The organism is Streptomyces sp. NPDC021212 (assembly GCF_044332925.1).
In the GTDB taxonomy this organism is placed as follows: Bacteria; Actinomycetota; Actinomycetes; order Streptomycetales; family Streptomycetaceae; genus Streptomyces.
Genome location: NZ_JBIRPZ010000020.1, coordinates 92,104 through 147,286, shown reverse-complemented (window position 1 = coordinate 147,286; position 55,183 = coordinate 92,104). Strand labels below are relative to the sequence as shown.

General features: G+C 70.9%; 55 protein-coding genes, 2 tRNA genes and 3 pseudogenes (2 of these 60 running past the window's edge). 36 read left to right on the top strand and 24 right to left on the bottom strand.

The features are described 5' to 3' along the window. The 5 genes from ACH4SI_RS38055 to xerC form a co-directional block, all read left to right on the top strand. Positions 1-405 carry the end of a cell division protein FtsK gene (locus tag ACH4SI_RS38055; RefSeq protein ID WP_398304147.1) on the top strand. Its footprint begins 975 nt before the window's first position, so only the last 405 of its 1,380 coding nucleotides appear in the window; the start codon falls outside the window, past its left edge; it ends in the stop codon at positions 403-405. A 43-nt stretch (positions 406-448) separates the two neighbouring features. Further along, positions 449-1,132: a DUF2637 domain-containing protein gene (locus ACH4SI_RS38050; protein WP_398304145.1), complete on the top strand. Its 684-nt coding sequence runs from the start codon at positions 449-451 to the stop codon at positions 1,130-1,132. Between the two features lie 133 nt (positions 1,133-1,265). Further along, the gene (locus tag ACH4SI_RS38045; RefSeq protein ID WP_398304143.1) at positions 1,266-2,735 is read left to right on the top strand and encodes a replication initiator; all 1,470 of its coding nucleotides are present in this window, start codon (positions 1,266-1,268) and stop codon (positions 2,733-2,735) included. A gap of 59 nt (positions 2,736-2,794) precedes the next feature. Then, positions 2,795-3,004: an excisionase family DNA-binding protein gene (locus ACH4SI_RS38040; RefSeq protein WP_398304141.1), complete on the top strand. Its 210-nt coding sequence runs from the start codon at positions 2,795-2,797 to the stop codon at positions 3,002-3,004. Further along, positions 3,001-4,233 carry a tyrosine recombinase XerC gene (gene xerC / locus ACH4SI_RS38035; RefSeq protein WP_398304139.1) on the top strand — a complete coding sequence of 411 codons (1,233 nt, stop codon included), beginning with the start codon at positions 3,001-3,003 and terminating at the stop codon, positions 4,231-4,233. Before ACH4SI_RS38040 ends, xerC begins: the two co-directional genes overlap by 4 nt. Before the next feature lie 73 nt (positions 4,234-4,306). On the opposite strand, the gene ACH4SI_RS38030 is transcribed toward xerC, so the two are convergent. The 7 genes from ACH4SI_RS38030 to galU form a co-directional block, all read right to left on the bottom strand. Next, positions 4,307-4,380: transfer RNA gene (locus tag ACH4SI_RS38030), tRNA-Ala, on the bottom strand. Between the two features lie 75 nt (positions 4,381-4,455). Next, positions 4,456-5,613: a gephyrin-like molybdotransferase receptor GlpR gene (gene glpR, locus ACH4SI_RS38025; RefSeq protein ID WP_398304137.1), complete on the bottom strand. Its 1,158-nt coding sequence runs from the start codon at positions 5,611-5,613 to the stop codon at positions 4,456-4,458. 142 nt (positions 5,614-5,755) lie between these two features. Continuing rightward, positions 5,756-6,379, bottom strand: a complete 624-nt coding sequence (locus ACH4SI_RS38020) for a GNAT family N-acetyltransferase (protein ID WP_398304173.1) — start codon at positions 6,377-6,379, stop codon at positions 5,756-5,758. Continuing rightward, positions 6,376-6,954 (bottom strand): molybdenum cofactor biosynthesis protein B, encoded by a 579-nt coding sequence (locus tag ACH4SI_RS38015; protein ID WP_398304135.1) that lies wholly within the window; start codon positions 6,952-6,954, stop codon positions 6,376-6,378. The genes ACH4SI_RS38020 and ACH4SI_RS38015 overlap by 4 nt, the downstream gene beginning before the upstream one ends. Further along, on the bottom strand, positions 6,951-7,433 hold the full coding sequence (moaC, locus tag ACH4SI_RS38010) for a cyclic pyranopterin monophosphate synthase MoaC (protein WP_063735369.1): 483 nt from the start codon (positions 7,431-7,433) through the stop codon (positions 6,951-6,953). Before moaC ends, ACH4SI_RS38015 begins: the two co-directional genes overlap by 4 nt. A 62-nt stretch (positions 7,434-7,495) precedes the next feature. Continuing rightward, positions 7,496-8,830, bottom strand: coding sequence for a gephyrin-like molybdotransferase Glp (gene glp, locus ACH4SI_RS38005; RefSeq protein WP_398304132.1), 1,335 nt, complete (start codon positions 8,828-8,830; stop codon positions 7,496-7,498). A gap of 4 nt (positions 8,831-8,834) precedes the next feature. After that, positions 8,835-9,737 (bottom strand): UTP--glucose-1-phosphate uridylyltransferase GalU, encoded by a 903-nt coding sequence (galU, locus tag ACH4SI_RS38000; RefSeq protein ID WP_398304130.1) that lies wholly within the window; start codon positions 9,735-9,737, stop codon positions 8,835-8,837. 82 nt (positions 9,738-9,819) lie between these two features. Here galU and ACH4SI_RS37995 point away from each other — a divergent pair, with 82 nt between their 5' ends. After that, on the top strand, positions 9,820-10,410 hold the full coding sequence (locus ACH4SI_RS37995; protein WP_398304128.1) for a 5-formyltetrahydrofolate cyclo-ligase: 591 nt from the start codon (positions 9,820-9,822) through the stop codon (positions 10,408-10,410). A gap of 148 nt (positions 10,411-10,558) precedes the next feature. On the opposite strand, the gene ACH4SI_RS37990 is transcribed toward ACH4SI_RS37995, so the two are convergent. Further along, on the bottom strand, positions 10,559-13,324 hold the full coding sequence (locus ACH4SI_RS37990; protein WP_398304126.1) for a penicillin acylase family protein: 2,766 nt from the start codon (positions 13,322-13,324) through the stop codon (positions 10,559-10,561). Between the two features lie 256 nt (positions 13,325-13,580). On the opposite strand from ACH4SI_RS37990, the gene ACH4SI_RS37985 reads away from it, so the two are divergent. The 5 genes from ACH4SI_RS37985 to mscL all read left to right on the top strand — a co-directional run bounded on the left by ACH4SI_RS37985 (position 13,581) and on the right by mscL (position 18,036). Beyond that, positions 13,581-15,089, top strand: coding sequence for a potassium/proton antiporter (locus tag ACH4SI_RS37985; protein WP_398304124.1), 1,509 nt, complete (start codon positions 13,581-13,583; stop codon positions 15,087-15,089). A 122-nt stretch (positions 15,090-15,211) separates the two neighbouring features. After that, a complete protein-coding gene (locus ACH4SI_RS37980) occupies positions 15,212-15,595 on the top strand; it encodes an FmdB family zinc ribbon protein (RefSeq protein ID WP_398304122.1) in 384 nt (127 codons plus the stop codon). A 98-nt stretch (positions 15,596-15,693) separates the two neighbouring features. Then, positions 15,694-16,542, top strand: coding sequence for an S-methyl-5'-thioadenosine phosphorylase (locus ACH4SI_RS37975; RefSeq protein WP_398304120.1), 849 nt, complete (start codon positions 15,694-15,696; stop codon positions 16,540-16,542). Positions 16,543-16,773: 231 nt separating this feature from the next. Next, positions 16,774-17,445: an RcpC/CpaB family pilus assembly protein gene (locus tag ACH4SI_RS37970; protein ID WP_398304118.1), complete on the top strand. Its 672-nt coding sequence runs from the start codon at positions 16,774-16,776 to the stop codon at positions 17,443-17,445. 120 nt (positions 17,446-17,565) lie between these two features. Beyond that, positions 17,566-18,036 carry a large conductance mechanosensitive channel protein MscL gene (gene mscL, locus ACH4SI_RS37965; RefSeq protein ID WP_398304116.1) on the top strand — a complete coding sequence of 157 codons (471 nt, stop codon included), beginning with the start codon at positions 17,566-17,568 and terminating at the stop codon, positions 18,034-18,036. 58 nt (positions 18,037-18,094) lie between these two features. Here the strand turns inward: mscL and ACH4SI_RS37960 are convergent, their stop codons facing one another. After that, positions 18,095-18,283 carry a hypothetical protein gene (locus ACH4SI_RS37960; protein WP_398304114.1) on the bottom strand — a complete coding sequence of 63 codons (189 nt, stop codon included), beginning with the start codon at positions 18,281-18,283 and terminating at the stop codon, positions 18,095-18,097. Positions 18,284-18,286: 3 nt separating this feature from the next. Next, on the bottom strand, positions 18,287-18,829 hold the full coding sequence (locus ACH4SI_RS37955) for an AMP-binding protein (RefSeq protein ID WP_398304112.1): 543 nt from the start codon (positions 18,827-18,829) through the stop codon (positions 18,287-18,289). Positions 18,830-19,031: 202 nt separating this feature from the next. Between ACH4SI_RS37955 and ACH4SI_RS37950 the strand changes: the two genes are divergently transcribed. Beyond that, positions 19,032-20,198 carry a P1 family peptidase gene (locus ACH4SI_RS37950; protein WP_398304110.1) on the top strand — a complete coding sequence of 389 codons (1,167 nt, stop codon included), beginning with the start codon at positions 19,032-19,034 and terminating at the stop codon, positions 20,196-20,198. Between the two features lie 59 nt (positions 20,199-20,257). Then, entirely contained in the window at positions 20,258-21,172 is a 915-nt protein-coding gene (locus ACH4SI_RS37945) for an FAD-dependent oxidoreductase (protein WP_398304108.1), read from the top strand. Positions 21,173-21,179: 7 nt separating this feature from the next. Here the strand turns inward: ACH4SI_RS37945 and ACH4SI_RS37940 are convergent, their stop codons facing one another. The 3 genes from ACH4SI_RS37940 to ACH4SI_RS37930 all read right to left on the bottom strand — a co-directional run bounded on the left by ACH4SI_RS37940 (position 21,180) and on the right by ACH4SI_RS37930 (position 25,058). After that, on the bottom strand, positions 21,180-23,270 hold the full coding sequence (locus tag ACH4SI_RS37940; RefSeq protein WP_398304106.1) for a fructose-specific PTS transporter subunit EIIC: 2,091 nt from the start codon (positions 23,268-23,270) through the stop codon (positions 21,180-21,182). A gap of 85 nt (positions 23,271-23,355) precedes the next feature. Continuing rightward, positions 23,356-24,300, bottom strand: coding sequence for a 1-phosphofructokinase (gene pfkB / locus ACH4SI_RS37935; protein ID WP_398304104.1), 945 nt, complete (start codon positions 24,298-24,300; stop codon positions 23,356-23,358). After that, positions 24,297-25,058 carry a DeoR/GlpR family DNA-binding transcription regulator gene (locus ACH4SI_RS37930; protein ID WP_398304102.1) on the bottom strand — a complete coding sequence of 254 codons (762 nt, stop codon included), beginning with the start codon at positions 25,056-25,058 and terminating at the stop codon, positions 24,297-24,299. The genes pfkB and ACH4SI_RS37930 overlap by 4 nt, the downstream gene beginning before the upstream one ends. 268 nt (positions 25,059-25,326) lie before the next feature. Here ACH4SI_RS37930 and ACH4SI_RS37925 point away from each other — a divergent pair, with 268 nt between their 5' ends. Next, entirely contained in the window at positions 25,327-26,064 is a 738-nt protein-coding gene (locus tag ACH4SI_RS37925; protein ID WP_398304100.1) for a 3-oxoacyl-ACP reductase family protein, read from the top strand. 108 nt (positions 26,065-26,172) lie between these two features. On the opposite strand, the gene ACH4SI_RS37920 is transcribed toward ACH4SI_RS37925, so the two are convergent. Further along, the gene (locus tag ACH4SI_RS37920; protein ID WP_385444372.1) at positions 26,173-27,174 is read right to left on the bottom strand and encodes an RNA polymerase sigma factor RpoD/SigA; all 1,002 of its coding nucleotides are present in this window, start codon (positions 27,172-27,174) and stop codon (positions 26,173-26,175) included. 351 nt (positions 27,175-27,525) lie between these two features. Between ACH4SI_RS37920 and ACH4SI_RS37915 the strand changes: the two genes are divergently transcribed. Further along, positions 27,526-27,936 carry a hypothetical protein gene (locus ACH4SI_RS37915; RefSeq protein WP_398304097.1) on the top strand — a complete coding sequence of 137 codons (411 nt, stop codon included), beginning with the start codon at positions 27,526-27,528 and terminating at the stop codon, positions 27,934-27,936. A gap of 72 nt (positions 27,937-28,008) precedes the next feature. Here ACH4SI_RS37915 and ACH4SI_RS37910 read toward each other — a convergent pair whose 3' ends face one another. Beyond that, positions 28,009-28,770: a dioxygenase gene (locus tag ACH4SI_RS37910; RefSeq protein WP_398304171.1), complete on the bottom strand. Its 762-nt coding sequence runs from the start codon at positions 28,768-28,770 to the stop codon at positions 28,009-28,011. A 133-nt stretch (positions 28,771-28,903) separates the two neighbouring features. On the opposite strand from ACH4SI_RS37910, the gene ACH4SI_RS37905 reads away from it, so the two are divergent. After that, positions 28,904-29,434 (top strand): MarR family winged helix-turn-helix transcriptional regulator, encoded by a 531-nt coding sequence (locus ACH4SI_RS37905; RefSeq protein ID WP_398304169.1) that lies wholly within the window; start codon positions 28,904-28,906, stop codon positions 29,432-29,434. 75 nt (positions 29,435-29,509) lie between these two features. On the opposite strand, the gene ACH4SI_RS37900 is transcribed toward ACH4SI_RS37905, so the two are convergent. Beyond that, positions 29,510-31,030, bottom strand: coding sequence for an MFS transporter (locus ACH4SI_RS37900; RefSeq protein ID WP_398304095.1), 1,521 nt, complete (start codon positions 31,028-31,030; stop codon positions 29,510-29,512). 192 nt (positions 31,031-31,222) lie between these two features. Then, positions 31,223-31,888, bottom strand: coding sequence for a TetR/AcrR family transcriptional regulator (locus ACH4SI_RS37895; RefSeq protein WP_398304093.1), 666 nt, complete (start codon positions 31,886-31,888; stop codon positions 31,223-31,225). A 249-nt stretch (positions 31,889-32,137) separates the two neighbouring features. Here ACH4SI_RS37895 and ACH4SI_RS37890 point away from each other — a divergent pair, with 249 nt between their 5' ends. Next, on the top strand, positions 32,138-33,463 hold the full coding sequence (locus ACH4SI_RS37890) for a M6 family metalloprotease domain-containing protein (protein ID WP_398304091.1): 1,326 nt from the start codon (positions 32,138-32,140) through the stop codon (positions 33,461-33,463). On the opposite strand, the gene ACH4SI_RS37885 is transcribed toward ACH4SI_RS37890, so the two are convergent. After that, complete coding sequence (locus ACH4SI_RS37885) at positions 33,429-34,055, bottom strand: TetR family transcriptional regulator (protein WP_398304089.1); 627 nt, start codon at positions 34,053-34,055, stop codon at positions 33,429-33,431. The two genes, ACH4SI_RS37890 and ACH4SI_RS37885, sit on opposite strands and share 35 nt — an antisense overlap. 171 nt (positions 34,056-34,226) lie before the next feature. Here ACH4SI_RS37885 and ACH4SI_RS37880 point away from each other — a divergent pair, with 171 nt between their 5' ends. The 11 genes from ACH4SI_RS37880 to ACH4SI_RS37830 all read left to right on the top strand — a co-directional run bounded on the left by ACH4SI_RS37880 (position 34,227) and on the right by ACH4SI_RS37830 (position 44,759). Beyond that, on the top strand, positions 34,227-34,382 hold the full coding sequence (locus ACH4SI_RS37880) for a hypothetical protein (protein ID WP_039937939.1): 156 nt from the start codon (positions 34,227-34,229) through the stop codon (positions 34,380-34,382). 3 nt (positions 34,383-34,385) lie between these two features. Then, positions 34,386-34,664: a DUF4190 domain-containing protein gene (locus ACH4SI_RS37875; protein ID WP_398304086.1), complete on the top strand. Its 279-nt coding sequence runs from the start codon at positions 34,386-34,388 to the stop codon at positions 34,662-34,664. An 84-nt stretch (positions 34,665-34,748) separates the two neighbouring features. Beyond that, positions 34,749-35,858, top strand: coding sequence for a Rieske 2Fe-2S domain-containing protein (locus ACH4SI_RS37870; RefSeq protein ID WP_398304084.1), 1,110 nt, complete (start codon positions 34,749-34,751; stop codon positions 35,856-35,858). Continuing rightward, positions 35,855-36,061 carry a hypothetical protein gene (locus tag ACH4SI_RS37865; RefSeq protein WP_398304082.1) on the top strand — a complete coding sequence of 69 codons (207 nt, stop codon included), beginning with the start codon at positions 35,855-35,857 and terminating at the stop codon, positions 36,059-36,061. Before ACH4SI_RS37870 ends, ACH4SI_RS37865 begins: the two co-directional genes overlap by 4 nt. Then, positions 36,058-37,038, top strand: coding sequence for a PDR/VanB family oxidoreductase (locus tag ACH4SI_RS37860; protein ID WP_398304080.1), 981 nt, complete (start codon positions 36,058-36,060; stop codon positions 37,036-37,038). The genes ACH4SI_RS37865 and ACH4SI_RS37860 overlap by 4 nt, the downstream gene beginning before the upstream one ends. 186 nt (positions 37,039-37,224) lie before the next feature. Then, positions 37,225-38,250, top strand: a complete 1,026-nt coding sequence (locus ACH4SI_RS37855) for an ABC transporter substrate-binding protein (RefSeq protein WP_398304078.1) — start codon at positions 37,225-37,227, stop codon at positions 38,248-38,250. Between the two features lie 93 nt (positions 38,251-38,343). After that, complete coding sequence (locus ACH4SI_RS37850; RefSeq protein WP_398304076.1) at positions 38,344-39,234, top strand: siderophore-interacting protein; 891 nt, start codon at positions 38,344-38,346, stop codon at positions 39,232-39,234. A gap of 212 nt (positions 39,235-39,446) precedes the next feature. Then, the gene (locus ACH4SI_RS37845; protein WP_398304074.1) at positions 39,447-41,021 is read left to right on the top strand and encodes a pyridoxal phosphate-dependent decarboxylase family protein; all 1,575 of its coding nucleotides are present in this window, start codon (positions 39,447-39,449) and stop codon (positions 41,019-41,021) included. A gap of 65 nt (positions 41,022-41,086) precedes the next feature. Further along, a complete protein-coding gene (locus ACH4SI_RS37840; protein WP_398304072.1) occupies positions 41,087-42,391 on the top strand; it encodes a lysine N(6)-hydroxylase/L-ornithine N(5)-oxygenase family protein in 1,305 nt (434 codons plus the stop codon). Further along, entirely contained in the window at positions 42,388-42,972 is a 585-nt protein-coding gene (locus ACH4SI_RS37835; protein WP_398304070.1) for a GNAT family N-acetyltransferase, read from the top strand. Before ACH4SI_RS37840 ends, ACH4SI_RS37835 begins: the two co-directional genes overlap by 4 nt. Continuing rightward, positions 42,969-44,759, top strand: coding sequence for an IucA/IucC family protein (locus tag ACH4SI_RS37830; protein WP_398304068.1), 1,791 nt, complete (start codon positions 42,969-42,971; stop codon positions 44,757-44,759). Before ACH4SI_RS37835 ends, ACH4SI_RS37830 begins: the two co-directional genes overlap by 4 nt. Before the next feature lie 44 nt (positions 44,760-44,803). On the opposite strand, the gene ACH4SI_RS37825 is transcribed toward ACH4SI_RS37830, so the two are convergent. From ACH4SI_RS37825 to ACH4SI_RS37810, 4 genes and pseudogenes are all read right to left on the bottom strand, one after another. Next, positions 44,804-45,922 (bottom strand): sialidase family protein, encoded by a 1,119-nt coding sequence (locus tag ACH4SI_RS37825; protein ID WP_398304066.1) that lies wholly within the window; start codon positions 45,920-45,922, stop codon positions 44,804-44,806. A 446-nt stretch (positions 45,923-46,368) separates the two neighbouring features. Continuing rightward, entirely contained in the window at positions 46,369-47,022 is a 654-nt protein-coding gene (locus ACH4SI_RS37820) for a sensor histidine kinase (protein ID WP_398304064.1), read from the bottom strand. A gap of 584 nt (positions 47,023-47,606) precedes the next feature. After that, a pseudogene (locus ACH4SI_RS37815) lies at positions 47,607-48,538 on the bottom strand (M48 family metalloprotease). Then, on the bottom strand, positions 48,535-48,903 hold the full coding sequence (locus tag ACH4SI_RS37810; RefSeq protein ID WP_398304062.1) for a BlaI/MecI/CopY family transcriptional regulator: 369 nt from the start codon (positions 48,901-48,903) through the stop codon (positions 48,535-48,537). The pseudogene ACH4SI_RS37815 and the gene ACH4SI_RS37810 overlap by 4 nt, the downstream one beginning before the upstream one ends. Before the next feature lie 107 nt (positions 48,904-49,010). Here ACH4SI_RS37810 and ACH4SI_RS37805 point away from each other — a divergent pair. The 5 genes and pseudogenes from ACH4SI_RS37805 to ACH4SI_RS37785 form a co-directional block, all read left to right on the top strand. Continuing rightward, positions 49,011-49,460 (top strand): annotated as a pseudogene (locus ACH4SI_RS37805) (DedA family protein); the annotation flags it as partial. Beyond that, entirely contained in the window at positions 49,460-50,065 is a 606-nt protein-coding gene (locus tag ACH4SI_RS37800; RefSeq protein ID WP_398304060.1) for a phosphatase PAP2 family protein, read from the top strand. The pseudogene ACH4SI_RS37805 and the gene ACH4SI_RS37800, both read left to right, overlap by 1 nt. Beyond that, positions 50,062-50,757 (top strand): phosphatase PAP2 family protein, encoded by a 696-nt coding sequence (locus ACH4SI_RS37795; RefSeq protein WP_398304058.1) that lies wholly within the window; start codon positions 50,062-50,064, stop codon positions 50,755-50,757. The genes ACH4SI_RS37800 and ACH4SI_RS37795 overlap by 4 nt, the downstream gene beginning before the upstream one ends. Beyond that, a complete protein-coding gene (locus tag ACH4SI_RS37790) occupies positions 50,747-51,409 on the top strand; it encodes a response regulator transcription factor (RefSeq protein WP_398304056.1) in 663 nt (220 codons plus the stop codon). Before ACH4SI_RS37795 ends, ACH4SI_RS37790 begins: the two co-directional genes overlap by 11 nt. Beyond that, positions 51,406-52,779, top strand: coding sequence for a sensor histidine kinase (locus ACH4SI_RS37785; protein ID WP_398304054.1), 1,374 nt, complete (start codon positions 51,406-51,408; stop codon positions 52,777-52,779). The genes ACH4SI_RS37790 and ACH4SI_RS37785 overlap by 4 nt, the downstream gene beginning before the upstream one ends. On the opposite strand, the gene ACH4SI_RS37780 is transcribed toward ACH4SI_RS37785, so the two are convergent. Continuing rightward, positions 52,760-53,671 carry a hypothetical protein gene (locus ACH4SI_RS37780; protein WP_398304052.1) on the bottom strand — a complete coding sequence of 304 codons (912 nt, stop codon included), beginning with the start codon at positions 53,669-53,671 and terminating at the stop codon, positions 52,760-52,762. The two genes, ACH4SI_RS37785 and ACH4SI_RS37780, sit on opposite strands and share 20 nt — an antisense overlap. A 522-nt stretch (positions 53,672-54,193) precedes the next feature. On the opposite strand from ACH4SI_RS37780, the gene ACH4SI_RS37775 reads away from it, so the two are divergent. The 3 genes and pseudogenes from ACH4SI_RS37775 to ACH4SI_RS37765 all read left to right on the top strand — a co-directional run. Beyond that, positions 54,194-54,269 (top strand) — tRNA-Arg (locus ACH4SI_RS37775). A gap of 164 nt (positions 54,270-54,433) precedes the next feature. Then, complete coding sequence (locus tag ACH4SI_RS37770) at positions 54,434-54,589, top strand: hypothetical protein (RefSeq protein ID WP_398304050.1); 156 nt, start codon at positions 54,434-54,436, stop codon at positions 54,587-54,589. Positions 54,590-54,658: 69 nt separating this feature from the next. Continuing rightward, positions 54,659-54,745 (top strand): annotated as a pseudogene (locus ACH4SI_RS37765) (IS5/IS1182 family transposase); the annotation flags it as partial. Positions 54,746-54,919: 174 nt separating this feature from the next. Here ACH4SI_RS37765 and ACH4SI_RS37760 read toward each other — a convergent pair. After that, positions 54,920-55,183, bottom strand: the 3' end of a protein-coding gene (locus tag ACH4SI_RS37760; RefSeq protein WP_398304048.1) for a hypothetical protein. 480 nt of this gene lie beyond the right edge of the window; the window shows 264 of its 744 coding nt (coding positions 481-744); its start codon lies off the right edge, out of view — the gene reads right to left on this strand; it ends in the stop codon at positions 54,920-54,922.

Sequence of the window (55,183 nt, the reverse complement as noted above, 5' to 3'; positions counted from 1 at the left end):
GTTGAGGACCTGGTGAAGAAGGGCCGGAGCGTCGGAATCCTGGTGCTCATCGCGACGCAGAAGGCGACCGGAGATGCCATCCCCACGTTCATCCGCGACGTGTGCCCGGTGGGCATGTCCTTCGCGCAGAAGACCGCTGAGGCGGCCGTGGTCGCGCTGGGAGAGGACATCCGCAACTGGCCGGACGCTAACCCCACCGCCCTCCAGGACCCCGCCTACGTCGGCGTGGCCGCCATGGCCCATCAGGGGCGCCCCGGGTTCACCCGCATCCGCACCCCGTACGTGGCCGACGCGGACGCGGCCCGCATCGCCACCGACACCGCCCACCTGACCCGCGACCCCGCCGACCTCCTCAACGACCAACTGACCAACGGCCCCGGGACACCAGTCGCCCTCACCAAGTGACGTTCTTTGACCAGCCGACACCTGGAAGGGAGGTGAATCCCCTATGTCTGAGGACCGGATCACTCAGCGCACGGTGACTGTGGTCATGGGCATCATTGCGGCCCTGGCGTTCGTTTTCTCCTTCGGAAACGTCTGGGCCCTGGCCCTACGCCTCGGCGTCCCGGCACCCATCGCGCCGCTGATCGCCCCCATGGTGGACCTGTCCGTGGTCGGCCTCCTGGTGGCCCTGCGCTACCTGTCCCTGCGCGGTGTCCCCGCCGAGCAGATCAAGGCCGCTACCCGGCTGATGCACCTGTCCGGGCTGCTGACCCTGGCCCTCAACATCGCCGAACCCATCGTCGCTGGGCACTATGGCCGCGCTGCCGTGGACGCGGTCGCCCCGCTCCTCCTGCTGGGCTGGGGAGCCGTTGGTCCGCAGCTCCTGCGCCACTTCCACACCGTGGCTCACACCGCCACTCAGGCGGCCCCGGAGCCAGAGGGAGACCCGGCGCCAGTCGTCGAGAGTGCGCCTGCCCCGGCGCCCCAACCGGTGGCACCGCCGGTCACGCCGAAGCCGGAGACCTCCCCAGCGGTCACCGTGCCCGCGCCACTGCTGAACGCGGCCCGCACCATCGCCGACACCTACCAGGCCGAACACGGCGAACCCATCAGCGCGGCCCAGCTCCGGGCACGCCTCGGCATCGCGCTGCCGCTGGCCACCGCAGCACACGCCCAGCTCTCCGCCTGATCCCCCAGCCGGCCGTTCCGGCAACCCAGACCCTCAGCTCTCCCGGGCTTGGTCCGTCATGCCCCGAGCAGCACCCGCAGCCCTGGCCTGGTGCTGCTTGGGGCCCTCCCTCACCTGAAAGGACGCGTCACCCGTGAAAGCCCCCCTGGACCTGCGCCACGTGGCGAGCCTGGCCCTGCGGGACCTCATCCACCTCGCCCACCACCCCGACTTCGACCGCGTCCAAGGCCAGATCAGCCAAATCCGCGGTTGCACCCGGCCCGTGCAGCTTGTCGGCTCCACAGAGACCCGCGACGCGGCGACGGACACCGTCCTGCGCTCGTACAGCACCGCCGACGAACCCACTGGGCGGCTGCTCACTGCCTGCGGCAACCGCCGCTCCTCGCGTTGCCCGTCCTGCTCGCGCCTGTACGCCGCCGATACCTACCACCTGATCCGGGCCGGGCTCTCCGGCGGCAAGAACGTGCCGGAGGCCGTCCGCACGCACCCTCGGCTGTTCGTCACCCTCACCGCGCCGTCGTTCGGCCCGGTCCATAACCGGATCACCACTGACGCGGGCCAGAACCTGGCCTGCCGCTGCGGCGAACGCCACGGACCCGATGACCCGGCGTTGGGCACGCCGCTGTCTCCTTCGACGTACGACTACGCCGGAGCCGTGCTGTGGAACGCGCACGCCGGAGCCCTGTGGGCCCGCTTCACCACCTACCTGCGCCGCGAACTGGCCGCCCACCTCGGCATGACGCAGAAGGCGCTGAATGCGGCCGTGCGCGTCTCCTTCGCCAAGGTCGCCGAGTACCAGCGGCGCGGCCTGGTCCACTTCCACGCCGTGGTTCGTCTCGACGGCCCGGAAGGGAGCAACGAGCCTCCGCCCCGGTGGGCCACCGCCGACGCCCTCACCCACGCGGTCAAGAAAGCGCGTAAACGAGCCGTGCTCACCGTGGCCTCCGACGCCATCGGCGAACGCGAACTCAAGTGGGGCTCCGAGCTGGACATCCGCAAGATCGCGGCTCTGGGCGACGGCGAGTTGACCGATCAGAAGGTCGCGGCCTACGTCGCCAAGTATGCGACGAAGAGTGCCGAGGACTCCGGCACCGTGGATCGCTCCCTGCGCTGTGTCCATTGCGCCGGACGTGGCTACCAGCGTGGTCCGGACGGGTTCCGGGACCTATGCGATCAGTGCGACGGCACCGGGCAGTCCGAGCCGATCGCGGACCTGCGCGTGCACCACCACGTCCGCCAGATGATCCGCACCGCATGGGCCCTTGGCCACCTGCCGGAATTCGCGGACCTCAAGCTCTGGAAGTGGGCCCACATGCTCGGCTTCCGGGGCCACTTCTCCAGCAAATCCCGCCGCTACTCCACCACCCTCGGCGCACTGCGCGACGTCCGCCGCACCTGGCGCACCGAGCAAGCACGCGCCGCCGCCGATGACGACCGGCCCGAGCTGGACGACGAGACCACTCTCGTGGTCTCCCACTGGCAATACCTGGCCTCCGGCTACAGCCCCGGTGAAGAACTCCTCGCCGCCCAGGTACGCCACGACCTCACCCAGGCACGCGAGCAAGTCCAACGCCGCAAGACCGAAGGAGACCCCTGGCTGTGACCGTCCCCAGGGTCATGACCGCCCATCCCCTCCCCCGGCACGGAAGGAAAACGCACCGGATGACCACGACCGCGATACCGCGCAAGTGGCACACGACAGCCGAGGTCGCCCACATGCTCGGCTTCGGCCTCTCCAAGACCAAGATGCTCGTCCTGACCGGTGAAATCCGCTCGGTCAAGGTCGGCCGTAACCGCCGCATCCTCCCGGCCTGGGTGGACGAGTACGTCAACCGTTGCGTCCAGGACGAGACCGAGAGGTGGTCCGCATGAGCGGCAAGCGCGGAAACGGAGAGGGGTCCATCTACCCCTACAGGAACGGCTTCGCCGCGTACGCCTGGGTCACCACCCCGGACGGCAGGAAGAAGCGCAAGTACGTCTATGGCAAGACGCGGACCGAGGTTCACGACAAGTGGATCAAGCTCCACACGGAAGCGAAGAAGGGGCCTGTCGCCACCAGTGTGCCGACGCTTGAGCAGTACCTCACGTACTGGCTGCGGGAGGTCGTGGAGCCTGATCTGAAGCCCAAGACGGGGGAGACCTACGCGATGCACGTCCGGCTCTACATCGCGCCCGGCCTCGGCCAGAAGCGCATAGACAAGCTCACCGTGCGGGACGTTCGGACGTGGGTCAACGATCTGCTCGAACAGTGCCAGTGCTGTGCCCAGGGCAAGGATGCCCGGCGCGAGGAGCCTCGTTGCTGCGCGGTCGGTCGGTGCTGCGATCGGGTCCCGTCCCGCCGTACTGTCCAGGACGCCCGTGCCGTCCTGCGTTCCGCGCTCACCAACGCCATGACGGAAGAGCTGATTTCGAAGAACGTCGCGGGCCTGGTCAAGGTGCGGTCCGCCCGGAAGGTCAAGCGTGACCCCTGGTCCGTGGAGGAGGCCCGGAAGTTCCTCGAAGCGGCCAGCGCCGCCCGTGATCCGCTCTACGCGGCATGGGTGCTGATCCTCGTCCTCGGGTTCCGACGCGGTGAAGTGCTCGGGCTCACCTGGCAGGGCGTCAACCTGGATGCCGGGGAGGTCACGGTGCAGCTTCAGCTTCAGCACATCCGTCGGCGTCTGGTGCATGACGAGACCAAGACCGAAGCCTCAACGGCCACCCTGCCGCTTCCCGATATCTGTGTCGCCGCTCTCCAGGTGCGCAGGAAGGAGCAGGAAGCGGCCAAGCAAACGGCCGGAGAGCTGTGGACGGATTCGGACTTCGTGTTCACCACCCGCTACGGGACCCCGATCGAGCCACGCAACTTCAACCGCTCGTTCGCCGACCGGTCCTCCAAGGCAGGCATCCGCCGGATCCGGCTGCATGACACGCGTCACACCTGTGGGTCGCTGCTCGCCGCACTCGACGTGCACCCGCGTATCGCGATGCAGATCCTCCGGCACAGCAAGATCGCGGTGACCATGGAGATCTACACGCACGTCCCGTCCGAGGCCACCCGTAAGGCGCTGCGGAGGCTCGGCAAGCACCTGGGCAAGCAAGATCGGAAGCGTCGGAAGTAGTTGCTGTACTTCGCTGCTGTACGGCACCAAAGAGCCCCCGCCAGGTTTCCCTGGCGGGGGCTTTGAGCTGCGGTGGACCTGAGGGGATTTGAACCCCTGACCCCCTCGATGCGAACGAGGTGCGCTACCAGTCTGCGCCACAGGCCCTTGCAACGAGTGAAACTCTAGCATCCCCTGCGGGGTGCTTGGAAATCCGTTCCCCGCTGGTCAATGGAGTGCGCGTCACTCGTTGGCGGCGCGGGGCCGGTCCTCGTCCGCGTACTGGTCGAAGAGGGGGGTGCGGCCGCGTTCCCGCGAGGTGCGGGGCGGGGCCGCGGAGCTGTGCCCGGCGTCGGGCTCGGCAGGCGGTGCCGGGTCCGGGGCGGGGTCGACGGTGCTGGAGCGGGCGGAGCTCCAGGCGTCGGGGGCGGCCAGGTCGACGCTGCCGGTCGCGCGGGGGGCGACGGGCGCCGTGACGTACGTCGGCAGTGGGACCGGCACCGGCTCCCAGCCGTCCCCGGCGGCCGGGCCGCGCTCGCGCTCGCGCTCCTGGTCCACCCACTCCGCGTGGTCGGTCTGTTCGACCAAGGCGCGGCGCCCGGCCGCGTGCGGGGAGGCGGACGGGACAGCGGCGGGCTCGGCCTCGGCGGGGGCGGGCGGGTCGGCGGGGCCGTCGCCGCTGGAAGGGCCGTCGGCGGGCGGATGGCTACGCGGGCGGCGCTCCCGCAGCCGCTGCGCGGCCTGCTCGGCGCGGCGCTGGTCCATGGTGAAGGCGAAGCGGCGGCGCTCCTGGGCGCGCAGATAGGCGATGTACGCGCTGAGCAGTATGGCCGGAAGGGCTGGGGCCCACAGGAAGGCGAGACCGCCGACCGCGGCGACGATCGCGCCGAGGGTGAAGGCGACGAAGAGAAGCACAGTGGTGCGGCGACGGCGCGCAAGCACCCGCGCCCGCTTCCCGCGATCCAGCGCGCTGCCGCCGGTCGGGGCGGCCGGGGCCGCGGCCTCGTCCTCCGCCGGCGGCCCGTCCGGATCGCCGGAAGCGGGCGCGAGCAAGGTCACGGGCTCGGCGAAGGCCCGGACGTCGACCGCGTCGGTGACGGCTTCCGGATCGGCGGAGAAGCGCTCCGGGTCGCCGGAGCGACCCCCGGCGTCGGGGGCGTCCGCGTCCTGCGCGGTACGTACCGCCTGGTCATCCGGAGTCCCCGGGCGCTCTCGGTCCTCCAGCCCCTTGGCGTAACGGCGCTCCATGCCCGCCCGTCCGGACAGCAGCCGGATGGCGGTGCTGAAGCGTTCCGTCGGACGGGCCTCATTGAGCTCGTCCTGCCTACGGAGCCACATCGGCACCAAATAGGCGGCCCAGGCCCCGACGATGACTGCGTAGATGAGGCCACTGCTGCTCACGCTCACACGGTAGAGGGGTCCGCGGGAGGCCATCCGCCAATTGGCGCGGTGTGTCGCACGATCTGGCTGATATCTCGAAAGTTTTTTGTGATTGTTGGGATGACCAGGCTGGGAATGCGTCGAATATAATCGAACAGATTTTTTATTTCTGCGATGCCCCTGGTCGCGTCCGGTGCCATCGGGCGAGCAGCCCCTCCGACAGTTCCTCCACGGTGAGCGCGAAGACCAGATGGTCGCGCCATGCGCCATCGATGTGCAGATAGCGCGGCCGCAGCCCCTCCTCGCGGAATCCGAGTTTCTCCACCACCCGGCGGCTCGGCAGGTTCTCCGGCCGGATGCACACCTCGATGCGGTGCAGCCCGACGGTGCGGAAGCAGTGGTCGGCGGCGAGCGCGAGCGCGGTCGGCATGACGCCGCGCCCGGCCACCGCCTGATCGACCCAGTAGCCGATATGGCCCGAGCACATCGAGCCCCAGGTGATCCCGGCGACCGTCAGCTGCCCGGCCAGCCGCCCCTGGTACTCGATGACGAACGGCAGCATCCGCCCGTTGTGCGCCTCGGCGCGCAGATGGCGCACCATCTGCCGGTAGGTGGGCCGCTGGGTGACGGGGCCGCCGGGTGCGGGCGGCGGAATGGTCGCCTCCCAGGGCCGCAGCCACTCCCGGTTGCGCTGGTTGACCTCGCGCCAGGCGCGCTGGTCGCGCAGCTTTATGGGGCGCAGGACCGTGTCCCCGTCCGCCAGCACGACCGGCCAGGGCGCGTTCAGCTCGCGCTCCCGGCGGGACCGGCGGCATCGGCTGCACCGGCGGGACCGGTGGGTCGGGGGTGGTCGCCGCCGTGGATCTGATCGACCGCGTGCACCAGGAGCCGCCCGAGCACCGCGAGGCCGTCACGGACGCCTCCGGTCGAGCCGGGCAGGTTGACGATCAGGGTCGTCCCGGCGACCCCGGCCAGCCCCCGGGAGAGCGCCGCGGTGGGTACCTTCGCGAGCCCTTCGGCGCGGATGGCCTCCGCGATGCCGGGGATCTCGTAGTCCAGGACCCGGCGGGTGGCCTCGGGGGTGCGGTCCATCGGGGTGAGTCCGGTCCCGCCGGTGGACACGACGACGTCGTACGAGGCGGCCACCGCGTCCCGCAGCGCGGACTCCACCGGGTCGCCGTCGGGCACCACGCGCGGGCCGTCTACCGCGAAGCCGAGCGTGGTCAGCCCCTCGGCGATCAGCGGCCCGCCCTTGTCCGGGTAGACCCCGGCGGCGGCGCGGTTGGACGCGGTGACGACCAGGGCGCGGTACCGCGGCGCGTCGTCCGGGGCGGTGTCGTCCGGGGCCGTGGGGGCGGTCATTCCCGGCTCCAGTCGCCGGACTTCCCGCCGGTCTTCTCCTCCACCCGTACGTCGGTGATGACCGCGCCCTTGTCGACGGCCTTGACCATGTCGATCACCGTCAGGGCGGCGACCGAGACCGCCGTCAGGGCCTCCATCTCGACGCCCGTGCGGTCGGTGGTCTTCACGGTGGCGGTGATCTCGACCGCGTCGTCGGCGACCGCGAGGTCGACCTTCACGCCCGACACGGCGAGCGGATGGCACAGCGGGATCAGGTCCGGGGTCCGTTTGGCGCCCATGATGCCCGCGATCCGGGCGGTCGCGAGGGCGTCGCCCTTGGGGACGCCCTCGCCGCGGAGCAGTTCGACCACGCGTGGCGCGACGAGCACGCGGCCGCTCGCGCGGGCGGTGCGCGCGGTGACGTCCTTGGCCGAGACGTCGACCATGCGCGCCGCGCCCGCCGGGTCGAGATGGGTGAGATGGTCCTGGGCGCTGCTCATCGTTCTCCCGGTCCGGGCCAGGTGGCTCTGTGCGACGACACCGTACCCGCCGTAGGCCTCCGCTAGGCGAGAAGGACCACGTCCACCTCGGCCCCGGGGGCGACCTCGGCCACCTCCTCGGGGATCACGATCAGCGCGTTGGCCCGGGCGAGGGCCTTGATCAGATGCGATCCGGCCCCGCCCACCGGGGCGACCGTGCCCGGTTCGCCCGGCGCCGACGACGGCTCGTACCAGCCCCGCAGGAACTGGCGCCTGCCATCCGGCGAGGACGCGATCCCGTCCGGACAGAACGCCCGCACGGTGGTGCGGTGGACCTGACCCGCGCCCAGCATGGTGCGGATCACCGGCCGGACGAACAGCTCGAAGGAGACGTACGAGCTGACCGGATTGCCGGGGAGGGCGAGCAGCGGCGTCCGGTCGGAGCCGATCCGCCCGAAGCCCTGGGGCTTGCCGGGCTGCATCCCCACCGTCCGGAACTCGACCTCGTGCATGGCCTCCTTGACCACGTCGTACGCGCCGACGCTGACTCCGCCGCTGGTGACGACGATGTCGGCGCGGCTCAGCTGGTCCTCGACGGTGGCGCGCAGCGTCCCGGCGTCGTCGGCGACCGCGCCCACCCGGTAGGCGATCGCCCCGGCCTCCTGGGCGGCGGCGGTGAGCTGGTAGCTGTTGGAGTCGTAGATGCGGCCCGGCCCCGTCTGCTCGCCGGGCTGGACCAGCTCGCTGCCGGTGGACAGCACGACGACGCGGGGCCGCGGCCGGACCCTGACCGTGGCACGGCCGATGGCGGCCAGCAGCCCGATCTGAGCCGCCCCGAGGACCGTGCCGGCGCTCAGCGCCAGCTCCCCCGCCCCCGCGTCGCTGCCCCGGGCGCGCACGTGCTGCCCGTCCCGGACCGGCCGGAAGACCCGCACCAGGCCGCTGCCGCCGTCCGGGTCCGTGCTGCGGGCGGGCATGCCGCTGACCGGCCCGTTGTCCAGGCCGCCGTCGGTCCACTCGACCGGGACGACGGCCTGGCCGCCGGGCGGCAGCGGGGCGCCGGTCATGATCCGGGCGGCCTCGCCGGGGCCGACGGCGGGCAGGTCGCCGCTGCCCGCCGCGATGTCCCCGACGACCGTCAGCACCGCGGGATGCTCCCCCGTCGCCGCCCCGATGTCGGCGGTGCGGACGGCGTAGCCGTCCATCGCGCTGTTGTCGAAGGGCGGGAGGGCGGCGGGCACGGTGACGTCCTCGACCAGGACGCAGCCCATGGCGTCCAGCAGCTGCAGCTCGATGGGGTCCAGCGGGTGAATGTGCCCGAGGATGTCGTCGAGGTGCTCGGCCACCGACCAGACCCGGTGACGCTCCCGGCCCTCGCCCGTGCCCTGATCGGCGGCCCGTGCCGCGGTGCTGCTCAAAGTGCTACATCTCCTCGGTGACGTAACTGCGAAGCCAGTCCCGGAAGTCCGGGCCCAGGTCTTCACGTTCGCACGCGAGTCTGACAATGGCACGCAGATAGTCGCCACGGTCGCCTGTGTCGTACCGCCGGCCCTTGAAGACGACCCCGTGCACCGGGCCTCCGATGTCCGGATCCGAGGCGAGCGCCTGGAGCGCGTCGGTCAGCTGGATCTCGCCGCCGCGGCCGGGCTCGGTGCGGCGCAGCACGTCGAAGACGGCGGGATCCAGTACGTAGCGGCCGATGACCGCGTACGAGCTGGGCGCGTCGGCCCGGTCGGGCTTCTCGACCAGTCCGGTGACCTGGACGACGCCCTCGTCCAGGGTGGGCTTCACGGCGGCGCAGCCATAGAGGTGGATCTGCGCGGGATCCACCTCCATCAGGGCGATGACGCTGCCGCCGTGCTGCTCCTGTACCTCGACCATCCGGGCCAGGAGCGGGTCACGGGCATCGATGAGGTCGTCGCCGAGGAGGACGGCAAAGGGCTGGTCACCTACGTGCGGGGCGGCGCACAGCACGGCGTGGCCGAGGCCCCTGGGGTCGCCCTGCCGGACGTAGTGCATGGTCGCCAGGTCGCTGGACTCCTGGACGCGCGCGAGGCGGGTTTCATCGCCCTTGCGGGTCAGGGCCTCTTCGAGCTCGTAGTTGCGGTCGAAGTGGTCTTCCAGGGGCCGCTTGTTGCGACCGGTGATCATAAGAACGTCGGACAGGCCGGCGGTGACGGCTTCCTCGACGACGTACTGGATCGCCGGCTTGTCGACAACCGGCAGCATCTCCTTCGGGGTGGCCTTGGTGGCCGGGAGGAAGCGGGTTCCGAGGCCCGCGGCAGGGATGACAGCCTTGCTGATCCGAGTACGCGTTTGAGTCATGCCCCGAACCTTATCCGGTGCCTTTCAGGCGATTGATGAGGATACGGTGAATATGACATGAGACAGGAAGTATGTGCACTCGATGAGCACCACTGAGGTTAGTAAGCCCGCGTTGCGGAGACGCCTCCTGGCGATGAGGTCCGGGTTGACGGCGGATGACATCGAGGCGTCCGCCGCCTCGCTGGCGTGTCGCGCGCTGGAGTTGCCGGAGCTGGCCCGGGCGGACACCGTGGCGGCCTATGTCTCGGTGGGGCGCGAGCCCGGTACGCGCGCGCTGCGGGAGGCGCTGCGTGCGCGGGGCGTACAGGTACTGCTCCCCGTCCTGCTGCCGGACAACGATCTCGACTGGGGCTCGGACGAGGGACCGGACGGTCTGGTGCGCGCCGGCCGGGGCCTGCTGGAGCCCGGCGGGCCGCGGCTGGGCCCGGACGCGGTCACCCGGGCGGACGCGGTCCTGCTGCCGGGGCTCGCGGTGGACCGGCGGGGTATGCGGCTGGGGCGCGGCGGCGGTTCGTACGACCGGGTGCTGGCCCGGCTGGAGCGGGCGGGAGCCGATCCCGCGCTCGTGGTGCTGCTGTACGACGGCGAGCTGCTGGACGCGGTTCCGGAGGAGCCCCACGACCGCCCGGTGCACGCGGCGGTGACGCCCTCGGGGGCGCACCGCTTCACCTGAGACGCGCCTGGCAGCGCGGCGGCCCCGCCGGAAGCGCCCTAAGGCGCTTCCGGCGGGGCCGGGAGGTTCGCGGGTCCCCGCCCCCGGTCCGGGGCGGGAACGGCCCGCAGAGGGCCGCCTGCGGGCCCGGAGGGCCCGCAGGCGGCCCTCAGGGGGTGAGGGCCAGCTGATCGTCGGTGGACTTGTCCACCGCGGTCTTGCTGAACGCCCAGGGCAGCAGCTCGCCCTTCGCCCACTTCTCGGTCTGGTCCGTGTAGTGCGCGTTGTAGGCGTGGCCGGAGGCGCCGGTGAGGTTGATCCACCGCGACTTGTCGAAGTTGGCGAGGTTGACGACCATCCGCATCGACGGCACCCAGGTGACGTCGTAGCCGCCCGCCGCGTTCCAGCCGGTCGCGTTGACCGCCGCCTCGCCGCCCGCGAGGTCCCAGGGGCCGCGGTTCAGCATCCACTGGACGACGCCCGGGCCGTCGGTGCCCAGCGTCTGGTTCCTCAGCGTCAGCCGGTGCAGCCGGCCCCAGCTCCAGGTGTTGATGTTCTTGCCCAGCTTGGCGGTCAGCTCGGAGCGCGCGTTCCTCATGGCCTGGGCGAGGAGCTCGTCGCGGTTGGTCGCGCCCGGGTGATTGCGGGTGCCGGCGGTCTTCCACCAGTCGTTGCCCGGCTCCTTGATGATCTTCCGTACGACCTCGTACCAGCGGTCGCCGCCGTCGGGCTGGGCCGTGTCGGCGTCGCGCGTACCGCATTCGCGCACCAGCCGGGTGTTGCCGTCCAGGTCCTCGAGCGGACCGGAGTCCGCGGCCGGCCGCACCCGCAGGCACTGCCCCTTCACCCGCAGTTCCTTGGGCATTTTGTCGCCGAAGGCGAGCATCAGGGTGTTGCGCCAGACGGAGTTGAAGTATGCGGCTGCCGCCGAGTCGGCGTCCTGGGTGTAGTCCCAGCCCTCCAGGAGCTTCTGGGCCTCGCGGACGAACGGATCCTTGATGTTGATCTTCAGCAGATAGGGCGTCAGCACTTTGGCGATCTCACTGCTGTTGTCCGTCTGCAGGGACTGCATGTCGTCCGTGGAGATCTTCCCGCCGTCCTTGATCTTGGATTCGATCAGGTCGGTGATGCGCTGGCTCCGCGCGCCGTATCCCCAGTCGTCGGTCAGCAGGTACGGGTACTTCTTCTGGTCTATGACGGCCTGGTTGGCGGTGACGATGTAACCGCGGTCGGGGTTGTACTCCCAGGGCAGCGCCGACTGCGGAATGAACTTCGACCACCGGTAGCGCGAGTCCCAGCCGGGCGCCGGGTAGCGGCCGTCGCCCTCGTTGCGCACCGGGATCCTGCCCGGCGCCTGGTAGCCGATGTTGCCCTTGGTGTCGGCGTAGATGAGGTTCTGGGCGGGGACCGCGAAGTCGCGGGCCGCCTTGCGGAAGTCGTCGAAGTTCCGGGCGGTGTTCAGCCCGAAGACCGCGTCCATGCTGTTGGACGGGGACAGCGCGGTCCACTTCAGGGCGACCGCGTAACCGTCGCCGCGGTCGGGGGCCACATCGTCGGCCCCGCTGCCGACCGGTGCGCTCTTGCCGACGTTCGTCAACTCGTCGTTCCGGTCGGAGACGATCGGCCCGTTGTTGGTGCTGCGTACCGTGATCGTGCGGTTCTTGCCGCCCGCGACCTTGATGGTCTCCTCACGGCTGCGGAACGGGACCTGCTTGCCGTCGTAGAGGTAGTGCGTCGCGGTGACCTTCTCCAGGTAGAGGTCGCTGACGTCGGCACCCAGATTGGTCATTCCCCAGCTGATGTTCTGGTTGTGGCCTATGACCACACCGGGCATCCCGGAGAACGTGTAGCCCGCCGTGTCGAACGGGCACGCGCTGCTGACCTGGTTGCAGTGCAGGCCCATCTGGTACCAGACGGACGGCAGCTGGGGCGCCAGATGCGGGTCGTTGGCGAGCAGCGGCTTGCCGGTGGTCGTGTACTTGCCGGAGACGACCCACGAGTTGGAGCCGATACCGCTTCCGTTGGGGCCGAGCAGCGCCGGAACCTTCTCCAAAGTCTTCGACATCGACGTGAGCCGGCTCTGCAGCCCCTGGGTGGCTCCGCCCACCCCGGTCGCGCCGCCGGTGGACCCCGCGCCGCCGCCCGTGGTGCCCGTCGACGTCGCCTTGGGGTCGAACTCGTCGGTGGTCTCGTCGAGCGCACCGCCCTGGACGATCGGCTTGTTCCGGCTGAACGGATACGACGGGTACAGCTCTTCTATCTGCTTGGCGCTCAGCCGGCTCGACGCCAGTGCGCGGTCCACCTCGTCCTGCATATTGCCGCGCAGGTCCCAGGCCATGGCCTTGAGCCAGGCGACCGAGTCGACCGGGGTCCACTTCTCGGGCTTGTAGCCGTCGTTCTTGAAGCTCAGCGCCTCGTATTCGGCCGAAAGCGCCTTGCCCTCGTGGTCCTTGAGGTAGGCGTTGACCCCGTCGGAATAGGCCCGTAGATACTTCTTCGTCGTCGGCGACAGCTTGGTGTCGTATTCCTGCTGCGCCACCCGGCGCCAGCCCATGGTGCGCAGGAACGCGTCGGTCTCGACCTGGCCGGAACCGAACATCTCCGAGAGACGACCGGCCGTCATATGACGGCGGACGTCCATCTCCCAGAAGCGGTCCTGGGCCTGGACGAAGCCCTGGGCGCGGAACAGGTCGTCGGGTGAGTTGCCGTAGATCTGGGGTATGCCATTACCGTCGCGCTTGACCTGGACGGGATCGGAAAGCCCCTTGAGCTGCAGCGACCCCGTGGTCTCCGGGAAAGAGGCCCGCACGGTACTGATACTCCAGTACGTGCCGAAGCCGAGACCCCCCACGAGCAGCAGCACGACTGCGATCACGATCAGGCGGAGACGACGGCTCTTCTTCTTGGGAGAAGAGCCGGTTTTGTTGGCGGGCATCGCTGTCCTTCGAGGGGCAGGGTGATCCTGGAGTGCTGGAGCAACCATAGGCGCAGCGCTGTCGCCGCCCCTACGCGGAGTCATGACTGACGCCGTCCACCGGCCACCGGACCGGGTCTCCCGCACCTCGCCCGCACCCCCGCGGGCGGCCCATGTGGAAGGCCCGCGTCAAGAACCCGTAAAATGTTAGGTAAGGCAATGAAGTTCCGGTCGGCCGGGATCCGTTCACCTCGTCCCCGAAGGTCCCGCCGCTCACGTGAGAAAGGTTCGGCCCCTGACTGTCCACCACCTCAATGAACTGCTGCTGGTCTGCTCTCTCGTCCTGCTCGTCGCGGTGGCGGCCGTAAGGGTCTCCTCCCGCAGCGGGCTGCCCACCCTGCTGCTCTACCTCGGGATGGGCGTCGCCCTGGGCACGGACGGGCTCGGCGTCACCTTCGACAACGCCGAACTGACGCAGGTCATCGGCTACGCCGCGCTGGTGGTGATCCTGGCCGAGGGCGGCCTGGGCACCAAGTGGCGAGAAATCAAACCCGCGCTGCCGACGGCCGCCGTGCTGTCGACCGTGGGCGTCGCGGCGAGCGTGGGGGTCACCGCGGCGGCGGCGCACCATGTGGTGGGGCTGGACTGGCGGCAAGCGCTGATCATCGGCGCGGTGGTGTCGTCCACGGACGCGGCGGCGGTCTTCTCCGTGCTGCGCAAGGTGCCGCTGCCCAAGCGGCTCACCGGCACCCTGGAGGCCGAGTCGGGCTTCAACGACGCCCCGGTGGTGATCCTGGTCGTCGCCTTCTCCAGCCAGGGCCCGATAGACCCCTGGTACGTCATGCTCGGCGAGATCACCCTGGAGCTGGCGATCGGCGCCGCCATCGGTCTCGCGATCGGCTGGCTCGGCTCGTACGGCCTGCGCCGGGTGGCCCTGCCCGCCTCAGGCCTGTACCCGATCGCGGTGATGGCCATCGCGGTCGTCGCGTACGCGGGCGGCGCGCTGGCACACGGCTCCGGCTTCCTCGCCGTCTACCTCGCCTCGCTCGTGATGGGCAACGCGAAGCTGCCCCACTGGCCGGCCACCCGCGGTTTCGCCGAGGGGCTCGGCTGGATCGCCCAGATCGGCATGTTCGTCCTGCTCGGACTGCTGGTGACGCCGCACGAACTGGCCGACGACGTCTGGCCGGCCGTCGCCGTCGGCCTGGTGCTGACCGTGGTCGCCCGGCCCGTGTCGGTGCTGTTGAGCACGGCGCCGTTCCGGGTGGCATGGCGGGAGAAGGCCCTGCTGTCCTGGGCCGGGCTGCGCGGCGCCGTGCCCATCGTGCTCGCGACCATCCCCATGGTCGGCGACGTGCCCGACAGCCGTCGGCTCTTCAACATCGTCTTCGTCCTGGTGATCATCTACACCCTGGTCCAGGGCCCGACGCTGCCGTGGCTCGCCACCCGGCTGCGCCTGGAGGAAACGGAGGGCACCGCGGACCTGGGCATCGAATCGGCGCCACTGGAGCGGCTGCGCGGCCATCTGCTGTCGGTGTCGATCCCCAAGGACTCCCGGATGCACGGGGTGGAGGTCGCCGAGCTCCGGCTGCCGCCCGGGGCCGCGGTCACCCTCGTCGTCCGGGGCGGCTCCAGCTTCGTCCCCCTGCCCTCGACCGTGCTGCGGCGCGGCGACGAACTCCTGGTGGTGGCCACCGACCCGGTGCGGGACGCGGCCGAACAGCGGCTGCGGGCGGTCGGCCGGGGCGGCAAGCTGGCGGGCTGGCTGGGCACCGGCGGTGGCTGATGGTTCGGCTGACGAGGTGGCGTAGGTCACCGTGTGCCGTACCGCAGTGGACTGGCGGGCCGGAATACTGCACTATGGAGCGTCGTTAGCACTCAACGAGTGAGAGTGCCAGGAGGAAGTACGTGCCGACCTATCAGTACCAGTGCACCGAGTGCGGCGAGGGCCTCGAGGCGGTGCAGAAGTTCACCGACGACGCGCTGACCGAATGCCCCCAGTGCCAGGGACGCCTGAAGAAGGTGTTCTCCGCCGTCGGCATCGTCTTCAAGGGCTCCGGCTTCTACCGGAACGACAGCCGCTCGTCGTCCAGCAGCTCGAGCGGCGGCTCGAAGTCCACGGCGAAGAGTGACAGCGGTTCGTCGTCGGATTCGTCCTCGTCGTCGGAGAAGACCTCGTCGTCTTCATCCTCCTCCTCGGACACGTCCTCGGGGTCGTCGTCTTCTTCGTCGTCGGCGTCCTCGTCTTCTTCGTCGAGCACGTCGTCGAGCAGCACCAGCTCGGCCGCCTGACATCGCACGCGCCGCGCCCCCGCCGCCTCCCTTCCCGGGAAGCCGCGGGGGCGCGGTGCGTCCGGGCGCCCTCGGCCACGGCTGGCTAGGGTGATCGCATGGCCGAGACGAGCAGCACCCAAGCAGACATAGGGGTCATCGGGGGGTCGGGGTTCTACGCCTTCCTCGACGATGTGACCGAGATCACCGTGGAGACCCCCTATGGCCCTCCGAGTGATTCGCTCTTCCTCGGCGACATCGCGGGACGGCGGGTCGCCTTCCTGCCCCGGCACGGCCGCACGCATCATCTGCCGCCGCACCGGATCAACTACCGCGCCAACCTGTGGGCCCTGCGCGCGGTCGGGGTGCGCCAGGTGTTCGGGCCCTGCGCGGTGGGCGGCCTGCGGCCGGAGTACGGACCGGGGACGCTGCTCGTGCCGGACCAGCTGGTGGACCGCACCAAGGGACGTACGCAGACCTACTTCGACGGTGAGCCGCTCCCGGACGGGCGGGTGCCGAACGTGGTGCACACCACCTTCGCCGACCCGTACTGCCCGGTGGGACGGCAGGCCGCGGTGACGGCGGCGCGCGGACGCGACTGGGAACCGGTCGACGGCGGAACGATGTGCGTGATCGAAGGGCCGCGTTTCTCCACTCGGGCGGAATCGCGCTGGCATGCCGCGCAGGGCTGGTCGGTGGTCGGGATGACGGGACATCCGGAAGCGGTGCTCGCTCGTGAACTGGAGCTGTGCTACACGTCGTTGACGCTGGTCACCGATCTGGACGCGGGGGTGGAGACGGGTGAGGGCGTCTCGCACGCCGAGGTGCTGAAGGTGTTCGGCGAGAACGTCGGGCGGCTGCGCGAGGTGCTCTTCGACGCAGTGAGCGGCCTTCCCGACAACGCCGACCGGGACTGCCTGTGCGCGCACGGGCACGACGGCTGGGATCTGGGGCTGGAGCTGCCGTAGCGGGTGCGCCGGCGGGGCCGCCGGTGCGGGCGGCCGGGCCGCTGGTGCGGGCGGCGAGCCGCTGGTGCGGGCGGCGCTGGTGCGGGCGGCGCTGGTGCAGGTGCGCCTCGTGTGGGGGACCGAGTTGTCCACAAGGCGACGGCCGTCCACAGGCCCCAGCGGGATCGGGCGGGGCCGGGCATGGTGAGGGGCCAGAAGCTCCCGGCTCCTCACGGCAGGCGGTGTTGTGCCATGTCCCATCCGTTTCCCGCATCCCCGTCCCCCGCGTTCCCGCTTCCCGCCTCCCCCGCGCCTTCTCCGCAGGCCCGCGCCACTCCCCCGGTCCGCGCGGTGCCGCGCTTCGGTCCGGTGCGGGTGGCGCGCGATGGCAGATACCGGCTGCGGCGGTCCGTGCGGCGACGGCGGCGCTCGATGGCGGCCGGGCTGGCGCTGACGGCCGCGGCGCTCGCGGCGGCGGCACCGTCCGGTCAGGGGCCCGCGCGCCCGGAGTCCTCCCCCGCCACCGCGGCCGGCGGCCGGTCCGGGCCGCCGCGCACCGCCATGGTGTCCGCGCCGGTCCGGATCGCCGACGCCGCGGCGGTGCGGCTGCTGCACCCCGGCGACCGGGTGGACGTGCTGGCCACGCCCGCACCCGACGGCGTGCGGCGCCGAGGGTCGGGTGGCCCGGCGCGGGTGGTCGCGCACGGGGTCCGGGTGGCCTCCGTCCCCGGCCTCAGCGACGACGGCCCGCCGGGGGCCGGTGGCTCCCCGGAGGCGGGCGAGCCGGATGCCGGGGCGCTCGACGGCGGCGGTCCGGCGGACGGCGGGGCGCTGGTGGTGCTCAGGGTGCCGCGCGCGGCCGCCGCAGCGGTCGCCGGGGCCGGGGCCACCTCACGTCTGGCGGTGACCCTGTGCCGCTCCTGACATGTATGCCTCGCCTCCTGGGCCGATTCGACGCACGTGTAAGTTGCGGAACCGTCCGCTCCTGCACCGTTGCGGCGAGAGAAAGGCAGTGGGTTGAGCACAGAGAAGGTGCCAGAGAAGGTGCCAGAGGAGAAGGAGAGCGTGCTGGAGGGCTTCAAAGCCTTCCTGATGCGCGGCAATGTGATCGACCTCGCGGTCGCGGTCGTCATCGGGGCCGCCTTCACCGCCGTGGTGAACTCCGTGGTGAAGGGCCTCATCAATCCCATCGTCGGCGCCTTCGGCACGAAGGACCTGGAGAAGTACCGCTCCTGCCTCGAGGCGCCCTGCGAGACCAACGCGGCGGGCGAGGTGGTGAAGGGCATCCCGATCCTCTGGGGCAGCGTGCTGTCCGCCGTGCTGACCTTCCTCATCACCGCGGCGGTGGTGTACTTCCTGATGGTGCTGCCGATGTCGCGCTATCTGGCGCACAAGGCCGCCAAGGAGCAGGCAGCCGAGGAGGAGCAGGCCGAGACGGAGGCCGAGGAGATCAGGCTGCTCCGCGAGATACGGGACGAGCTGGTGGCCCGGCGCGAAGGCGGCCCCGGCGCCTAGCCGAGCGCCTGCTCGGCATCGTGCGCGGTCAGGGCTCCCGGCGTGGGGCCCTTCGCCGTCAGAGGTGGTGGGGCGGCTTCTCGTCGAGGAATCGGGCAAGATCCGCGGCGCTGTCGGTGCTGTGGCCGCCGGGAGCCCGCTCACCCCACCCGCGGTCCGTGTCGTCCGAGGACGGCTGCGCCAGAGGATCGTCGAAGATCAGCGCGGCGGCGGGATCGCGCGGTCCAGGGGCGGGGGCGGTGCTCATGGCTCAAGCGTACGACCGCGGCAGCGGTTCGGTGTACCGGCCGAGCTCGTCGTGCCACCACAGGTCCCGGCCGGGCTTCCAGGACACCGGGCGGCCGAGGCGGTGCACGACCAACACGTTCCGCACGCCGGGGCAGCCGGTGAGCGCCCGATCCACGAGCTGCTTGAGCGGGTGCTGCTCTCCGCAGCGCTGTTCCCCGTCCGCGGTGATGACGATCTTGGCGTCCATCCCCCTGATCCGGTCACGCAGTTCATGCGGGCGCAGTCCCACCGGCAGACTGACGCGTACGACGTCGAGCCGGCCACAGGCGAGTGTGGCGATCACGGATTCGGGCACCAGCGGCAGATGGACCGCCACACGGTCGCCGGCCCGGACTCCGAGCCGGGTGAGGGCGGCCGCGGCCCTGGCGGCCTGGTCGAGCAGCTCGGCGTGGGTCAGCTCCTCGGTGCAGTCGGGTTCGCTGATCCACCGGAGGGCCACCTGGGAGGTCTGCCGCGCGGCGGCGGCCAGCATCGGGAGCTCCTCCGTCCGGGAGGTATGGGGCACGGCGGTCTTCCTTGGGACGGGGACGAACGGCATACCGCACAGCCTGCTGTCACGTCATCAACGTCTGATGAACGTCCGCTATATGAGGCGGCGATGGCCCGGCGCGCGCCGTCCGGAAGTGCTCGCGAGGGCCCTCGTGCCGGGGCCGGGCAGACCTCGTTGTACGACCATGACACGAGCCGCCGTGCTACGCATAGCGCTCATGGATGCCGAACGAACCCCCCAAGACTCCCCGCAAGTCGGCCGGGCCGACGCGCTGACAGACGTACCCGGGCTGCGCGTCGGCCATGCGCAGCGCACCGGAGGCGGATGGCTCACCGGAACAACCGTCGTGCTGGCTCCCGAGGGCGGCGCGATCGCCGCCGTCGATGTGCGCGGCGGTGGCCCGGGCACCCGGGAGACCGACGCCCTCGAGCCGCGCAATCTCGTCCAGCGCGTGGACGCCGTCGTGCTGACCGGCGGCAGCGCCTTCGGCCTGGACAGCGCCTCGGGAGTGGCCGGCTGGCTGGAGGATCACGGCCGCGGCTTCCGGGTCGGCCCCGATCCGGCGCAGGTCGTCCCGGTCGTCCCGACGGCCGCCCTCTTCGATCTCGGCCGTGGCGGTGACTGGCGGGCCCGGCCTGGCGCGGCCCTTGGCCGGGAGGCCGCCGAGGCGGCGGCAGGAACGGAGCCGGGCGCGCCGGTCCGGCAGGGCAACGCGGGTGCGGGCACCGGCGCGGTGGCCGGTGGGCTGAAGGGCGGCCTGGGATCGGCGTCGCTGGTGCTGCCGTCCGGCATCACGGTGGCCGCGCTGGTGGCGGTCAACGCACTCGGATCGGTGGTCGATCCGCGGACCGGTGTGCTGTACGGGCAGGGGTACGAGCCGTCCGGCGACGGCCGGCCCTACCGCCCCGGCGAGGAGGAGCACGCGGAGGCGGTGCGCCGTCTGGCCGCCGCGCGGGCCGAGTCGGAGCGGCGCCAGGCCGCGTCGGTGCGGCCTGCGCTGAACACCACCCTGGCCGTGGTCGCCACCGACGCCGCGCTCACCCGGGCCCAGGCGCACAAGCTCGCGGGCACGGCGCACGACGGGCTGGCCCGGGCGATCCGGCCGGTGCATCTGATGTCCGACGGTGACACGGTCTTCGCCCTGGCCACCGGTGACCGCCCGCTGGTGCCGGAGGAGGGCGGGGGCGGTGCGCAGGATCCGGCGTTCGGGGTGCACCGGGAGGCCGGGGCGCTGAACGAGGTGCTGGCCGCGGGGGCGGACGCGCTGACCCGGGCCGTGGTCAAGGCGGTGCTGGCGGCGGAGGGCGTGGACGGCCCGGGCGGGGTCTTCCCCGCGTACCGGGATCTGTACGGCGGACCGTTCCGGGCGGACGGCTCCGAGTAGGGCCAAGTGGGTCCCTGAGGGACCGAGAGACCGAGGACTGAGAGGGAGGGGGAATCACCATGGATGCCGATCTGCTGGTTGTCGGCGGCGGTCCTGCGGGCTGTGCGGCCGCCGTGATGGCGGCGAGCCTCGGGATGCGGTCCGTCCTCGTCGAGTCGGGCGACGTGCTGTGCGGTGCGCTGCGGCGCATCCCGGTGGTGAGCAATGTCCTGGGTTTCACCACCGGCCCCGGGATGGCGGCGGCGATCGAGGCCGACGTGGCGCGGTGTGACCTCTGCCGGGTGGAGTCGGGGCGGCGTGCCACCCGGATCGACGCGTTCGAGGACCGCGTGGAGGTGGCGGTCGACGGACCAGGGGCGGCGCCGCTGACCGCGCCGTATGCCGTCGTCGCCACGGGGGTCGGGCCGCTGGCGCCTGCGGCCGCCGGGTGGCTCATGGGAGCGGGGGGCCGGGAGCTGCCCCGGTTGTGGGAGGCGGATGCCGCGGCGATCAGCGGCCGCACGGTTCTGGTCCTCGGCGCGGACCGTCCGCTGGGCACCCTCGTCCGCGCCCATCCGGGGCTGCGGGCCCGGTTCCTGGTCGCCCATCCGCCCGAGGACGCGTACAAGACCGAGGAGGTCGGGCAGGACGCCCGGGTGGAGCTGATGGCCGTGCGGCGGCTGGAGTTGGGGCCGCCATCGGCGCCGCTGCGAGCCGAGGCGCTGACCGTGGCGGGCGAGCGGCGCGCCCTCACGGCCGACCTGGCGTTCCTGAATCTGGGCAGCGCCCCGGCGCCGCCCGGCGGGTCCGTCGTCACCGGCGGGTCCGGTTACTGCCCGCCCGGCCGCCAGCATCCGAGGATCCGTACCGCCGGTGATCTGCGCTCCGCCCGCTTCCAGCGGATCGCGACCGCGATGGGCTCGGGCAGCGAGGCCGCGCTCAGCGCCTACTACGCTGCGCGCGGCCTCGCCACGGATGAGGTGGGGGATGGCTGAGATGAGGTCAGACCGCGACCGCCACCTTCTCCTCGTCCCCGGCGGCGCCCTTCGCGGAGGCGTCACCACCGGCCGGGGCCGTGGCGCCGTCCTCCGCCTTCTTCCGCAGCCCCTTGAGGAAGACCACCAGTCCGGTCGACACCACCGTGCCCGCCAGGATGGCCAGCAGGTACAGGAACGGCTGGCCGATCAGCGGGACCACGAAGATGCCGCCGTGCGGGGCGCGCAGCGTGCAGCCGAAGGCCATCGACAGCGCACCGGTGACCGCGCCGCCCACCATCGAGGAGGGGATCACCCGCAGCGGGTCCGCCGCCGCGAACGGAATGGCGCCCTCGCTGATGAAGGAGGCGCCCAGCACCCAGGCGGCCTTGCCGTTCTCCCGCTCGGTCTTGGTGAACAGCTTCGCGCGCACGGTGGTGGCCAGCGCCATCGCCAGCGGCGGGACCATACCGGCCGCCATCACCGCGGCCATGATCTTGAGGCTGCCCTCGCTCGGGTTGGACACCGCGATGCCTCCGGTCGCGAAGGCGTACGCGACCTTGTTGACCGGGCCGCCGAGGTCGAAGCACATCATCAGGCCGAGGATCACGCCGAGGCCGATGGCGTTGGCGCCGGAGAGCCCGTTGAGCCAGTCGGTCATCGCTGCCTGGGCGGAGGCGATGGGCTTGCCGATCACCACGAACATCAGGAAGCCGACGATCGCCGAAGAGATCAGCGGGATCACCACGACCGGCATGATGCCGCGCAGCGCCGCCGGGACCTTGAACCGCTGGATGCCCATGACGACCGCGCCCGCGATCAGGCCCGCGACCAGACCGCCGAGGAATCCCGCCTTGATCGTGGTCGCGATGAAGCCGCCGACGAAGCCGGGCACGAGCCCGGGCCGGTCGGCCATGCCGTAGGCGATGTACCCGGCCAGGACCGGCACCAGGAAGGTGAACGCCGCGCTGCCGATCTGGAAGAGCAGCGCCGCCCAGCTGGCGGTCTCGGTCCAGACGAAGTGGTCCGCGACGGACTTGGCGTTGGCGATCTCGTAGCCGCCGATCGCGAAGGCGAGCGCGATGAGCAGACCGCCCGCGGCGACGAACGGGACCATGTAGCTGACACCCGTCATCAGCCACTTGCGCAGCCGGGTGCCGAAGCGGTCGCCGCCCGCGTCCATCGGTGCGCCGTCCGCGTCATCGGCCGCGTCCGCCGGTGCGCTGGTCTCGCCGCGCGCCGCCTTGTCGCGCGCCTCGGCCACCAGCTCGGCCGGACGGTTGATCCCCGCCTTGACCCCGACGTCCACCGTCGGCTTCCCGGCGAACCGCTCCTTCTCCCGGACCTCCACGTCATGCGCGAAGATCACCGCGTCGGCGGCGGCGATGGTGGCGGCGGGCAGCCTCTCGAATCCGGCCGAGCCCTGGGTCTCCACCACCAGCTCGACACCGGCCTCACGGGCGGCGTTCTCCAGCGACTCGGCGGCCATGTAGGTGTGCGCGATACCGGTGGGACACGAGGTGACGGCGACGATCCGGAAGGGCACCGCCGCGGCCGCGGTCCCGGCGGGCTCAGCGTTCCCGGCGGGCTCCGTCGGCTCGGCCGGGCCGCTCGCCGCGTCCTTCGGTTCCTCGGCCGCGGGCTCCTCCGGGGCGCCGTCCGCGGCGGCGGAGGATTCCTCGTCACCGCGGATCAGGGCGGCCACCCGGGCCGGGTCGTCGGCGGCCCGCAGGGCACCGGTGAACTCGGCGTTCATCAGAGACCGGGCCAGGCTGGACAGGATCGTCAGGTGATCACTGTCCGCGCCCGCGGGGGCCGCGATCAGGAAGACCAGGTCGGCCGGTCCGTCCGGCGCGCCGAAGTCGATCCGGGCCGTGCTGCGCCCGAAGGCCAGCGTCGGCTCGGTGACGTGCTCGCTGCGGCAGTGGGGTATGCCGATGCCGCCGTCCAGGCCGGTCGGCATCTGCTCCTCGCGGGCCGCCACGTCGGCGAGGAAGCCGTCGAGGTCGGTGACCCGTCCGGCCGCGACCATGCGCTCGGCCAGCGACCGGGCGGCAGCTTCCTTGGTGTCGGCGGACAGGTCAAGGTCGACCAGATCCGCGGTGATCAACTCACTCATCTCGCGGCTCCCTTGGGTGCGATACCGCCCGGGGAAAGGCGGGTGGAGGGGGTGGGGACTGGGGGGTGGGAGTGGGTCGGGCCGGTCACGCGGGCTCCTTGAGCGCGCGATCCAGCGGGACATCCGACGTCGTGGTGACGCCGGACGGGTCCAGGTCGGCCGGGGTCGGCATCGCGCTGCCCGGCAGTTGTACGGCGGCCGCGCCATGGGCCACGGCCGAGGCGAGCGCGGCGGGTCCGGTGCCGCCCGCGGCGAGGAATCCGGCGAGCGAGGCATCGCCCGCACCGACATTACTGCGGACGGCCGTGACCTTGGCCGTGCCGAAGTACGTACCGGTCCCGTCGACCAGCAGCTGACCGTCGGCGCCGAGGCTGGCCAGGACGGCGCGGGCACCCAGCCCGCGCAGCTCCTCGGCGGCCTTGACCGCCTCGCCCAGGGTGGCGATCGGGCGGCCGACGGCCTGGGCGAGTTCCTCCGCGTTGGGCTTCACCACATCGGGGCGCTCGCGCAGGGCCGCGGTCAGGGAGGGGCCGGAGGTGTCCAGGGCGATCCTGGCGCCCGCGCGGTGGGCCCGGGCGACCAGCTCGGCGTACCACTCGGGGGCCAGCCCGCGGGGGAGGCTGCCGCAGCAGGCGATCCAGTCGGCGCCGGCGACCCGGGTCCGTACCGCCTCCAGCAGGGCCTCGGCCTCGGTGTCGCTCAGCTCGGGTCCGCTCGCGTTGAGCTTGGTGAGGGTGCCGTCCGGCTCGGCGACGGAGATGTTGACCCGGGTCGAGCCGCGCACCGGCACGCCGGCGACCTCGATGCCCAGCTCTTCGAGCAGCCGCACCAGCAGCGCGCCCTCGGGCCCGCCGAGCGGCAGCGCCGCCACGGTGCGGTGCCCGGCGGCGGCCACGGCGCGCGAGACGTTGACCCCTTTGCCGCCGGGGTCGACCCGGTCGGTGGTGGACCGCAGCACGGCGCCGCGCTCCAGCGCCGGGATCTCGTACGTACGGTCCAGGCTGGGATTGGGGGTGACGGTGAGGATCATGCGCGTGCTACTTCCGTGCCCTGCTTTTCGATGGCGAGGGCGTCCTGTGGGCTGAGACCGGTGTCCGTGATGAGCAGGTCGACGTCGTCGAGGCCGCCGAAGCGGGCGAAGTGCTCCTGGCCGAACTTGCCGGAGTCGGCGAGCAGCACGACCCTGCGGGCGGCACTGATCATGGCGCGCTTGACGGATGCCTCCGCGAGGTCGGGGGTGGTGAGCCCGCTGTCCGGGGAGAAGCCGTTGGTGGCGAGGAAGACCACATCGGCCCTGACCTCGCCGTAGCCGCGCAGCGCCCAGGCGTCGACCGCGGCCCGGGTGCGGTGCCGGACCCGGCCGCCGACCAGGTGCAGGGCGATGCCGGGGTGATCGGCGAGGCGGGCGGCGATCGGCAGCGCGTGGGTGACCACGGTGAGCCCGGCTTCCAAGGGGATGGCGGCGGCGAACCGGGCCGCCGTCGACCCGGCGTCGATGATCACGCTGCCGTCGGCGGGCAGTTCGGCGAGGGCGGCGCGTGCGATGCGGTCCTTCTCATCGGCGGCGGTGCTCTCGCGTTCGGCGAGGTCGGGCTCGAAGTCGAGGCGTCCGGCCGGGATCGCGCCCCCGTGCACGCGGCGCACCAGCCCGGCCCGGTCGAGGGCCCGCAGGTCGCGCCGTACGGTCTCGGCGGTGACCTGGAACTCCTCGGCGAGGGACAGGACGTCCACCCGTCCGCTGTCGCGGGCGAGCCGGAGGATCTCCTGCTGACGCTCCGGTGCGTACATGTGGGTTTACGTCCCTTCCATGCCCGAACCTGTGATTTCGCGGCCAGATTACGTCGCCACTTCCGGGAAGTAAACAGACTCGGGCGCAAAACAAACTGGACCGGGCAGACTCGGGCCATCTTCGAAAGTCCGCGACACCCTCAAAGCGATGTCCGAATGCCGCCAGACATATCCGGCCCGTCCCGTCAGCATCGGTCATGTACGAGGGAATCACCGCACACCGGGATGTCTCTCACCCTCATCGCATTCGACACATCTTGGAGCGGACATGACACTCGACGGCAAGGCAGCTCTGATCACCGGCGGCAGCCGCGGCATCGGCGAGGCCATCGCCCTCCGCCTCGCCGAGGACGGCGCCGATGTCGCCCTGACCTACCGGCACCGGGCCGACCGTGCGGCGGACATCGTCGAACGGATCAAGGCGCTGGGCCGCCGGGCCCTGGCGGTACGGGCCGACAGCGCGGACCCGGCGGCGGTGCGGGCGGCCGTGGCCGGGGCCGCAGCCGAGTTCGGGCGCCTGGACATCGTGGTCAACAACGCGGGCGTGGGAGTCGCCGGCCCGGTCACCGAACTGTCGCTGGAGGACGTCGACCGCGTCCTGGACATCAACGTCCGGGCGCCGTTCCTGACCGCCCAGGCAGCGGTCGAGCGGCTGGCCGACGGCGGGCGGATCATCAACATCGGCAGCTGCATGGCCGAGCGCGTCGCCTTCCCCGGCGGCAGCCTCTACGCGACCAGCAAGACCGCGCTGACCGGCCTGACCAAGGCACTCGCCCGCGAGCTGGGCCCACGCGGGATCACCGTCAACCTGATCCACCCCGGCCCGATCGACACCGACATGAACCCCGCCGACGGCGAGAGCGCCGGCATGCAGAGCGGCTTCACCGCGCTGGGCCGCTACGGACTGCCGTCGGAGGTGGCCGCGACCGTCGCCCATCTCGCGGGCGACAGCGGCGGCTACATCAGCGGGGCGTCGATCGCCGTCGACGGCGGCTTCGCCGCCTGACCAGCAACCGCCTGAGCGGGCAAGGAAGAGCCCCGGCGCTCGGGGGAGTGCGCCGGGGCTCGGTCTATGGGGTCTGTGGCGTGCGGTCGGTCCATACGGGCCGACGGCTCAGGCCGCGGCGTCGAAGCCGGTCTGACGGGCCATCTTCTTCAGTTCCAGCAGCGCGTGCTTCTCGATCTGGCGGATGCGCTCACGCGTCAGCCCGTGCTGCTTGCCGACCTCGGTGAGCGTGCGCTCCCGCCCGTCGTCGATGCCGTACCGCGCCTTGATGATGGAGGCGGTCCGGTCGTCGAGACGGCCGATGAGGTCTTCCAGCTCCTCACTGCGCAGCAGCGTCATCACCGACTGCTCGGGCGAGACGGCCGAGGTGTCCTCCAGCAGGTCGCCGAACTGGGTCTCGCCCTCGTCGTCCACCGACATGTTGAGGCTCACCGGGTCGCGCGCCCAGTCGAGCACGTCCGAGACCCGCTCCGGCGTGGAGCCCAGCTCCTCGGCGATCTCCGCGTGCTCCGGCTCGCGGCCGTGCTCACGGTTGAACTCGCGCTGCACCCGGCGGATCCGGCCCAGCTCCTCGACCAGGTGGACGGGCAGCCGGATCGTACGCGACTGGTCCGCGATCGAGCGCGTGATGGCCTGGCGGATCCACCACGTGGCATACGTAGAAAACTTGAAGCCCTTGGTGTAGTCGAACTTCTCCACGGCGCGCACCAGGCCCGCGTTGCCCTCCTGGATCAGGTCGAGCAGGGGCAGACCACTGCGCGGATAACGGCGCGCCACGGCCACGACCAGGCGCAGGTTGGAGCGGATGAAGACATCCTTGGCGCGGGCGCCCTCGGCGGCGATCGCCTCGAGCTCCTCTCGGCTCGCACCCGCGGCTCCGGTGTCCTCGGCCTCTCCGTCAAGGATCTGCTGGGCATATACACCCGCCTCGACAGCCTGGGACAGCTCGACCTCCTTCGCCGCGTCCAGCAACGGGGTACGAGCGATCTCGTCGAGATACATGCCGACCAGGTCGCGATCGGCGATCTCCCCGCCTGTGGCGCGAACACTGTTGGCCCCATCAGCACCACCGGTGGTGGCCTGATTGCGGGCGACGGCACGGGTTGCCATGCGTGCTCCCTTACAGATGGATCGGGCGCGGACTATGAACGGACCTTCCCTGGGCGGGTGCCCCGTCCGATGGAAACAACGACTGGAATCCGGACAGAATTCCCAAGCCGCGCCCACCTTTTTACGATCATGCAGTATCCTGTGCCGCCACAGGGGGTTCAGTACGGCGCAGCAGCGCCGAGAAGGCGCAGGTCAGGTACACCCCTCGCGCCGGAACGGCCGCCGTCCCCCGCTTCCTCTCCTCACAAGACGGATCCCAGGGCGTTCTGGTTGCCCGACGCCGGGCTTGCCGCGGGCCGAGCTTGCCGGAGGCCCGGTGCGGGTGTGCGCTGGAGGGGAGGAGGTCCTGCCATGAACGGTTCCGTCTCGGCCCCGGCGCGCGGGCGTCACCGGCCGCATCTCCCCACCGCGCGGCTCCACCCCGCCGCCTCCTGGGTGGTCCCCGTCGCGCTCGGCGTCCTCACCGGCGGCTACGCGATGTTCATCGACCACAACCAGGGCGCGACGCTGCCCTCCGCCGCGCTTCTCGGCCTGGTGGTGGCGGTCGTCGTCGGCGCGGTCTGCTATGCCGTCGGGCGGTTCCAGGGGCTGATGCTGCCGGAGGTCCGGGCGGGGCTGTACGGAGTGCTCCTCGGCTGCGTGATCGGCTTCCTGTACTGCCTGAGCGGGGCGGCGGTGGGGCGGGCGTCCGGCGTCGGCCTGGGGGTGGCGCTGTCGATGGCGGCGGTGTCGTTCTACGTCATCCACGCCCGGTCGGACTGACACGCCGGCCGGACTGACACGTCGGTCGGACTGACACGCTCGGCCGAACACGCTCGGCCGGACCGACTCGGCTCAGCCGAACTGCACCGACCGCTTCGCCAGCCCCATCCAGAAGCCGTCGATCACGCTCCGCTGGCCGCCCAGCTCCGACTCCGCCGCCCCCAGCGTGACGAACAGCGGGGCGAAGTGCTCGGTGCGCGGATGGGCGAGGGGGCCGCTCGGGGAGGCGTGTTCGAAGTCGAGCAGGGCGTCGATGTCCTGCCCGGCGAGCGCGCGCTGCCCCCAGTCGTCGAACTCGGTCGACCAGCCGGGCGGCGTCGGCCCACTGTGACGCAGCGCGGCCAGGTTGTGGGTGAAGAAGCCGCTTCCGACGATCAGCACTCCCTCGTCGCGCAGCGGGGCGAGCTTGCGGCCGATGTCCATCAGCTTCCGCGGGTCCAGGGTCGGCATCGAGACCTGGAGGACGGGAATGTCGGCGTCCGGGTACATCTCGACGAGCGGTACGTACGCACCGTGGTCGAGCCCCCGGTCCGGGATGTCCTGGACGGGCGTACCCGCGGTGCGCAGTGTCTTGCGGATGCGCTCGGCCAGTTCGGGGGCGCCGGGCGCAGCGTAGCGGACCTGGTAGTAGTGCTGGGGAAATCCCCAGAAGTCGTAGACCAGCGGCACCGTCGTGGTGGCCCCGATGGCGAGCGGGGCTTCCTCCCAGTGCGCGGAGATCATCAGAATCGCGGTGGGCCGGGGCAGGCTCGCTGACCAGGCAGCGAGCTGTCCGGGCCAGACCGGATCATCGGCGAGCGGCGGAGCACCATGACTGAGATAGAGGGCGGGCATGCGCGACACGGCGGCGGCTCCTCGATCAGAAGAACACAATAGAGCTTGAAGTCTCAAGCAGTTTCCCACATGACGGTATCGCACACTTGTTTAAAATTCAAGAAGTAGACTTACAATGAACGATGTGGACGCCATGAACTCCTCCGCAGACACGGACACGGACACAGCCGCCGACCCAGTCTCCGACGAGCCCCGCTGGCTGGACGATGACGAGCAGCGCACCTGGCTGGCGTACATCCAGGCCAGCATGTTGCTGGACGACCATCTCGACCGTCAGCTGCAGCGCGACGCGGGTATGCCGCACCTCTACTACGGCCTGCTGGTGAAGCTCTCCTGGGCGCCCCGCCACCGGATGCGGATGACCGAACTGGCCGAGGCCGCCAAGATCACCCGTTCCCGGCTCTCCCACGCCATCACCCGCATGGAGAAGGACGGCTGGGTACGACGCGAGGACTGCCCCGACGACAAGCGCGGGCAGAACGCGGTCCTCACCGAGAAGGGGTTCGACGTCCTCAAGCAGACCGCGCCCGGCCATGTCGACGCCGTCCGCTCGGCGATCTTCGACCGGCTCACCCCGGAGCAGATCGCCCAGTTCGGCGACGTCTGCCGGATCATCGCCGACGGGCTCCAGCCCGAGGGCGCCGATCTCCCCTGGCTGCGCTGAGCTCAGGAGAAGTACGTAGGCCCCGCTCCATCACGGAGCGGGGCCTTCTCATCCGTACACGTCGTCAGCGCATCGTCAGTGCGCCATGACCGGAACGGCGTCCTCCACCGCCCCGTCGCCCGAACCGGCGACCGCGCCGCCGCCGTCCTGCCGCCCGGCGCCGATCAGCGTGGTGGCGATCGCCGCGGCCAGCAGCAGGATGCCGACCGCCCAGGCGATGGCCGCGGTGTAGCCGTGCACCATCGACTGCAGCTGCAGCAGCTTGGGCGAAGAGGCCGTGGCCACGTGGCCCTTGGCGTACGCCGTGGTGGCGCTGGCGGCGATGGTGTTGAGCAGAGCGGTGCCGATCGCGCCGCCCACCTGCTGCGAGGTGTTGACCATCGCGGAGGCGACGCCCGCGTCACGCGGCTGGACACCGTGGGTGGCCAGGCTCATCGCGGGCATGAAGGCCGTACCCATGCCGAGGCCGAGCAGCACGATCGCGGGCAGGATCAGCGCCGGGTACGAGCTGTCGAGGTCGATCTGGGTCAGCAGCAGCATGCCGGAGGCGGCGACCAGGAAGCCGGGGCCCATCAGCAGCCGCGGCGGAACCCGGGTCATCAGCCGGGCGCCGATCTGCGTCGAGCCGGTGATCATGCCCGCGACCATCGGCAGGAAGGCCAGACCGGTCTCGACCGGGCTGTACCCCTTGACGATCTGCATGTAGTAGGTGAGGAAGAGGAACAGGCCGAACATGCCGATGACGGCGAGGCCCAGCGAGGCGTACACCCCGCCGCGGTTGCGGTCGGTGACGACGCGCAGCGGCAGCAGCGGCGCCTTCACCCTGGACTCGACGATCACGAAGGCGGTCAGCAGCACGGCGGCCGCGACGTACAGGGCGACGGTCGGGCCCGCGGTCCAGCCGTCGGACTCGGCGCGGGTGAACGCGTAGACCAGCGAGACCAGGCCCGAGGTGGCCAGCAGCACACCGGGGACGTCCAGCTTGGAGGGGTTACGGCTCTCGGTGGGCTCGCGGATCACGGCGATCGCGCCGACCGCGGCGACGATGGCGAACGGGATGTTCACGAAGAACGTCCAGCGCCAGTCCAGGTATTCGGTGAGGACACCGCCGAGGATCAGGCCCACGGCACCGCCGCCGCCCGCGATGGCGCCGAACACGCCGAACGCCTTGGCCCGCTCCTTGGGGTCGGTGAACATCACCGCGAGCAGCGAGAGCGCGGACGGCGCGAGCAGCGCGCCGAAGACGCCCTGCAGGGCGCGGGCGCCGAGCAGCATGCCGCTGCCCACCGCGGCGCCGCCGAGCGCCGAGGCCGCGGCGAAGCCGATCAGCCCGATGATGAAGGTCTGCTTACGGCCCCACAGGTCCGCGATCCGCCCGCCGAACAGCAGCAGGCCACCGAAGGCGAGGGCGTAGGCGGTGATGACCCACTGCTTGTTGCCGTCGGAGATGTTCAGGTCGGCCTGGGCCGAGGGCAGGGCGATGTTCACGATGGTCGCGTCGAGGACGACCATCAGCTGGGCGAGGGCGATGAATATCAGCGCTTTCCAGCGCCGGGGGTCGGCGTACGGGGCCTTGTTCAGGGCCGTTTCAGACATGGGTGGGCCTACCTAGCGGTGCGGAGAGTGAGAAATGGGACGTTTGACACCCGGCTGAGGACCGGGCGGAGCCGTTGACCAGAAGAAGAAGGAGAAGTGAAAGCCGGAGAAGCGCGACGTCGTACGAACGTGGAGACCGGTGGACGCGCGAGAAGTAAGCGGTGTGCGGTGAACGGCCGGAGGCGAGCTACGTCACGGCCGGTGCTGCAGATCCTCCAAGGTGACGGCGGAGCCGGGAAGTTCGGAGCGCGCCGGGGCCGACAGACCGTCCAGGAACAGCTGCAGATGCCGGTGCACGAAGGCGTCGAAGTCCACACAGCCGCTGCCGGGCAGCGGCCGGGTGAGCTGGGTGAGCGCGACCATCAGATCGCCGACGTCGATGTCGGCGCGCAGGCGGCCGGCCGCTCGGGCGGCCCCCATCAGGGCGTCGATACCGGCGTCCAGACGGTCGCGGGCGGCGATGTGGTCAGGGTGCTCCTTGTCGATGCCGTCGGAGAGCAGGGGGCACAGCGCGCCGATCCGCTCGTCCGCCGCCGCGTGGACGAAGCGCCCCAGCGCCAGGAAGGCGTCGGGCTCCTCGGCCAGGGCCGATTCGGCTTGTTCGGCGACGCGGGACATCACCGACAGGGTCACGTGGTGGATCAGTTCACGGCGGTCCGCGAAGTGCCGGTAGATGGTGGCATTGCCGACTCCCGCCCGTCGAGCGATTTCATCGAGCGGGACCTCGGCCCCGTGCTCGACGAGCACTTCGCGCGCGGCGCCGATGATCCGCTCCCGATTGCGCAGGGCGTCGGCACGCAGCCGGGGCGGTGCGTGCCGTGCGCGAGCCGCGGCTCGTGCGGCCGTGGCTCCGGCCATGGCAGCTCCCCTTTCCGTGTCCGATCGTCCCGGAATCGAACGATTCGAGATTCAACATTTCCGGGGAGTCAGTCCCCGTTTGTGCGGTCACCGGGTTAAACGGGGAATCACTCCCCGGAATTTCGCAGCCCGCAGGTGACCTGCCTCACACCTTTTCCGCGGGCGTTTCCCCCGTCCGGCCCAGCCGTTTCGCCCGACCGGGCGCACCCCACGGGCGCCCCGCCACCCACCGCCACACCGTGGGCGGCAATGAAGCAGACCCGCGAGGCCCTCCGCCCTCGAATACGCAGGCTCCGCCGAGGCAGCGCGTTCGTCACCGCCACCGTGCTCACGGTCGCGGTGGTCGCCCCGGCGGCGACGCCACGTCCGGGGAAACCGGCCGCCGCCCAGCGGGCCCCGGTGCCGGTGACCACGGCGAAGGCCGGGTCGCTGGAACCGTGCTCCCTCGCCTCCGGGCCCGGGCTGCAGATGTCCGAGGGCATCCCCACCAACCGCGGCTACAGCCGCAGTACGGGGACGGTCAACGCCCTCAACCTGATGATCGACTTCCCGGATGTGCGCGGCAAGGGCACGGCCCGCGAACGCTACGAGGAGTTCTTCCCGCAGACCTCACGGTGGTTCGCCCGCAGCTCCTACGGACGGCTCGACTACCGTCCCGCGATGCCGATCGACCACTGGCTGCGGATGCCGCACTCGTTCCGCTCGTACGGCATAAAGCGTGGCAGCGCCTTCGAGCCCGGCTACCGCAAGCTGGTCGCGGACATAGCGAGGACGGCCGACGCGAAGATCGACTTCCGCCGCTACGACCTGGTGAACGTCCTGGTCACGCCCAACGCCGGGCCGCCCGCCGCGCATGCGGTGCTCTCCGTGACGTACGCCGACAACCAGCGCGCCCCGACCGCGGACGGGGTTCCGCTGGCCAACGTCTCCTTTGTCTACAGCCGCCAGGACGACGGTTCCGGTTCGCTCCGGAAGACCGGCTTCCGGGTCCTTCCGCACGAGAACGGCCATGTCTTCGGCCTGCCCGACCTCTACACCCGCGGCGGCGGCGACAACGTGGGCCACTGGGACGTGATGTCCGAGGACTGGGGCGCCGGCAACGACCTGCTGGCCTGGCACAAGTGGAAGCTCGGCTGGCTCGGCACCCGCCAGGTCCACTGCGCCGCCCGCCCCGGCACCACGGTGCACGCGCTGTCCCCGCTGCACCGGCCGGAGGGCACCAAGCTCGTCTTCGTCCCGGTCTCGGACTCCGCCGGATACGCCCTGGAGGCGCGCACCGGCGGCGGCAACGACGAGGCGGTGTGCAAGCCCGGCGTCCTGGTGACATGGGTGGACACCGGTATCGACTCGGGCGGCGGCCCGGTCACCGTCATGGACAGCTCCCCCGGCGGCCACGGCTGCACCCAGGAGCGCAACGTCCACCCCGGGCTCAGCGACGCGGCATTCGGCCCCGGCGAGTCGTACGAGGGGGACGCGGGCGGCGTGCGCGTCCGCGTCCGCGTCACCGGGCGGGACGCGGACGGCGCCTACCGCGTCGAGGTCACGCGTCGCGCCAGTGCCGGCGCCCGAGGCTGATCAGCAGCAGCTGCTTACGGGCGGTGTCGGCGATCCGCGCGTGCTTCTCCTCGTCGTCCTGGGCCTCCAGGAACGCGGTCGCCGTGGTCACCATGCGGTCGACGTACAGCTCGGCCAGCATCCGGACGTCCCCCTGCGGCCAGCCCGCCGGGGTGAGCCGGGGCGCGAAGGCCGCGGCGACCTCGTCGGCCAGCAGGCCCAGTTCGGCGGCGATCGCCTCCCGCACCGGCCGCACGCCGCCGTGCCGTTCGCGCGCGATGAAGCGGATGTGGGTGGGGTGGCGGCGCACATGCTCGGCGACCGCCTCCATCACGGCGTCGATCCGCTCCTCGTCCCCGTCCCGCTCGGCGAGGATCGCGCGGACCATGCCCTGCAGACTGCCCAGGGACTCCTCGACCAGCGCCACGCCCAGGTCGGCCATGTCCCGGAAGTGCCGGTAGAAGGCGGCCGGGGCCATGCCCACCACCCGGGTCACCTCCCGCAGGCCCAGGCTGCTGAGGCTCTGGTCCTCCAGCAGCTCCAGCGCCGCGTCGAGCAGCGCACGACGCGATTTCCGCTTCCGCGCCTCGCGGATCCCGCATGTGTGACTCATATCATTCCAGTAAACAGGTGTTCGCCGACTTGGCCGGCCGTACGCGGGGGTAGCCTAGATGTCAGTGAACAGTTGTGATTCCAATTGTTCACCAAGTGAGTATCCGCATCCCGGATCCACCCCACAAGAGACCACCAAAGGACCACCCAGAGACTCAAGAGAGAGGCTCACATGCTCTTCATCGTCGCGGCTCTCGCCCTGATGGGGGTACTGCTGGGCGCGGCGGCACATACCCCGCTCCCGGTCTTCCTCGCCGCTTCCGGCGTCATCGGCGCGTGGCTGCTCATCTTCTTCATCCGTGAACGCACCGGACACAAGGAGAGCTGACCCATGGCACTCACCGCACCCACCCGCACCTCGCCGGTCCGCGCGCGCCGGGACGCCGACGGCATGGCCGTCGCCTCCTTCGTGCTCGGCCTGATCGGCACCCTCCTCTTCAACGCGGTCTTCGGGCCCTGCGCCATCGTCCTCGGAACGCTCGCGATCGCCCGGGAGACGAAGCGCCGGGGCCGCGCGCTGCTCGGCATCGCGCTCGGCATCGCGGACGTGATCCTGCTGGTCGTCCTGATGACGCTGGACCACTCGGTCTTCTGGCAGTTCGGCAGCTGATCCGGACCCCGTGAACCCAGCGGCCCTTCCACTGGATGGAAGGGCCGTTGCCCGTGCGTGACCCCCGTCACCACGCTGCTGTGCATGACCGCATTCGCACGGAACCAGTGGTACGTCGCCGCCTACGGCCGGGAAGTCGGCCGCGAGCTGCTGGCGCGCACCATCCTGAACGAGCCCATCGCCTTCTACCGCACCGAGCCGGAGAGCCCCGGGTCCGACGGCAGCGAGCCGAACGGCACCGTCGTCGCGCTCGCCGACCGCTGCGTGCACCGCCGCTATCCGCTCTCGGCCAGCCGCCTCGACGGCGACAAGGTCGTCTGCGGCTACCACGGCTTCACCTACGACACCACGGGCACCTGTGTGTTCGTGCCCGGCCAGAAGCGCGTCCCGCGCACCGCCCGGGTCGCCTCGTATCCCGTCGTCGAGCAGGACTCGCTGGTCTGGGTGTGGATCGGCGATCCGGCGCTCGCCGATCCCGCCGCGATCCCCCGCGCCCCCTGGCTGGCCGACCCGCACTGGACGACGGTCGGCGACATGGAGCGGATCGACGCCGACTACGGGCTGCTCGTGGACAACCTGCTGGACCTCTCCCACGAGACGTATCTGCACGGCGGCTACATCGGCACCCCCGAGGTCGCCGAGACCCCCATCACCACCGAGGTGGACGAGGGCGCGGGCATCGTGCGGGTCAGCCGCCACATGGACGACGCCGCCTGCCCGCCCTTCTACGCCCGCTCCACCGGCATCGAGGGCCGCATCACCCGCTGGCAGGACATCGAATACCACGCACCCTGTCTGTATCTGCTGCACAGCCGCATCGCCCCGGTCGGGGTGCTGCCGGAGGCCGACGGTTCCGATCCGAACGCCTTCCATGTGGAGATCACGTACGCCATCACGCCCTCCACCGACCGGCAGGTCTACGATTTCTGGGCCGTCTCACGGGACTTCGCCCAGGACGACGAGGAAGTCACCACCGTCCTGCGTGACTTGAACCGCACCGTGGTGCGGCAGGACGTGGACGCGCTGAACCTGCTCCAGAAGGCGCTGGACACCGAGCGCGAGGGCTATCAGGAGCTGAGCATCAACATCGACACCGGCGGCCTCGCCGCGCGCCGCATCCTCGCCCGCCTCGCCGCCGAGGGCGAGCAGCGCACCACCCCCGCGCCCGGCCCGGCGGCCACGGCCGCGCCATGAGCGGCGCGCCCAGCGCCGAGGTCTACCGGATCGACTGGCTGCCCGGCACCGACGTGCTGCACGGCGTCTGCCACTGCGGCGCGGAGCGCACCGCGCAGGACCCGGTCGAGCTGTGGCAGTGGATGCTCGCGCACCCCGAAGGACACACGCCGCCCGATCCCCAACAGGCCGCCCGGCCCCCGCAGAAAGGCACCGCCGCGTGAGCAGCGCCACCGAAGGCCACGAGTACGACGACACCCTGCTGGTGGCCGCCCGAGCCGACGCGGCGCCGGACGTGGTGACGCTCACGCTCCGTCATCCGGCGGGGCGTGAGCTGCCCAGATGGGAGCCCGGCGCCCATGTCGACCTCGTCCTCGGGGACGGGCTGATCCGGCAGTACTCGCTGTGCGGGGACCCGGCGGACGGCGCGTCCTGGCGGATCGCGGTGCTGCGCGCGCCCGACGGACGCGGCGGTTCCGCCCGGGTCCACGACACGCTCACCGAGGGCGCGCGGGTGCGGGTGCGCGGGCCGCGCAACCACTTCGCGCTGCGCCCGGCCGCCCGCTATCTGTTCATCGCGGGCGGCATCGGCATCACCCCGATCCTCCCGATGACGGCCGCCGCCGAGGCCGCGGGGGCCGACTGGACGCTGCTGTACGGCGGGCGCACCCGCGCCTCCATGGCCTTCGCGGAGCAACTCGCCGATGCCTACGGCGAGAAGGTCCGGCTGGTGCCGCAGGACGAGGCGGGGCTGCTCGACCTCGCCGCGCATCTCGCCGAGCCCGACCCCGACGCCCTGGTCTACTGCTGCGGCCCGGAGCCGCTGCTGCGGGTCGCCGAGGAGCGGTGCCGCGCCTGGCCGCCGGGCGCGCTGCGCACCGAGCGCTTCCAACCCCGCCCGGAGGCCGGGGAGTCCGGGGAATCCTTGGAGTCCGGCGGTTTTGAAGTGGTCCTCGACCGATCCGGACGCTCCCTCACCGTCGAACCCGGACAGAGCGTGCTGCGCACCCTGGAGGAGGCGGGGGTGCCGGTTTTGTACTCCTGCGAGGAGGGCACGTGTGGTACGTGCGAGACGGATGTCATCGAGGGTGAGGTGGACCACCGCGACTCCGTACTCACCGACGAGGAACGGGCGTCGGGCGAAACGATGATGATCTGCGTCTCACGCTGCCGGGGCGCGAAGCTGGTGCTGGACCTGTGACAGAGCCCGTGAACGGCCCTGCGAAAGGGCGCTGAACGACCGCTGCCACCTCTCGAAGTATGGGACGGGTGCCCCCACCCCCTGGACAAGCAGGTTGGTTAGGCTAACCTAAGTACACCTTGGGGTGACGACGACCCCTGGGCACCGTCCCCGTACATCTTGAGAAAAGGCACCACCATGCGGTCCATGCGCCACGCCAGAGAACTCCCGCTCTCCCGTCGCGGTCTCCTCGCCGCGGGCGGCGCAACCGGTCTCGGAGCCCTCGTCACCGCCTGCGGTGGCAAGGGCGGTTCGGGCTCCGGCGACGGAAAGGGCGGCGGCTCCTGGTCGTTCACCGACGACCGTAAGAAGAAGATCACCAACGATGGGGCTCCCCAGCACATCGTCGCGTACGTCGCCGCGGCGGCCGCGCTGTACGACTTCGGGATCGACAAGCAGATCACCGGCGTCTTCGGCCCGACCAAGCTGAAGAACGGCAAGCCCGACCCACAGGCCGGGGACATCGACGTCGACCGGCTGACCAGCCTCGGCCAGACCTGGGGCCAGTTCAACGTCGAGAAGTACGCCTCGCTCAGCCCCGATCTGCTGATCACCAACATGTTCGACCCGGGCGCGCTCTTCTACATCCCGGACGACAGCAAGAAGAAGATCCTCGAACTGGCCCCCAGCTGCGCCATCACCACCGGCCGGGTCTCCATGCTGGAGCCCATCAAGCGCTACGCCGCGCTGGCCGAGGCGCTCGGCGCCGACCTCAAGGCCAAGAAGGTCACCGACGCCAAGGCCCGCTTCGAGAAGGCGTCCGAGGAGCTGCGCAAGACCGTCAAGTCGCACAAGATCCGGGTCATGGCCTGCTCCGCCAGCGCCGACCTCTTCTACGTCTCCAACCCGAAGATCAACGCCGACCTGATGTACTTCCAGGAGCTGGGCGTCGACCTCGTACAGCCGCAAAAGCCCGACAAGGGCGGCTACTTCGAGAGCCTGAGCTGGGAGAACGCCGACAAGTACGACGCGGATGTGCTGTTCCTGGACAACCGCACCGCGACCCTCCAGCCGGGCGCGCTGAAGTCCAAGCCGACCTGGTCGAAGCTGCCCGCCGTCAAGGCGGACCAGATCACGCCCTGGAGCAGCGAACCGCGCTTCTCCTACGCCGGCGCCGCACCGCTGATCGAGTCCCTCACCAAGGCCATCCAGGACGCGAAGAAGGTCAGCTGACCCGGACTGACCAACTGAAACGGGCTGACCAGCTGAAACGGCCGACCAGCCGCCGGCGCTGACCACGGCAAGCGAAGGGAAGATGTCGCTCCCATGACCACCGCAGCCACCACCACCCGCCCCGCCTCCACCGCAGTACCGTTCCGCTTCTTCGACGCGCACGTCGTACGGACCCGGGCGCTCGGACCGTCCATGTCCCGCATCACCTTCAGCGGCACCGGCCTCGGGAACTTCACCAGTGGCGGCCGCGACCAGCGCTTCAAACTGTTCCTGCCGCACCCCGGCCAGCCGGCCCCGGTCGTGCCGGTCGAGGACGGCGACGGCTGGTTCGCCACCTGGCGCACGATGGACCCGGCCGTACGCGGCATCATGCGCTCGTACACCGTGCGCGAGCAGCGCCGCCAGCCCGAGGAGATCGACGTCGACTTCGCGCTGCACCACGACGGCGGCCCGGCCGCCCGCTGGGCCGCGCGCGCCGAGAGCGGCGACCGCGTGACCCTGCTGGGCCCGGTCGTCGAGGACAACGGGGGCGTCGACTTCCGGCCGCCGTCCGGCACCGACTGGGTGCTGATCTCCGGCGACGAGACCGCGCTGCCCGCCGTCGCCGGCATCCTCGACTGGCTCCCCGCCGGCACCCCGGCGAAGGTGTGGATCGAGGTCCAGCACGCCGAGGACATGCAGGAGCTGCACACCGAGGCCGACGCCGAGATCACCTGGCTGGTCCGGGACGGCGCCGCCCCCGGATCCCCGCGCTCCGCCCTGCTGCTGGACGACGTACGCGCCACCCGGCTGCCCTCCGGCACCCCGTACGCCTGGATCGCGGGCGAGGCCGGAACCGTCAAGGAGATGCGCCGCCACCTGGTGCGGACACGCGGCTTCGAGCGCAAGGCGGTGACCTTCACCGGCTACTGGCGGCTCGGCGCCTGTGAGGAACAGCTCGTCGAGGAGGCCGTGAGCGGCAACGGCCCGAAGTCCGACGACTGACCGGCGCCCCCGCTCTCCCCCGACCGCTCACCGAACCCACTGACAAGTCCATCAACTGGCCGACGGGACCCTCGATCGCCGAGGCGCGCCACCGCGCGCCCGGCTCCCCCGGCCGGCGCACCCGCATGCCCCGGACTCCCCCCGCACCCCCACAGGCACTCCCGCGGGCGCGCACACACCCGCGCGCCCGCACGCTCCAGGAAGGACAGACCGTGAGTTTCCTCGCGCAGACCGCTGAGGACCCGTCGCCGGAGTCGATACCCGGGGCGGCGGATGGCAGGGCCCACCTCTTCAACGACCGTACGGCGGAGAGCTACCGGCGCTCCGTGACCGACGGCGTCGGTCTGGTGGCCTCCACCGTCGCCCGCACCGACCGCCCGTTCACCGGCGTCACCCCCGGTGAGCTGGCTCCCGAGATCTCCGGCATCGACCTGGAACAGCCGCTGGGCGACTCCCGCGCCGCGCTGAAGGAGCTGGAGCGCGTCTACCTCAAGGACGCCGTCTACTTCCACCACCCGCGCTACCTCGCCCACCTCAACTGCCCCGTGGTCATCCCGGCGCTGCTCGGCGAGGCGGTCCTGTCCGCCGTCAACTCCTCCCTCGACACCTGGGACCAGAGCGCCGGCGGCACCCTGATCGAGCGGCGCCTGATCGACTGGACCGCCGAGCGCATCGGCCTCGGCGAGGCCGCCGACGGCATCTTCACCAGCGGCGGCACCCAGTCCAACCTCCACGCGCTGCTGCTGGCCCGCGACGAGGCGTGCAAGCTGGTGGAGAAGGAGGCCGCCGCGGCCGGGGAGGCCGTCCCCCCGAAATCCGAGATCCTGCCGCGGCTGCGCATCCTCACTTCCCAGGCCGCCCACTTCTCCGTGCAGAAGGCCGCCGCCGTCCTGGGGCTCGGCTACGAGGCCGTCACCGCGATCCCCTGCGACCAGGACCGGCGCATGCGCACCGTCGCCCTGGCCCGCGAACTCGACCGCTGCCGCCAGGACGGCCTGGTCGTCATGGCCGTCGTCGCGACCGCCGGAACCACCGACTTCGGCTCCATCGACCCGCTGCCCGAGATCGCCGAGCTGGCCTCCCGGCACGGCGCCTGGCTGCACGTGGACGCCGCGTACGGCTGCGGACTGCTGGCCTCCCCCACCCGCCGTCACCTGCTCGACGGCATCGAGCGCGCCGACTCGGTCACCGTGGACTACCACAAGTCGTTCTTCCAGCCGGTCAGCTCCAGCGCCGTCCTGGTCCGCGACCGCGTCACGCTCAGCCACGCCACGTACCACGCGGACTACCTCAACCCCGAGCGCAGCGCCGAGAAGCTCATCCCCAACCAGGTCGACAAGTCCCTCCAGACCACCCGCCGCTTCGACGCGCTCAAGCTGTGGCTGACGCTGCGCATCATGGGCGCGGACGCGATCGGGGCGCTCTTCGACGAGGTCGTGGACCGGGCCGCCGACGCCTGGGGCCTGCTGGACACCGACCCCCGGTTCGAGGTCGTCACCGAGCCGCAGCTGTCCACGCTCGTCTTCCGCTACGTGCCCGGGGACGGCTCCGACCCGGACCTCGTCGACCGCGCCAATCTGCACGCGCGCGAGGCCCTTGCCGCCTCCGGCGAGGCGGTCGTGGCCGGCACGGTCGTGGACGGCCGTCACCACCTGAAGTTCACGCTGCTCAACCCGGAGACGACGCTGCACGACATCGCGTTCGTCCTCGACCTCCTCGCCGAGCACGCCGGTCAGTACCTGGCCCTGCACATCGAGCCCGAACTCAGCCACTCCCGCGCCGGCTGAGCCGCTGCCTCGCACTGAGCCCCTGACCTGAGCCGCTCAACGCACGTCCCCCTCGGAGAACCACCGTGCCATCCCCGCACATATACGACTTCATCGCCGTCGGCCTCGGCCCCTATAACCTGGGCCTCGCCTGCCTCACCGAGCCGATCGACGAACTCGACGGCCTGTTCCTGGAGAGCAAGACCGACTTCGACTGGCATCCGGGCATGCTGCTGGACGGCGTCACCCTCCAGACCCCGTTCATGGCCGACCTCGTCACCCTGGCCGACCCGACCTCCCGGTACTCCTTCCTCAACTACCTGAAGGAATCCGGGCGGCTGTACTCGTTCTACATCCGCGAGATCTTCTATCCGCTGCGGGCCGAGTACAACAAGTACTGCCGCTGGGCGGCCGGAAAGCTCAGCAGCGTCCGCTTCGGCCACGAGGTCACCAGCGTCCGTTACGACGACGCCGACGGCCTCTACACCGTGCGCTCCCGGCGCCCCACCGGCGAGACCACCGAGCACCGTGCCCGCCATCTGGTGCTCGGCACCGGCACCCCGCCCTTCATCCCCGAGCCCTGCCGGGGCCTCGGTGGCGACCTGCTGCACAACGGGCGCTACCTGGAGCACAAGGAGGCGCTCCAGGCCAAGGAGTCCATCACGATCGTCGGCAGCGGGCAGAGCGCGGCCGAGATCTACCAGGACCTGCTGGCCGACATCGGCAGCCACCGCTACCGCCTCAACTGGGTGACCCGCTCCCCGCGCTTCTTCCCGCTCGAATACACCAAGCTCACGCTGGAGATGACCTCGCCGGAGTACGTGGACTACTTCCACGCCCTCCCCGAGGACACCCGCTACCGGCTGGAGTCCGAGCAGAAGGGCCTGTTCAAGGGCATCGACGCCGACCTCATCAACTCCATCTACGACCTGCTCTACCAGCGGAGCGTGGACGGCCCGGTGCCGACCCGGCTGCTCACCAACACCGCGCTCACCGACGCCTCGTACGACGAGTCCACCGGTACGTACACCCTCGGGCTGCGACACGAGGAGCAGCAGCGCGACTTCTCCCTCACCACCCAGGGCCTCGTCCTCGCCACCGGCTACCGCTACCAGGTGCCCGCCTTCCTGGAGCCGATCCGGGACCGCATCCGCTGGGACGACCACGGCCGCTTCGACGTCGCCCGCAACTACAGCATCGACAGCACCGGCCGCTCCATCTTCCTCCAGAACGGCGCCACCCAAGCCCACAGCCTCACCTCCCCCGACCTGGGCATGGGCCCGTACCGCAACTCCTGGATCATCCGCGAGCTGCTGGGCCGCGAGCACTACCCGGTCGAGAAGTCGATCGCCTTCCAGGAGTTCGGCGCGCCGGAGGGACCCCTGACATGACCGTGTTCGCAACCGTCTTCGAGCATCACCACGACCGCCTCGGCCGCTTCGCCCTGCGCACCCTCGACCCGTCCGGCGACGCCCCGCTGCTGCACCGCTGGGTGACCCACCCCAAGGCGTCCTACTGGATGATGCAGGACGCGAGCCTCGCCGACGTCGAGGCCGAGTACCGCAGGATCGCCGACCACCCCCACCACGAGGCCCTCATCGGCCTGCACGAGGGCGAACCCGCCTTCCTCGCCGAGCGCTACGACCCGGCCCATGTCGAGCTGGTGGGGCTGTACGAGCCCCGCGAGGGCGACGTCGGCATGCACTTCCTGTGCGCGCCGACCGACACCCCGGTGCACGGCTTCACCCTCGCCGTGATCACCACCGTCATGGCGTTCTGCTTCGACGACCCCGCCGCCCGGCGCGTCGTCGTCGAGCCCGACGTCCGCAACGAAGCGGTGCACGCGCTGAACGCGGCGGTCGGCTTCGACGTCGTCGAGAAGATCGTCAAACCGGAGAAGGACGCCTACCTCAGCACCTGCACGCGCGAGCGCTTCGCCGCCGCGCGCGCCGCCCAAGGAGTATTCCGATGAGTCCCCGCGACGCCGTCGCCCACCTCACCCCCGACCTGTGGGAGCGGGCCGGCCGCCTCCTCATACGCAAAGCGCTCGCCGAATTCGCGCACGAACGCCTGCTGACGCCCGAACCCGCCGACGACGGCCGGTACGCCGTCCACAGCGACGACGGCGCGGTGACCTACCGCTTCGCCGCCCGCGTCCTCACCCTGGACCACTGGCTGGTCGACGCCGACAGCATCACCCGCCACGGCCGGGACGGCGCACAGCTCCCGCTGGACGCCCTGGACTTCTTCCTCGAGCTGCGCGGCGCCCTCGGCCTCAGCGACGACATCCTCCCCGTCTACCTCGAGGAGATCAGCTCCACCCTCTCCGGCACGGCCTACAAACTGGCCGCCGAGCCGGTCGGCGCGGCGCAGCTCGCCAAGTCCGGCTTCCAGGAGATCGAGACGGGGATGACCGAGGGCCACCCCTGCTTCGTCGCCAACAACGGACGGCTCGGCTTCGGCATCCACGAATACCTCTCGTACGCCCCCGAGACCGCGAGCCCCGTCCAGCTCGTCTGGCTGGCCGCCCACCGCGACCACTCCACCTTCACCGCCTCCTCCGACCTCGACTACGACGCGCTGGTCCGCGCCGAGCTGAGCGAGGAGACCCGCGCGCGCTTCGCGGACACCCTCGGCGGCCTCGGCCTCGACATCGCCGACTACCACCTGCTGCCCGTGCACCCCTGGCAGTGGTGGAACAAGCTGTCCGTCAGCTTCGCCGCCGAGGTCGCGCAAGCGCGACTGGTCTGGCTCGGCCCCGGCGAGGACGAGTACCTGGCGCAGCAGTCGATCCGTACCTTCTTCAACACCAGCGACCCGGCCAAGCACTATGTGAAGACCGCCCTGTCGGTCCTCAACATGGGCTTCATGCGGGGCCTCTCGGCCGCCTACATGGAGGCCACCCCGGCCATCAACGACTGGCTGGCGGGCGTCATCGCCTCCGACGACGTCTTCCGGGCCGCCCGCTTCTCGATCATCCGCGAGCGGGCCGCCATCGGCTACCACCACCGCCAGTACGAGGCCGCCACCAACCGGTACTCCCCGTACCGCAAGATGCTCGCCGCCCTGTGGCGCGAGAGCCCCGTACCGTCGCTGGAACCCGGCCAGCGCCTCGCCACCATGGCCTCCCTCCTCCACACCGACACGGGCGGCGGCTCCTTCGTCAGCGCCCTCATCGAGGAATCCGGCCTCACCCCGGCCGCCTGGCTCCGCGGCTACCTGGACGCCTACCTCACGCCGGTGCTGCACAGCTTCTACGCGTACGACCTGGTGTTCATGCCGCACGGCGAGAACGTCATCCTGGTCATCGAGGACGGCGCCGTCCAGCGGGTGATCTTCAAGGACATCGCCGAGGAGATCGCGGTGATGGACCCGGACGCGGCCCTGCCCCCGGCCGTCGAGCGCATCCGCGCGGACGTCCCCGAGGACAAGAAACTGCTGTCCGTCTTCACCGACGTCTTCGACTGCTTCCTGCGCTTCCTCAACGGCATCCTCGTCTCCGACGGCCTGCTCGAGGAGGACACCTTCTGGCAGACGGTCGCCGCGAGCGTGCGGGGCTACCAGGACGCGATGCCGCACCTGGCGGACAAGTTCAAGCAGTACGACATGTTCGCCGAGGACTTCGCGCTGTCCTGCCTCAACCGTCTCCAGCTGCGCAACAACCGCGAGATGGTCGACCTCCAGGACCCGGCGGGGGCGCTCCAGCTGATCGGCACGCTGAAGAACCCGATCGCACGGTTCCGCCCTCCGGAGACCTGAGCGAACCGGGCACCGCTGCTTGTGAGCAGCGGTGCCCGCTCCCTCTACGCCCCTCCCGTTCCGTAATACGGCCGGCAGACCCCACCGTCGTCATCGGTAGCGATCTCCAGCACCTTGCTGCCGTCCTCCGAAGGCAGCAGGCTGGAGCTGTAGTTGGGGCAGGAGTCGAGCTTGTCGGACGTCACGGCGACGGGCGCCGGGATCTCGCGCCACGTCCCCTGGCCGCCCTTGCTGTTCGTCCAGATCGTGCGCCCGCTGCCCTCGGCCCGACTGCCGTCCTTGTTGTACATCGCCTGACCGACCAGCAGCAGCTTGCCCTGCGGATTGCCCTCCTCCGGCGCCCAGGCCAGATTCGGCGCGTGCAGGAAGTACTTCCCGTCCGCCGTCTCGGCCCGGGTCCCGAGGTCGGCAGGGTCGCCCCAGTCCCATCCGTCGCGCGAGGTCCGCAGATGGGCCACGCACGCGTACTTGCCCCCGGCCGCGCAGATCTCGTACGTCATGATGTACGTCCCGTTCGGCAGCTTCCGCACGACCGGCATCCCGGGCCGGTCGGATGCCAGCTTGCTGGTCACCGTGTCGCGAGGCCCGCTCCACGAGACGCCGTCCTTCGACCGCACGGCGACGAGCTTCTGGCTGTGGCGCGGATCGGTCTCGTCGGAGTAGTGGCAGACCAGGTTCCCCTCGGCGTCGATGGAGAACTCCGGCTCCCACAGCCCCCTGGCGTTCGGCGAGGTGGCGACCGTGGACAGATAGCTCCAGTTCCGGCCGTGATCGGTGCTCTTGAACACCCGGATCGACATCCGGGGCTCGGGTTTCTCGTCCTGCCCGAAGGAGGCGGCCCACAGCAGCGTCCCGGCGGGCATGTCACCGACCTGTTGCGGCAGTTCGTACAGCGTGGCGCAGCACAGCCCCTTGCCGTTCGCGGCCTTCTCGTCGGAGACGGTGCCCACGTGGCGGAAGCTGCCGCCGCCGTCGGTGCTCTCCTGGATCTCCCCGACACCGTTGCCGCCCTTGTGGGCGACGGACGAGGCGAGCACGCGCCCGTTCGCGCTCCCACTGTGCTGCAGCCGGATCGCCCGCGGATACTTCGCCCCGCCCTCACCCAGCGGCTTGGCCGCCGCCTTCTCCCCGGGGGCCTGCCCGGGCGCCGCGTTGTTGCTCACCGCTCCCTTTCCGGTCTGGGACTGCGAGGTCTCACTGTCCTGCGGAGGGTCGCCGCGGCACGACGTGAGGGACAGAGCGGTGCACGCGGCAACGAGCGTCATGAGGAACGCCGCCGGACCGCCGCGCCGACGTGAACGGAGAATGGTGCTTGTTGGCATGGGCCTTCCTGACGTTGCGGGAGGGGTTACCACCAGACTGCATGTCGCTGCTGATGATCCATTAGTGATCCACTAACGCACCGCTAACAGACCGCCAGGACTGTCCGTCTTACGTCATACGCAATAATTTCATACGCCTTATATCGCCGAACGCCCGATACTTCACCCAGACCCCGAACCGCTGGACGTACACCCAACGGAGGCGAACCCCGATGACCACATCCGCTACGCCGTGGGTGGTCGGACGATGCCTCCGTGGGGCTTGTAGAAAACTCCGTCGCTGCAGGTCAGCGCGCGGCAGGCGGCGGATCGTCGGACACATCCGGCGACGGCGCGGCGGGCAGGTGAACCACCAGGCGGGCTCCGCCGAGACCGCCGTCGTCCGGGGCGGGGTCCTGGTCGGCGTAGGCGACGCCGCCATGGGCGGTGACGACCTTGCCGACGATGGCGAAGCCGAGGCCCGAGCCGCCGGCCTCGCGGGAGCGCGCCTCGTCGAGACGGGTGAAACGCTCGAAGACCCGGGTCCGGTCCGCGGCCGGGATACCCGATCCGTCATCGCTGACGGTGAGTTCCACGGTGCCGCCGCTCTCGCCCAGGACCACGCGGACGTGCCGTTCGGCATGACGGCGAGCGTTGTCCAGGAGATTGCGCACGACACAGCGCAGCGCCTCGGCGTCGCCCCGTACGCGGCCGCCCACGGCCTTGGCCGCCTGGTCCCTGTATGCCGCGTTGACCCAGCGCTGGACATGGGCCGGCGTCCTGTGCGCGTTGGCGGGGCTGCCCCGGCCCAGCGCGGTGGCCCTGGTGGTCGCGATCGACGGGGCGGCGGCCGTCGCCTTGGTACAAATCCGCAGACGTCCGGCACGACAGCCGGCAAAGGCAGGGTGGCGGCCTTGCCTGGGTGCGGTGATCGCCCCGCTGGGCTGGCTGGGGTTTGTCACATGGGTGGGCACCCGGCTCGGCCACTGGGACGGTTACTTCGCCGTCCAGGAACTGTGGCGTTCCCGATTCGACTGGCGGGTCACCACAGTCCACCAACGGGACCGGCTCTTCCTTCATGCCCCGTCCGTGCCGTTCGCCTGGGTGGTCGTGGCGCTGGTGCTGTGCGCTGCCATAGCCCTCGGAGCCGTGACATGGGCGCACGGCCAGCCGCTGCCGCTCGTGGTGTACAGCGTGGGCCTGTTGGTGATCGCTGTCGGGGACTCGGCGTTCTTCGGCGTTCGGGCCCGATTCCTCGTGCCCGCCTTTCCCTTGCTGCTGCCGTTGGCGAGCTGGCCGGCCCGAGTCCGCTCCGGCAGCGTGCGCGTCCTCCTGCTGGGCTCGACGACACCCTGTCCGCGTTGTACGGCGCTTACCTGGTCTTCGCCGTCGGCCACGCACCGTAGCAAGGGGTCACTGTTCCCTGATGCTGCGCGGGACGTCGCGCGGCCCGTGCGTTGGGCGATCTTCTTGACGCCCGCCGCGCCCCCAATTCGACGGAACCTGTGGTTCGTTGTGCGGGGATACCGGTTGGGCGCTCTCCGTTTCAGCGACTTGCCTCGCCCTGGGCGACTTCGATGTCCTGGTGGACGCTGAGTGCGCCGGTCGCCGCAGTGGCGCAGGAGATCACCGTGCAGGCGGCCAGGAGAACGGCGATCCACGGCACGATGCGCGGTGTTCGTCCGGCCGGGGACAGGAGGGCGGCTACACGCCGCGGCACAGGGCCTGTGGTCGCCGCCGGTGTGAACGCCGGGCGATCCGAGTCGGCCGCGTTCGCGGCCAGGGCAGCTCGGGCGATGGCGCGGGCGGTCAGGCGCCGGTCGCCGACAGCAGCGGCGGCCGCCTCGTCGGCGGCGCGTTCCGCGACCAGCCGGACCGCTTTTCGGACCGGTCGCAGGGCGGGGTGGCAGTGGGCGGCGAGTTCCGCCGCGGCCAGGAAGTAGCGGTGGCCGCCGGTGTTGTGGGCGCGCTCATGCGCGAAAAGGGCCTCCCGCTCGTCCGGCCGCAGGGCACGCAGCATGCCGGTGGTGACGACGATGCGGTGCGGGCGGCCGGGCAGGGCGTAGGCGTCCGGGTGCGGGGAGTCGACGACGCACAGGTCGCCCGCGACGGGCCTGCGTTCGGCGTGGGAGCGGGCGGTGCGCAGACCCGCGGCCTGGCGCACGGCCGAGCACCCGAGCGCAAAAGTGCCGAGCGTGAGCAGACCGGTGGCCAGGGCGGCCACGGGCAGGACCAGCCATTCGGAGGGCGTCCGCAGAGGGTGGACCAGCTCGCCCAGCGCGGCAAAGGCCGGGATCTTGAGCAGGCCGGTCACCGCGAAGGTGCCGAGTGCCGCGAGGTACCGGCTGCGAGGAGGAGCGCGGAGACGGTGAGGGTCCACAGGGCGGCCACCGGCGAGCAGTGGTCGAGGATCCGGCGGGCCAGGAAAGGCGACGCACAGGGCAGAAGGAGCGGCATCAGCAGGAGCGTGGTCCTCATAGGCCCTCCTCCAGCAATCGCCGCAGGACCTGCTCGTCGTCCGGGGTGAGCTGGGCGACGAAGCGGGCCAGAGCGCTCTCCCGGTCGCTGTCGCGGGCGAGTTCGCCATGCATGCGCAGAGCGGTCAGGCCGTGCGGGTCCTGTACGGGGCGGTAGGCGTAGCCGCGGCCCTGCCGCTCCCGCTCCAGGGTCCCCTTCTCATACAGGCGGGAAAGGATCGTCGTCACGGTCGTCCGCGCCAGGCCGGAGGAGAGTTCGGCCTGGACCTGGGCCGGGGTGAGCGGCGTGTCCGAAGCCCACAGGGCGGCCATCACGGCCGCCTCCAGCTCGCCCGCGGGTCGGCGCTCGTCCTTCGCGTCGGTCATGGGAACGATTCTCACCCCACCATCGTCTACAGTGACGCAGACCGTCTACAAGTTTGTAGTCGGTCAGGGTATGCAGCCGGTTGTCCGCAGGGAAAGGACTCATGCCGATGACCACACCCGTGGTTCTCTCGTCGCAGCTCGCTGTGAACCCGCTCGACGCGCACTCACTGCCGGCCACCTTCGGCGTGCTGGCTGTCGGTGCGGTGATGTTCGCTGAGACGGGACGGCTGATCGGCTTCTTCCTGCCGGGCGACTCCCTGTTGTTCACGGCGGGCCTGCTGTGCACGGGCACGGGGGAGCACAGCGTACGGCTGTCCCTGGGCCCTCTGCCGGCCGCCGCGGCGTTCGGCGCGCCGGCCGGTGCGCAGTGCGGCTGTCTCATCTGGCGCCGGGCCGGCGGTGCCCTGCTCGCGCGCAGCCGGTCCGCCCGGCTGTACGAGGGGGCGAAGCGGGCCGAGGAGCTACTGGCGCGGTACGGGCATGCGAAGGCCATCGTCCTGGCGCGATTCGTGCCGGTGGTGCGGACCGTCCTCAATCCGCTGAAGGAGGCGCGCGGGTGACCTCCGCGTTCGGCGGAGCGTCGATCGACGGCTCCGCGTACACGGATGTGGTGGACCTGGCGGGGCGCTCGCCCGGCTGGCTGGACACCGCGGTGACGGCGTGGTCGGCGTACGGGCCGGCGGTGTTCGCCCTGCTGATGGTCCTGGGCTGGTGGCAGGCCCGGCGGACAGGAGCGGTGACGGCGGTGACGGCGTTGGCCGCGCCGGTGGTCGTGGTCCTGGCGTACGGCGTGGATGCCGCCCTGAAGCTGGTGGTGCGTGAGGACAGGCCGTGCCGGAGCCTGCACATGAGGACGCTGGAGGCGTGCCCGGCGCCGGGTGACTGGTCCTTCCCCAGCAATCACGCGGCGATCGCTGCGGCGACCGCCGTGGCGCTGGTGTTCGTCTCACGTCGCCTGGGAGCGGTCGCGGCCGTGGCCGCGCTCGTCATGGCGGCCTCCCGGGCCTGGGTCGGCGTGCACTACCCGCACGACGTCGCGGTCGGCGTGCTCGTGGGCGGACTCGTGGCCTTCGCTGCGATGATCCTGTTGCGGCGGTGGGCGCAGACGCTTGCCCGTCACCTGAGCGCCACTGTGCTGCGTCCGCTCCTGGCCGCCCCGTGAACCGCGGGGACGCCGCAGGGCCGGCGTGCAGCGCGGGCCTCGGCGCCTGGACGGCGCTTGGAGTGCTGACCATGGTGGTCGTGGGCGGCGATGGCGCTCCGCTGTGGCTGGACGACGGCCTTCTTGCGTGGTCCGTCGCCCACCGACCCGATGGGGCGCCGACTCTGGCACGCGGGCTGACGGCCACCGGAACCGGTGTCATCCCGTACGTCCTCGCCGTGCTGGCGGGCGTCGTGATGGTGCGGACGGCGCGGCGCAGGCTGCTCGCCGCCGCACTCTGCACGGCCTGCCTCGGCGCGGGACAGGCGCTTCGGTACGGCGTGATGGAGCTCATCCACCGGGCCCGCCCGCCGCGGGATGACTGGGCCACGCACGCGAGCGGCTGGGCCTTCCCGTCGGGGCACACCACCACGGCCGCACTGACCGCCGGGCTGCTGATCGTGGCGCTGAGCCTGCGCGCCCCGCGCGGTGGGACGGCGCTCGGCGTCGCCGTCGGCTGCTGGGGCGTGCTGGTCGGGCTCACCCGTGTCTACCTCGGGGTGCACTGGTTCACCGATGTCGTCGGCGGCTGGCTGTTCGCCGTCGGCTGGCTCGGAGTGTGCCTGTGCGCCGCGGCCCGCTGGCTGCCCGCATCCTTCCTCAGCTACTCGACCCACCCGGCCGCACGGCCGGAGGAGGACCATGCGCCTTAGAATCCTGGTCGTCGAGGACGATCACGCCCTGCGTGACGTCCTGCGCCGCGGCCTGTACGACGAGGACTTCGACCCCGTCCCCGCCGCCGACGGTGCCACCGCTCTGCGGCTGGCCACGGTGGACATCGCGGCAGCCGTCCTGGACATCGGTCTGCCCGACGCGGACGGACGGGATGTGTGCCAGGCCCTCCGCGCGAACGGGTTCCTCGCCCCAGTGATCTTCCTGACCGCGCGGCACCACCTCACCGACCGGCTGTCCGGGTTCTCCGCGGGGGGCGACGACTACTTACCGAAGCCGTTCCACCTCGCCGAACTCGCCGCCAGGCTGCGAGCCGCACTCAAGCGGTCCTCTCCACGTTCCCCGGCCGCAGTCGGAGACCTGACGCTGGACGCGGTCCGGCACAGAGTGATCGTTCGTGACACCCCCGTCGCCCTGTCCCCGACAGAGTTCCGACTGCTGGCCGCGCTCGTCGCCGCAAGCGGAGACCTCGTGCGCCGCCGCGACCTGGCCAGGGCCGGCTGGCCCGAGGGCGCGCAGGTCAGCGACAACACCCTCGACCAGTACCTGACCCGCCTGCGCCGCAAGCTGCGCGAAGTCGACAGCACACTGACCATCGGCACGGCACGCGGGATCGGCCACCGGCTGTCATGAGGTCCCTCCTGGGCCACCTGGCTCCACGCACGCTGCGGAGCCGGCTCTCGCTCATCGCACTGACCACCGCCGCGCTGCTGATGACGGTCCTGACCGTGGTGTTCAACACCACGGTCGACCGAAACCTGCGGCACCAGGCGGACGACGAGCTGCGGACCCGTGCGGACGCGGTGGCCACGACCGTCGACACCAACGGTTCGCGGGTGCGCGTGCTGGAGACCGCCAACGACCAGCTCCTCGACGCCAACGTCTGGATCTACGCCGGCACCCACCTGATCGAACAGCCGACCCCCGCCGCGGCCGACAGCCCGCTGACCGAGGTCGCCGCTCGGCTCGCCGCACAGGGCAGCCGTGCCTGCGCGACCGTCCACGCGGACCGCCCACGCAGCGTCCGCCTGTGCTCCCGGCCCGTATCCGGCCGTCACGCCGCCACGGTGGTCACGGCCTTGGACCTCGCCCCGTACCGGAACTCGGCCGGCACCCTGCTGCTGGGATCGCTCGTCCTGGACGGCGTGATGCTGATCTGCACCTATGCGCTGACCCGCCTCTCGGTGGGCCGGGCGCTGCACCCCGTGCGGGCCATGACCGAGCAGGCCACCCAGCGAAGTGCGGTGGCCGCCGTGGACCGCTTCGGCGTCGAGAAGCGCCCGGCCGAACTCGCAGCCTTGGGCAGCTCCCTTGACGCACTGCTGGACCGCATACGCGCGGTGCTGCGTCACGAGCAGCAGCTGACCGGCGAGTTGTCCCACGAACTGCGCACCCCACTCACCCGGATCATCATGGAACTCGACTGGTGGCAGGGACGCCCCCGCTCCGCCGAGGAGACCCGCGCCAGTCACCAGGTGATAGCCGAGGCCACCCAATCCATGCTGACGATCTGCGACACGTTGCTGAACGACGCCCGCGAAAACGCGCGGAACCCTTCAGCGGTCCCAGGTACGACCGGTGTCGTCCCCGTTCTGCGCCGTCTCGCCCAGCAGCTCGACGCACCGCATCCGGTGAAGGCCACGGTGAAGGCGGTCTGTCCACAGGTGGAGGCAGGTGTCACGCCGGCTCTGCTCGAACGCATCGTCAACCCACTGCTCACCAACGCCGTCCGATACGCGCGCTCGCGCGTGACCGTGTCCGCGCACCGCAGGCCCGGCTCTGTTCTGATCGACGTCGTCGACGACGGGCCCGGTGTACCGGAGGCGTTCGCCTGCGAGCTGTTCCAGCCAGGTCGACGCGCCGACGCCACGGACGGGCACGACGGCGCGGGACTGGGGCTGCCGCTCGCGCGGCGCCTGGCCCGCGCCGTCGGCGGCGAGGTGTCCTACGATCCCGGGCACACGCCAGGGGCCCGGTTCACGGTCACCCTGCCTGCCGGGTGAGGGGCTGCTCCTGCTCGGAGAGCGTCGCCGCGTTCTTCTTCTCCTGCACGTGGGCATAGGCCATCAGGCCGAACAGGACGGCCAGCAGGACGGCCGAGGAGCCGGCGGTGCCGAGGTTCAGGCCACCCTTGGCGACCGGCTTGGTGAGGAAGTCACCGGCGGTGGCACCGAGCGGGCGGGTGAGAACGAAGGCGATCCAGAACAGCAGCACGTTCGGCACCATCGGTACCTTCATCAGCGCGAGGAGGACGGCGAGTGCACCGGAGACGAGGAGAGCGCCGCCCAGGTAGCCGAGGCCGGAGCTGTCGGACAGGAAGTCGCCCATGGAGGTGCCGAGGGTGTTGGAGACCAGGATCGCCGACCAGAACAGGGCCTCGCCGCGGAACGTGACGATGTCGCGGATCTGGAAGGTCATTCCGGATACCTTCCAGACCGCGAAGATGACCAGCAGGATCGAGATCAGGATCGCCGCGCCGGTCGGGTAGCCCAGGCCCAGGCCCTGCGGGCCCCAGCCGAGCGAGGTGGCGCCGTTCGACAAGAACTTGGCGCTGGCATCACGGTTCATGAAGTCGGACATCGTGGTGCCGGCCATGCTGGTCGACAAGATCACGGTCCAGTAGAAGAACGGATTGTAGTGCCGCGATCGAAGCTGGACGACCAGAGTCACCACGAAGATCGAGAACAGGGCGATCGTGGTGAGGAAGTAACCCAGCTTCAGCGTCTGCGCGAACAGGTCACCGGCCGTCTCACCCAGCGTTGTCGCGGCGATCTTCATGACCCAGAAGGCCAGGGTGACCTCCGGCAGCTTCTTCATCACCGTCTTGGTTCTGCTCGCCGCGGACTGGTGCGTGCTCGCGACGTCGAGGTCGGTGAGGAGTTCAGGGTTCTCCAAGGTCGGGCACTCCTTGTTGAGTTGGGGGTACGACGACAGGGCGCTCGCCTCCCATGGGGTGGGCGCCCTGCTGCCTCGGCCGACCGCGGGCGGCGGGCGAGGCATGCGACCCTGCCAGATGCCGCCTGAACGCATCCTGAACGCCTTTTGCGCTGGTCAGGCCGCTTGACGTGCCCCGCTCTCGTATTGGGGGCATCTGGCGGGGTGCGGTTCTTGGTGCTCCGTACGCGACTCACTGCCCGCCAGACGGACTCAGCCCAGCCCTGCCACGACGTCACTCTCGCGTAGTAGCTGCCGTCGGCTGGCGGGGGCTTGCCAAAAACGCTGACGATGTCGAGCTCGCAGCGGGGGCGAACCGCAGCGAGCGCATCCGCTACCCTGTGAGGGGTCAGTCGGGATCTCCGCCGCGCCCTGTTGCCAGGACCCCTTGGTGATCAGCACGCGGACCGTCTGAACTGCGGGTTTGTCCAGCCAAGACGAAGATCAGTCACTGGATTTTCGACAAGGTTTCCCACAAGCCCCGCCTCCGTAGCTCAGGGGATAGAGCACCGCTCTCCTAAAGCGGGTGTCGCAGGTTCGAATCCTGCCGGGGGCACCAACGAAAACGCCCCGGACCGATCATGGTCCGGGGCGCTTGACATCCACGTCTGACATCAGCGACGGCGGTCAGCCAGAGCCGAGACCAGGCCCAGGGCGCCGCTTAAGTAGCCGCTCACAGGTCGGGGCGCAGGCCGACACTTCGTACGTCGTCCGGTGCGCCCCGTGGCCGACCGTGACCGTACCGAGCGGCCGGTCGACGGTGAGGTGCGCGCCGCAGAGTACGCAGGCCCCTGGAGCTGTTCGCGGGACAGCGTGACCGGGTCGATCTCGCTCGCGGTCGTCACGAACCGCTGGCAGGCCGCCGCTCCTTCCGCCTGACGGGGTCTGGGAAAGATCAGCTCGAACGGCTCGCGTTGCACTCGTCCGGGCCCTCGAAGGGGGGCTCAGACCGGGCCTTCGCCCGTCGACCGCGCCCGTACGGGCAACAAACACCATCTGATCACCGACCGGCACGGAACACCTCTGGTCGTTTCCCCACCCTCCAGTACCGCCACCTTGGGTTTCTCCCTCAGGGAGGCGCCTTATTCGGCCTCAGGCTCCCCATCCGGGGTCGTTTGCGCGGGCAGGCGTAGAGCGGATCTCTTGAATATCCCCCTACTGATCAGCAGCATCCGACTGGGCCTCCTCCGATGTGTGACGCCCCAGTGCTCAGAAGAACGTTGCGACCAGCCACTCAGTGCTGCCGCCCAGCCGGGCCGAAAAGCGGCGGAGTCGGCCGTCCGCATCGATCCAGTAGCGGGTACGGCCTTCGGCGGTGCGGCCCGCTTCTGGGGCGGCCGCTTGGGATGTCGTGACGGATGGACCGGCGAATAGCGTGACAGGGGTTCCTGCCACTTTCTCGTCACCGAGGCGGCGGGCGCCGCTGCGGAGCAGCAGTCGGGCGTTGTCGGGGCGGTCGGCTGCCAGGTTGAG

What these genes read in the sequence shown, in the direction of transcription:
- ACH4SI_RS38050 (WP_398304145.1), top strand. Translation starts at nt 449, where the DNA reads ATGTCTGAGGACCGGATCACTCAGCGCACGGTGACTGTGGTCATGGGC.
- ACH4SI_RS38040 (WP_398304141.1), top strand. Translation starts at nt 2,795, where the DNA reads ATGACCACGACCGCGATACCGCGCAAGTGGCACACGACAGCCGAGGTC.
- xerC (WP_398304139.1), top strand. Translation starts at nt 3,001, where the DNA reads ATGAGCGGCAAGCGCGGAAACGGAGAGGGGTCCATCTACCCCTACAGG.
- ACH4SI_RS38015 (WP_398304135.1), bottom strand. Translation starts at nt 6,954, where the DNA reads ATGACCGCCCCCACGGCCCCGGACGACACCGCCCCGGACGACGCGCCG.
- moaC (WP_063735369.1), bottom strand. Translation starts at nt 7,433, where the DNA reads ATGAGCAGCGCCCAGGACCATCTCACCCATCTCGACCCGGCGGGCGCG.
- galU (WP_398304130.1), bottom strand. Translation starts at nt 9,737, where the DNA reads ATGACTCAAACGCGTACTCGGATCAGCAAGGCTGTCATCCCTGCCGCG.
- ACH4SI_RS37995 (WP_398304128.1), top strand. Translation starts at nt 9,820, where the DNA reads ATGAGCACCACTGAGGTTAGTAAGCCCGCGTTGCGGAGACGCCTCCTG.
- ACH4SI_RS37990 (WP_398304126.1), bottom strand. Translation starts at nt 13,324, where the DNA reads ATGCCCGCCAACAAAACCGGCTCTTCTCCCAAGAAGAAGAGCCGTCGT.
- ACH4SI_RS37975 (WP_398304120.1), top strand. Translation starts at nt 15,694, where the DNA reads ATGGCCGAGACGAGCAGCACCCAAGCAGACATAGGGGTCATCGGGGGG.
- ACH4SI_RS37970 (WP_398304118.1), top strand. Translation starts at nt 16,774, where the DNA reads ATGTCCCATCCGTTTCCCGCATCCCCGTCCCCCGCGTTCCCGCTTCCC.
- ACH4SI_RS37960 (WP_398304114.1), bottom strand. Translation starts at nt 18,283, where the DNA reads ATGAGCACCGCCCCCGCCCCTGGACCGCGCGATCCCGCCGCCGCGCTG.
- ACH4SI_RS37950 (WP_398304110.1), top strand. Translation starts at nt 19,032, where the DNA reads ATGGATGCCGAACGAACCCCCCAAGACTCCCCGCAAGTCGGCCGGGCC.
- ACH4SI_RS37945 (WP_398304108.1), top strand. Translation starts at nt 20,258, where the DNA reads ATGGATGCCGATCTGCTGGTTGTCGGCGGCGGTCCTGCGGGCTGTGCG.
- ACH4SI_RS37940 (WP_398304106.1), bottom strand. Translation starts at nt 23,270, where the DNA reads ATGAGTGAGTTGATCACCGCGGATCTGGTCGACCTTGACCTGTCCGCC.
- pfkB (WP_398304104.1), bottom strand. Translation starts at nt 24,300, where the DNA reads ATGATCCTCACCGTCACCCCCAATCCCAGCCTGGACCGTACGTACGAG.
- ACH4SI_RS37930 (WP_398304102.1), bottom strand. Translation starts at nt 25,058, where the DNA reads ATGTACGCACCGGAGCGTCAGCAGGAGATCCTCCGGCTCGCCCGCGAC.
- ACH4SI_RS37925 (WP_398304100.1), top strand. Translation starts at nt 25,327, where the DNA reads ATGACACTCGACGGCAAGGCAGCTCTGATCACCGGCGGCAGCCGCGGC.
- ACH4SI_RS37920 (WP_385444372.1), bottom strand. Translation starts at nt 27,174, where the DNA reads ATGGCAACCCGTGCCGTCGCCCGCAATCAGGCCACCACCGGTGGTGCT.
- ACH4SI_RS37915 (WP_398304097.1), top strand. Translation starts at nt 27,526, where the DNA reads ATGAACGGTTCCGTCTCGGCCCCGGCGCGCGGGCGTCACCGGCCGCAT.
- ACH4SI_RS37910 (WP_398304171.1), bottom strand. Translation starts at nt 28,770, where the DNA reads ATGCCCGCCCTCTATCTCAGTCATGGTGCTCCGCCGCTCGCCGATGAT.
- ACH4SI_RS37905 (WP_398304169.1), top strand. Translation starts at nt 28,904, where the DNA reads ATGAACTCCTCCGCAGACACGGACACGGACACAGCCGCCGACCCAGTC.
- ACH4SI_RS37900 (WP_398304095.1), bottom strand. Translation starts at nt 31,030, where the DNA reads ATGTCTGAAACGGCCCTGAACAAGGCCCCGTACGCCGACCCCCGGCGC.
- ACH4SI_RS37895 (WP_398304093.1), bottom strand. Translation starts at nt 31,888, where the DNA reads ATGGCCGGAGCCACGGCCGCACGAGCCGCGGCTCGCGCACGGCACGCA.
- ACH4SI_RS37890 (WP_398304091.1), top strand. Translation starts at nt 32,138, where the DNA reads ATGAAGCAGACCCGCGAGGCCCTCCGCCCTCGAATACGCAGGCTCCGC.
- ACH4SI_RS37885 (WP_398304089.1), bottom strand. Translation starts at nt 34,055, where the DNA reads ATGAGTCACACATGCGGGATCCGCGAGGCGCGGAAGCGGAAATCGCGT.
- ACH4SI_RS37880 (WP_039937939.1), top strand. Translation starts at nt 34,227, where the DNA reads ATGCTCTTCATCGTCGCGGCTCTCGCCCTGATGGGGGTACTGCTGGGC.
- ACH4SI_RS37875 (WP_398304086.1), top strand. Translation starts at nt 34,386, where the DNA reads ATGGCACTCACCGCACCCACCCGCACCTCGCCGGTCCGCGCGCGCCGG.
- ACH4SI_RS37870 (WP_398304084.1), top strand. Translation starts at nt 34,749, where the DNA reads ATGACCGCATTCGCACGGAACCAGTGGTACGTCGCCGCCTACGGCCGG.
- ACH4SI_RS37865 (WP_398304082.1), top strand. Translation starts at nt 35,855, where the DNA reads ATGAGCGGCGCGCCCAGCGCCGAGGTCTACCGGATCGACTGGCTGCCC.
- ACH4SI_RS37855 (WP_398304078.1), top strand. Translation starts at nt 37,225, where the DNA reads ATGCGCCACGCCAGAGAACTCCCGCTCTCCCGTCGCGGTCTCCTCGCC.
- ACH4SI_RS37850 (WP_398304076.1), top strand. Translation starts at nt 38,344, where the DNA reads ATGACCACCGCAGCCACCACCACCCGCCCCGCCTCCACCGCAGTACCG.
- ACH4SI_RS37835 (WP_398304070.1), top strand. Translation starts at nt 42,388, where the DNA reads ATGACCGTGTTCGCAACCGTCTTCGAGCATCACCACGACCGCCTCGGC.
- ACH4SI_RS37830 (WP_398304068.1), top strand. Translation starts at nt 42,969, where the DNA reads ATGAGTCCCCGCGACGCCGTCGCCCACCTCACCCCCGACCTGTGGGAG.
- ACH4SI_RS37810 (WP_398304062.1), bottom strand. Translation starts at nt 48,903, where the DNA reads ATGACCGACGCGAAGGACGAGCGCCGACCCGCGGGCGAGCTGGAGGCG.
- ACH4SI_RS37790 (WP_398304056.1), top strand. Translation starts at nt 50,747, where the DNA reads ATGCGCCTTAGAATCCTGGTCGTCGAGGACGATCACGCCCTGCGTGAC.
- ACH4SI_RS37785 (WP_398304054.1), top strand. Translation starts at nt 51,406, where the DNA reads ATGAGGTCCCTCCTGGGCCACCTGGCTCCACGCACGCTGCGGAGCCGG.